We start from the raw sequence: 56100 nt of genomic DNA on the forward strand, positions 1-56100 counted from the left end.
GCTCTTCCCCAATGTGTTGGGGCCGTACCACAAACACTGGGGGGGGCGGCGGGTGCACCCCAACCCCCGGCCCCCACCCCATTTTCCGGGCCGGGCGCGGAGCCGTAACCCTCACCGACCGCCGCCGAGCGCGCAAAGCCCCCCACGGCCTTCACAGCGCCTTTTCGGTGGTTCGGGTTTCGCGCCCGACCCGGTACAGCCTTTCGTTTCGCACCCGGAACACGCGACGCGTTTCAACTGTGGCTGAAACTCCGTGGTGACGGCCTGTGATGGCGTGCATACTCATCGCTGGTGTCGATTGCGGATGCAACAAGTGGGGGATGGGTGCTGCGAATTCATTTCACGGGGAGAGACCTCGGCGGGGTCAGGATGGCCGCCGGTCCCGATCCGTTGTGGGAAACGATTCTCAGCTTTCACCGATTGCGGGACCGGCGGGGCGCACTCGTTTTCGGGGAATGGCGCGCGGAAGCACGGGTGAAGTTGAAGGGTGAAACACGTCTGCTCAACGCGCTCGTGCCCCGCCGGGGCTATTTCCCGGATTTCCTGACGCCACCGGAGAGCCGATTCGGGCTCGTGGACGGGCTGGAGGCGCTGCGCGCGACCCCCGGGGAGCGGGTCCGTACGGAACTGGCCCTGCTGCCTGCCGGACCGGCCGCCCGCCCCGGCAGGACCGCCGCGCTCGCCGACGGCGGCCCGGCGGAGCTGGGCCGGCTCGCCGGGGCGCTGAGCGCGTACCACCGGGCGGCGGTGGAGCCGTACTGGCCGCACATCAGGGCCCGCGCCGAGGCGGACCGTGTCGTCCGGGGCCGGGCGCTGCTCGACGGGGGTACGGACGAACTGCTCGCCACGCTCCCGCCGATGCTCCGCTGGCGCGCCCCCGTCCTGGAGGCCGACTACCCGGTGGACCGCGAACTGCGGCTGGACGGACGGGGGTTGCTGCTCCAGCCCTCGTACTTCTGCCGGGTGACACCGGTCGTCTACCGCGACCCGGCGCTGCCGCCGGTGCTGGTCTACCCCGTCACGTACGCGGACACCCCGGTCGCATCGGGCCACGGCGGGCGGGGCGCCGGAGCGTCACTCGGCCGGCTCGTCGGCCGTACGCGCTCGGCCGTCCTGAGCGCGATCGAGCACGGCACGACCACCAGCGAACTCGCCCGCAGGGCAGACGTGTCACTCGCCTCGGCGAGCCAGCACGCGTGCGTCCTGCGCGAGGCGGGGCTCGTGGTGACCCTGCGGCACGGCAACGCCGTCCTGCACACGCTCACACCGCTGGGCGCCGCCCTGTTGCGTGGCGGCGCCCAGAAGCTGCCCGGCCGGTCCAGGAAGTCGGACGGTGGGTCGGACGGCGGGTCGGACGGGACGGACTACGTGCGGAACGGCCCCGTCACCTCGTAGGTGATGCCGCCCGACGAACTGCCGCTCGTACCGCGCTGGCTGGAGAAGTACAGCCGCGACCCGTCCGGCGAGAAGGCCGGACCGGTGATCTCCGAGCCCGACTGCCCGCCGACGCGCAGGAACGGCGCGACGACGTCATCGGGAGTGATCACGCAGATCTCCATGTTCCCGCCGTCCTCGGCGACGAACAGATCGCCGGACGACGAACCGGTGACGTTGTCGACGCCGGTCAGGGGGGCGCCGCCGCCGCTGACGAGCGAGTCGTCGTACGCCAACTCATAGGTACCGGCGGCCGGATCGACCCGCCAGACGCGGTTGTCGCCCTTCGTGGTGAACCACACCGAGCCGTTCGCGTAGTAGCAGCCCTCGCCGCCGTTGAACCGCTTGGCGCCCGAGACCTGGTCACGGGTCTGGGTCGGGGAGCCGTCCGGGTCCGGCACCGTCGCCCAGGTGAAGGAGCCCGAGGTGGCGGTGCCGGCCCGCAGCACCTCAAGCGTGCCCGCGGAGAGGTCGCCCCAACTGGCGGGCGTGAACCGGTAGAAGCACCCGTTCGTCTCGTCCTCGGTCAGATAGATCACCCGGCGCTCCGGGTCGGCCGCCGCGGCCTCGTGCTTGAACAGGCCCATCGCGTCGCGCCGTACCGCCGCTTTCACGCCCCACGGATCGGTCTCGTACACATACCCGCGGCTCACCTCCTCGCAGGAGAGCCAGGTGTTCCACGGGGTGCTGCCGCCCGCGCAGTTCTGCCGGGTGCCGGAGAGGATGCGGTACGCGCCGGTGATCGCGCCCGCCGCGGAGAAACGGACCGCGCCCGCGCCGCCGGAGGGGTTGATCTCCGAGTTGGAGACATAGATCCAGCCGCTGCCGTCGGCGTAACAGGCGCCGCCGTCAGGGGCGTTGTGCCAGGTGTACGACGTACCGGGCACCGTCTGCCCGGACCGCGCGACGACTCTGCTGCTGAACCCGGCGGGGAGCCGGATGTTGTTGCCGTCGGCCGCCGCGAGCGCACCGTACGGTCCCGCGCCGGGCTGCGCGGGGTCGGCGTAGGCCGCGCCGCGCCAGAGTGTGCCGCCGAGTGCGGCCGTGGAGGTTCCGATGACCGCTCCACGCAGAAAATTGCGACGTTCCACTGGGCCGCTCCATGGTGGTGGGGTGGGCGTGAGGTGACGTGCGCACGACAGCGTAGAGCGACCGGATGGCCACCGTCTGAACTTCCAGGCGCGACTTCCAGACGCGTCGGCGGCGCGCCGGGGCCAACACCCGGTGCCGAGACTCTCTCCGGGACACCGTCCACTGAGATCGCGGACATCGCGAAGACCGCGGGGCTCAGGCCGCCGCGCCGCCGTCGATGACAAGGTCCGTCCCCACGACGGACGCCGCGTCCGGCGAGGCGAGATACAGCACCGCCGCCGCCACATCCTTCGTCGCCGACACCCGCCCGAGCGGCGACTGTTCATTCATCCGGGCGGCCCGGTCGGCCTGGGTCTCGCCGAGGTTGGAGCAGATGTTGACGACGGCGCCGCCGCCGTCCGCCCGCATCTGGGCGATCTCGGCCTGGAGGCAGTACAGGGACACCGGTGACGTTGATGTCGAGCATCGCCTGCCAGTCCTCGGCCGGGAGGTCGGCGACGGGCGTGCCGCCCCGGAAGATCCCCGCGTTGTTGACGGCGACGTCGAGCCGCCTGGCGCTTTCGGCCGCGAACGCCACGGCGACAGCGCGGCCTATGCCGGAACCGGCGCCGGTGACGAGGACGGTCTTGTCGGTGAAGCGAGCGGACATGGGTGACTCCCTTTTCGGATCTTCCCGGAGACTGACGGCGGTCGCTGTTTTCTGGACCGATCATTCTGTTATGAGGCCAGCTGAGAGCCCGCCCAGGCGGGCGATGTGTCCGGGTGGGACGCGCCGGTCCTCGTCAGTCCAGCAGGGCCAGCGCCTGCTCGGCCGCGTCACGGACCCGCGCGGGGTCCCCCGAGGTCTTGCCGACCACCCGCAGACCCTGCATCAGTACGAGCAGCATCCGCGCCAGCGCGCGCGGATCGCGGTCCGCCGGCAGCTCGTGCTGGTTCCGGGCCCGGACGAGGGCCGCGTGCGTCAGGGTCTCGATGTGCTGCCAGCTCGACTCGACCCGGCGGGCCGCCTCGCGGTCGTGCGGCCCGAGTTCGGCCGCCGTGTTGGTCACGAAGCAGCCCTTCTCGCGCCCCGGCTCGGTGCCTGCCTCGGCGGCGAACCCCCGCACCATCGCCCGTACCGCCGGCAGCGCGGGACCCGGCTTCGAGAGGGCGTCGAGCAGCGACGGGTCGCGCGACTCGCTGTACCGGTCCAGCGCCTTCAGATACAGCTCGTGCTTGTTGCCGAACGTCGCGTAGATGCTGGCGCGCCCGATCCCCAGGTGCTCGACGAGGTCCGCCAGGGACGTCGCCTCGTAGCCGCGCCGCCAGAACAGCTCAAGAGCCGACTGGAGCGCGGCGTCCGGATCGAATTCCTTGGTCCTGGCCACGCGCGAGACTCAAGTCTCAACCAGAACGATCGGTCAAGATCGTCTTGATTCAATGACCGACGCGTGAGGCATAGACCGTCACCGCCACCGAGTCGTCGTCCAGGCACCGGCCCGTCTCCAGGTCGAAGCACTGCTTGAGGAGTGGCGATGCCACATAGGTGCGGCCGTCCCTGGTGCCGGTCAGCCCGCGCGAGAGCACCTGGGCGCCGGAGTACGGGTCGCGGTTGTCGATCGCGTACGTGCGGCCCGCCCGGTCCACGAAGAGCGCGGCCTGCCGGCCGTCCGGCAGCAGCGCGGCCACCCCACGGCCCGCGATCAGCGCGGACCGCTCACAGACCGGCAACCAGTCCTCGCCGACGAGGAGTTGAAGAATGGGCGCGTTCATCGGGCGGAGACCCCTTCCAGCGTCAGAAACGTCAGGTCCGGCTTCATCTGGTCGCGCTCGGGCACGAACCGCACCGTCGGATCCGGCGCGTCCGGCGCGTTGACGAAGGAGACGAAGCGCCGCAGCCGCTCCGGATCCCCCAGCGTCTCGGCCCACTCGTCCCGGTAGCCGCTCACATGGTCGGCCATCAGCCGCTCCAACTCGTCGCAGAGCCCCAGCGAGTCGTGCACGACCACGTCCCGCACATGGTCGAGGCCGCCCTCGATCCGGCCCAGCCACGCCGAGGTGCGCTCAAGACGGTCGGCGGTGCGGATGTAGAACATCAGGAAGCGGTCGATCAGCCGCACCAGCGACTCGTCGTCCAGATCCCGCGCCAGCAGATCCGCGTGGCGCGGCTCGGCGCCGCCGTTGCCGCCGACGTACAGATTCCAGCCCTCCGCCGTCGCGATGATCCCGAAGTCCTTGCCGCGCGCCTCCGCGCACTCCCGGGCACAGCCCGAGACCGCAGACTTGAGCTTGTGCGGTGCGCGCAGCCCCCGGTAGCGCAGCTCCAGATCGATGGCCATCCGGACCGAGTCCTGCACCCCGTAACGGCACCAGGTCTGGCCGACGCACGACTTCACGGTGCGCAGTGCCTTGCCGTACGCATGTCCCGACTCGAAGCCTGCGGCCACCAACCGCTCCCAGATCCGGGGCAGTTGATCGACCCGCGCACCGAAAAGATCGATGCGCTGGCCGCCCGTGATCTTCGTGTAGAGCCCGAAGTCCCGGGCCACCTCGCCGATCACGATCAGTTTCGCCGGGGTGATCTCACCGCCCGGGATACGCGGCACGATCGAGTACGAGCCGTTGCGCTGCAAGTTGGCGAGGAAGTGGTCGTTCGTGTCCTGGAGCGCGGCCTGTTCGCCGTCCAGGACATGGCCGCTCAGCCCGAGCGTCGGCGCGAGCGAGGCGATGATCGAGCCGACGGCCGGCTTGCAGATCTCACAGCCGTCACCGCCGCGCGCGCTTTCGCGGCCGTGCGAGTCGAGCAGCGACGCGTACGAGGTCACGCGCAGGGTCCGCACGATCTCGTACAACTCGCCACGGGTGTGCGGGAAGCAGCCGCAGAGTCCGCCGTCGCCCGCCGTGGGCAGCAGCCGGCCGATCACCTTCACACAACTGCCGCAGCCCGTACCGGCCTTGGTGCACTGCTTCACCTCAGGCAGCGTCGCGCACGCGGTGATCGCGCCCTTGGTCACATTGTGGCAGCTGCAGATCACGGCACTGTCGGGCAGCGACGCCGGACCGAGCGCGGCCGGCGTGCCGGCCCCCGGTGGCAGGACGAGTTGTTCCGGCGGTACCGGCGGCACGGAACCGGTCAGCGGGCGCAGCATCCCGTACGCGTCGGCGTCACCGACGAGCACGCCACCGAGCAGCGCCCCGTCCGCGCCGACGACGACCTTCTTGTAGACGCCCGAGCGGGAGTCCGCGTAGACGACGTCGAGGCAGCCGGGGGACGCACCGTGCGCGTCGCCGAACGAGGCGACGTCCACCCCGAGCAGCTTGAGCTTCGTGGAGAGGTCGGCCCCGGTGAACTCGGCCGCGTCCTCGGTGACTTCGGCGATCGCGTCCGCCGCCGTCCGCGCCATCTCGTAGCCGGGCGCCACCAGCCCGTACACCCGCCCGTCGGATGTGAGCGCGCACTCGCCGATCGCGAAGATCCGGGGGTCCGACGTACGGCACCGCTCGTCGACCGCGATGCCGCCGCGCTCGCCGACCCGCAGCCCAGCGTCCCGCGCGAGCGCGTCCCTGGGCCGTACACCCGCCGAGAAGACGACGAGATCCGCCGCCAGGACCGAACCGTCCGACAGGACCATGCCGTTGACGGCACCCGCCGCGTCCGTCGTCACCTCCTGTGTGCCGACGCCCGTATGGACGGTCAGCCCCATGCCCTCGATCGTGCGCAGCAGCGCGGCGCCACCGCCGTCGTCCACCTGGACCGGCATCAGCCGGGGCGCGAACTCCACGATGTGGGTGTCGAGTTGAAGCCCCTGCAACGCACCCGCCGCCTCCAGACCCAGCAGCCCGCCGCCCACCACGGCGCCGGTGCGGGCGGTCTTCGCGTACTCCTCGATCGCCAGCAGGTCCTCGATCGTGCGGTAGACGAAACAGCCGGTCGCGTCCTTCCCCGGCACGGGCGGGACGAACGGGTAGGAGCCGGTCGCCAGCACGAGCGTGTCGTACGTGAACGTCAGCCCGGCGCGTGAGGTGACCGTGCGCGTGGCGCGGTCGACGGAATCGGCCGGGTCGTCCAGATACAGCTCGATGCCGTGCCGGGCCATGAAGTCCGGCTCAACCAGGGAGAGTTCGTCCGGAGTCCGGCCGGAGAAGTACGAGGTCAGCCGGACCCGGTCGTAGGCGGGGCGCGGCTCCTCGCAGAGCACCACGATCCGTGCCCGACCGGTCGTGCCGCGCTCGGCGAGGGCTTCGAGGAACCGCTGGCCGACCATGCCGTGGCCGACGACCACGATGGTGGGCAGGGACGTTGTGTCGGGCATCTCAGGAGCCTCCGTCGGGAGTGAGCAGGTGGAGCAGCGGGGTGGTGGGCGGCAGCGGTTCGTCGTCCTCCCAGGTGCGGGCGAGCGCGCCGATCGTCGTGAGGTCGCCGAGGAGCACACCGCCGACGAGCCGGTCGCCACGGACGACGACCTTGCGGTAGGCGCCCCGCGTCGCGTCGGTCAGCTGGACGACATCGTCACCGGGCAGGGGTGTCGTCTCGCCGAACGCGGCCAGGTCGAGCGGGAGCGGGGCCTCGGGCGTGTGCCCGCCGAGGGGCGAGAGGGTGAGGCGGGTGAGGGATCGGGTGCCGGTGTAGCGGGTCGCGGGTCCTTCGGCGGCGGTGTCCTCGGTGAGCAACCGGGCCAGCGCGTCGGCCTGTTCGAGAGCCGCGCCGGCGAGACCGTAGAGCCGGCCCTGGTGTTCGGCGCAGTCGCCGATCGCGTGGACGCGGGGGTCCGACGTCCGCAGCTCGTCGTCGACGACGATGCCGCGCCGGACATCGAGCCCGGCGGCGCGCGCGAGGCCCGTGCGGGGGCGTACGCCGCAGGCCAGGACGGTGAGTTCGGCGTCGAGACGGAAACCGTCGGCGAGCTCGACGGCAGCCACTCGGCCGGCCCCGGAGTCCGTTTGGGCGACTACCAGGCCGCGTACCCGGCACTCCGTATGGACCTCCACGCCCCACGACTCCAGTCGGCGCCTGAGCAACAGCGAGCCCGCGCGGTCGAGTTGACGCTCCATCAGATATTCGCCCTGCTGCGCGAGCACCACCTGCGCGCCCCGCTCGGCCAGCGCGCGGGCGGCCGAGACCCCCAGGAGCCCGCCGCCGACGACGACGGCCCTGGTTCCCGGCCGTACCGCCGCCGACAGCGCCAGGCAGTCGTCCATGGTCCGGAAGGCGTGCACCCCCTCCGGCAGACCGTGGCGGTCCGGCCCCCAGAGCCCGCGCAGCGGCGGCAGGACGGGGTTCGACCCGGTCGCGAGGACGAGCCGGCCGTACGGGATGACGCTGCCGTCGTCGCAGCGCACCACCCGCTCGGCACGGTCGATCCGCACCGCCCGGACACCGCGCCGCTCGGTCCCGGTCACCCGTGGCAGGCCGATCACCTCGGGGCCGTACCGCCCGGCGAGCACGTCGGCCAGCAGCACGCGGTTGTACGGTGCGTGCGTCTCCTCGCCGAGCAGGGTGACCCGGGTGGCCCCGGTCGCGGCGGAGGGCGAGGCGGCGATGCGCTGGGCCAGCCGTACCCCGGCCGTGCCCCCGCCGATCACCACGATCTCCGTCGCCCCGCCGTCAGCAGCCATGTCCGCAGACTGCGCGGCCGGTGTTACCCGGCGGCACCACCACTGTTTCCCGCTCGGAACGCTGCCCTCAGCACGGGCCGGCGCGGCGTGTGAGGCCGCACGTGCCCCCGGTCCACGCACCGGCGGACGTGGTGTCCACCACCTCCGCCGATATCGGTGTGAGGGACAACGACCTCGTCCCATAGGCTCACGATCATGCCCGACATATCGCTGACCACGCTCATCGTCCTCTGCCTCGCGGCAGCCGCCGCGGGCTGGATCGACGCCGTGGTCGGCGGCGGCGGACTGCTGCTCCTGCCCGCGCTGCTGCTCGGTCTGCCGCACGTACCCGCCGCGCACATCCTCGGCACGAACAAGGCGGTCGCGATCGTCGGCACCGGCGGCGCCGCCGTCACCTATGTGCGCAAGGCGCCGGTGGACGTGAAGAGCGCCGTGCGGATCGGGCTGATGGCTCTCGCCGGGTCGATGGCGGGGGCGTTCTTCGCCGCCGGGATCAGCAGCGACGTGCTGCGCCCGGTGATCATGGTGGTGCTGCTCGGTGTCGCCGCCTTCGTGATGCTGCGGCCCTCGTTCGGCAGGGCGCGGGCGGGCGAGCCCGCCACCCGGGGCCGGCACCTGACCGCGATCGTCCTCGTCGGCGGCGGGATCGGCTTCTACGACGGGCTGTTCGGTCCCGGCACCGGCACCTTCCTCGTACTGGCGCTGACCGCCGTGCTGCGCCTCGATCTGGTCACGGCGTCCGCCACCGCCAAGATCGTCAACGTCTGCACCAACGGCGGGGCGCTCGCGATGTTCGCCTACCAGGGCACCGTGCTGTGGCAACTGGCCGCGCTGATGGCGGTGTTCAACCTGGCGGGCGGCATGTTCGGCGCGCGCATGGCGCTCAGGAAGGGCAGCGAGTTCGTCCGCGGGGTGCTGCTCGTCGTGGTGTTCTCACTGGTCGCGAAGCTCGCCTTCGACCAGTGGACCGCCTGACGGTCGAACCCGCCGCCGGCGCGTCAGCCGGGCCCCCGGACACCGATGAGATGCGCGTACGTCACGACGTTGCCCCGGTAGCCGGTCTTCTCGGAGAATCCGCCGCCGCAGGTGATCACCCGCAGTTCGGCCCGGTCGGCCTTTCCGTAGACCTTCCGGTCGGGGAAGTCCTCGTTCTCGTACACCTCGACCGCGTCGACCGTGAAGACGCCGGTCCGCCCGTCCGCACGGGTGACCTCGATCCGCCCGCCCTTCTTCAGGGTGCCCAGGCTGTAGAAGACGGCCGGGCCACGCGCGTTGTCCACATGGCCCGCGACGATCGCCGTCCCCTTCGCGCCCGGCGCGGTGCCCTGCCCGTACCAGCCCGCGACATCGCCGTTCTCGGCCGGCGGCACGTCCAGGCTGCCGTCCTTCGCCAGACCCAACCGGGTGACGGGCGCGTCGACGCCGATCTCGGGGATACGGAGCCGTACGGGTGAGGAGGCCGGCATCGGGTCGGCGGCGGCGTCCGTGTGGAAGCCGGGCCCGGCGGCGAACGCCTGGGCGGCCGACGGGATCGGCGGGGTGATGTCCCGCGAGCCGTTCTGTACGAGCCACACTCCGGCGCACGCCGCGCCGGCTATCAGCCAGGCCCTGCCCTTGACGCTCATCGGCCGACCTTCGCGCACATGGTTCCTCCGGAAGTTGTTCCCCCGCCCCCGGCAGCGATGAGCATGACGGAGGCGGGGGCCACGGCGGTCACGGGTGCGGTGGAGGCCGCGGCCCGCCCACGTCCTAGCTGTCCTGCGCGCCGCTCGCCCGGCGGCGCAGGAGCCAGGTCCCGCCGACGGCGGCGGCGGCCAGCAAGGCCGCCCCCGCCGCGATCTGGGTGGTGTCGGGCCCGACGCTGCCGCCGACCCCTGTCCGTACGTGGCCGGACGGCTGGTGCTGACGGTGGTGCTCGACCGTCAGGTCGCCCCGGGCCTCCCGGCCGTTCTCGCAGCGTACGAAGATGTTGTAGGTGCCCGCCCGGGTGTTCTCGGGCACCCGGAACTGGCCGACGACGATGTCCTTGTAGTCGCCCGGCCGCAGCCGGAACTCGCCCGCGCCCAGCGAATTCGCGTCGCCCGTGCCGTGGCCGTTCTTGCCGCAGGCGGTGGTGTTGACCGTGACCGTCGCCCCGGGCGCGGACGTCGACGGATACAGGTCCAGCTCACCCCGGTCGCCGGCGGACGCGGCGGTGGAGGCCGAGAGGGACACTCCGAGCGAGGCGACCGCCAGCGCGGTACCGGTCAGCAGGCGGGCGGTGGTGCGCATGGTGTCCTCCGGGGCGGCGCGGTTCTCGTCTCTTCCGAGATAAGGCGCAGCCCGGCGCGTACGCCTGCTGATGGAGGATCAGATTGACTCCGTCCGTGCGGCGTGTCCCGCTTGCCGGTCGGAGTTCTCGCAGGTCGGAGCCGCGATACCAGGAGCGGGACACGCCGGGTCACCCGTCGTGCCGAATGGGTGAGGGTCCCCGGAAGCCGGCCCGGGGGCGGTGACGGCGGCGGGGACGGCGGCGGTTCAGACCGTGTCCCACTCCACCGATTCGTACGCCGCCCTCACCGTTCCCATCAGCTCCGGGTCGACCGTGAACGCCACGTCGTCGATCCGGTCGACGGGCGCGATGCCCTGCGAGTTCGTGATGAACGCCGACGCGTACGAGGGCAGGTCGGCCAGCGTCACCGGCCTCCGTACGGAGGGCAGCCGCGGCACAAGCAGCGCCATGGTGATCCCCAGCAGCGAAGGCGCCTCGGGCCACACCACGGACGTACCGTCCCAGAACGCGATGTTGGTGATCGCCCCCTCCGTCACCACCCCGCCGGGCGCGGTCAGCAGCGCCTCGTCGAAGCCCGCGCGCCCGGCCGCCCGCAGATAGTGCGTCTGCCCGAAGCCGCCCAGATGCTTGATGTGCGGCACCTCGCGGGCGAACGGCACCGACATCAGGCCGTGCGGGCGGCCGGACTTGGTCTGCGGCGGCCGGACGGTGACCATCACCCGCGCCTCCTGGTCGCCCTCCGGCCAGTGCACATGGACGCGGGCCGAGGCGTCGGAGATGTCGCCGAGCGCGTGCCGGAGCAGTTCCCGTACGCGCTGACCGTCCAGACCCGCGCCGAACAGTTCACGGGTGGCCGCATCGAGCCTGGCGAGATGGAGATCCCGGCCACGGACCCGGCCACCCCTGATCTGCATCGCGGTGAAGTGCCCGTAGCCGCTGAACGCGGGAACCCGCAGCGCGGCTTCCGTGGCGGGCTCGCCGTTGATCTCGACAACCTCGAAATGTGCCAGGGGATCTGCCATGGGCCCCACGGTATGACCGCTCACTCCTCGATCAGCCTGCGGGGTCCGGGGCCCCGCGAGGCCGGTTCGCCGACGGTGGCTTCCTCGGCGTTCCGGGCGAGATGGTTCATGCGGGTCGGGGCAGCTTGACCTGAACCATGGTTTAAGTATCAGGCTCGACGTATGGACATCACCACGCATGACACCGACACCCGGGCGCCCCTCAAACTCGCCGTCATCCTGGGCAGCAACCGGCACGGGCGGTTCGGCCCCGTCATCTCCGACTGGTTCGTCTCCCGGGCCGCCGCCCGCGCCGACTTCACCGTCGAGCTGATCGACCTCGCCGACACCGATCTGCCGACCGCTCTCTCCTTCGAACCGTCCGCGCCGGTCCGCGACCAACTCGCCGGGATCACCCACCGGCTGGCCGAGGCCGACGCCTTCGTCGTGGTCACCCCCGAGTACAACCACTCCTACCCCGCGTCCCTCAAGGCCCTGATCGACTGGCACTTCCACGAGTGGCAGGCCAAACCTGTCGGGTTCGTCTCCTACGGCGGGATCTCCGGCGGCCTGCGCGCCGTCGAGCATCTGCGCACGGTCTTCGCCGAACTGCACGCCGTGTCCGTACGCGACACCGTCTCCTTCCACAACGCAGGCGCGCTCTTCGACAAGGAGGGCAGGCACCGGGACCCGAAGGGCGCCGAGGCGGCGGCCGGCGCCATGCTCGACCAGATCGCCTGGTGGGGCCTGGCCCTGCGGGACGCCAAGTCGAGCCGTAGTTACGCCGGTTGACGGGGGGCGGGCCATATCGTGGGTGGCGGCGGCCCGACCGAAGGAGTGGCGCACATGACCGGTGCCGAGTTTCTGACCGTACTGACCACCACCGACAGCGCCGCGAAGGCGGAGGCGCTGGCCCGGGGCGCGGTGGAGGCGCGGCTCGCCGCCTGCGCGCAGATCTCGGCGCCGGTCACCTCCGTCTACCGCTGGCAGGGCGCGATCGAGACGACGGAGGAGTGGCAGGTGCTCCTCAAGACGACCGCCGCCTGTTACGAGGCACTTGAGGCGCATCTGACGGCGGCGCACGACTACGACGTGCCGGAGATCCTGGCGGTGCCGGTGGTACGGGGCAATGCCCCGTACCTGGCCTGGCTGACCGCCGAAACGGCGCCCGACGGCACCGTCTGATCCGCCGGACGGGGGCTAACTCCGGCCCGTGAGTTCGCGGGCGCGGCGGACCGTCGCCGCGTCGACCATCGCGCCCGCGCTGTCGCGGAACGCGCCACTGCCCTCGGTCAGCCGGCGCTCGAAGAGGTCCAACAGGGCGTGCGCGTCGGCCAGTTCGGTGGGGTCGACGCCGAACACCTCGTTGGCGACGGCGACCTGAGCCGGATGGATACAGGCCCGCCCCTGGAAGCCGAGCCCGCGCAGCCGCACGCTCGACGCGCGGAACGCCTCGGGGTCCGAGGTGTGCACCGACACGGGCGCGACGGCCGAGGCGAGAGCGTGCGCGGCCGTGTGGGCGACCGTCAGGCCACGGGCCCAGTCGAGCAGGTGGTCCCCAGGAGCGGGGTCGGGCGCCATGCGCAGGTCCGCCCGCAGGTCGACCTCGCCGAGTTGGAGATGCCGCACTCCGGCGCGGCCAGCGGTGTCGCCGAGCGAGAGCAGTCCGGTGGCGCTCTCGACCAGCAGTCCGAGCGCGACGGCCGCACCCCCGTCCGCGCCCCCGTCCGTGCCCCCGGCGATCAGCGCGACCAGTGCGTCCAGGTCGGCCCCGGCGGTGGCCTTCGGCATCCACAGGCCGTCGACGCGCCCCGTGGCCAGCAGCGCGCGGGCGTCGTCCCTGCCCCGGGCGCCCTCGTTGATCCGTATCCACAGCTCGGGGCCTTCGGCGGGGCGCTCATCGGCGAAAGCGACGGCGGCGGCGCGCGCTTCGTCCTTCCGCACCGGAGCGACGGCGTCCTCCAGATCGAGGATCAGCGCGTCCGCCCCCGAGCGTGGCGCGGCGCGCAGGAAGCGCGGCTGGTCGGCGGGTACATACAGATGGGAACGGGGTGGCCGACCGGGTGCGGGCATTGACATGGAGACTCCTTACACATCATGAATCGGATGATGCATTTTCCATTATGGTGATGTAGTTTGCGTCTCACCATACTTCAGGTCTGGGTATCGCGTACGGAAGTGGGCGAGGTGCCCGGACCCGTGACCCGGACTCGTAACTACGGGAGGACCGCGGCGTGTTCGAAGCCGACAGCGTGACGATTACCGTGCTGGTCGAGAACCAGGTGGACATGCTGCTGCCCGACCAGGCCAGCCCGACCGGTGGTCCCACCGGTGGTCCCGCCGGCGGGAGCGGGGGCGCGGACGACCACTGCGTCTCCCGGTACGGCCTGATCGAGCACTTCGATCCCAAACGCGTGCCCCCGCAGGCCGAGAACGGCATCAGCTTCCTGGTCGAGGCGGTACGGGGCCGCCACAGCGTGCGCGTCCTGTTCGACGTGGGCCTGACCGGCACCGTCCTCGAACACAACATGCGCGTCCTCGGCGTCGACCCCGCCTCCATCGACCATGTCGTCATCAGCCATGGCCACCCGGACCACTTCGGCGGCATCCACCGCTTCCTCGACCTCGCCGGCCGCCCTATCCCCGTCGCCACCCACGCCGACGCGGAACTGCCGCGGTACGCGGTGATGGGCGACGGCCGCACCTCCTCCGTCTACAACGCCGCGTTCCGGTTCGGCGAGGTCGAGAGGTCCGGCGGCGTACCCGTACTGACCCAGGACCCCCTCGACCTCGGCTGCGGCGTGCACACCACCGGGGTGATCCCCCGGAAGGTCGCCTTCGAGGCGGGCGCCGCGCCCGCGTTCAAACCCGGTGACCCCGGCCTCTACCAGGTCTCGCCCGACGGCAGGCTCCGCCGCGACGAGGTCATGGACGAGATGGGGCTCGTGATCGACGTACGCGGCGCCGGCCTCGTCGTCCTCACCGGCTGCGCGCACGCCGGAGTGGTCAACACCATCGAGCAGGCGCGCGCGGTGTGCGGGCCCAAGCCCGTCCGCGCCGTCATGGGCGGCTTCCACCTCGGCTTCCCCACCACCCCGGCGGAGAACGTCGACCTGACCGCCGCCGCCTTCGCCGAGCTGGAGGTCGCGACCGTCATGCCGATGCACTGCTCCGGACTGCGCACCCACACCCGGCTGTCGACCGACATGTCCGCCAACTACGTGCAGCCCGCGGTCGGCACCGTGCTGCGCTTCGGCCGCTGATGACCGGCGACCTGCGGGGCATCCGGGTGATCGCGGTCGAACAGGCCGTCGCCGCACCTTTGTGCACCCGTCATCTGGCCGATCTCGGAGCCGAGGTCGTCAAGATCGAGCGGCCAGGCGGCGGGGACTTCGCCCGCGGTTACGACGAGAGCGTGCACGGTATGTCCAGCCACTTCGTCTGGCTCAACCGGGGCAAGCGCAGCGTCGTACTCGACCTGAAGGCCGAGCCTGGGCGGCGGGCGCTGCGCCAACTGCTCTCCGGGGCCGATGTCCTGGTCTGCAATCTGGCGCCCGGCGCCCTCGACCGGATCGTCACCGACGAGGCCCTCGCGGAACTCAACCCGCGCCTGGTGCGCTGCTATCTGTCCGGATACGGCCCGGCCGGGCCGTACGCCTACCGCAAGGCGTACGACGCGCTGGTGCAGGGCGAGGCCGGGACGATCTCCGCGACGGGCACACCCGAGACCCCGGCCAAACCCGGCGTCTCCCTCGCCGACCTGGCCGGCGGGTCGTACGCGCTCGGCGCCGTCACCTCGGCTTTGTACGCGCGTGAACGGACCGGTCTGGGACAGCGGATCGACGTCGCCCTGTTCGACGTGCTGCTGGAGTGGATGAGCCCGCTGCTGCTCGCCGAACTGCACTCCGGTTCGGCGCCCCCGCCGGCCGGGCTGCGGCACGCCAGCATCGCCCCGTACGGGCCGTACACGACGGCCGACGGGCAGGACGTGCTGATCGCGGTGCAGAACGAAGGGCAGTGGCAGCGCCTCTGCCGCACGGTGCTCGACGATTCGGCGCTGCTGGACGACCCGGACTTCGGCTCGAACAGCGCGCGTGTACGGCACCGTGAACGCACCGAACGGGCCGTGCAGGCACGGCTGATCACCCTGTCCACCGCCGAGGTCACCGCGCGTCTCGAAGCCGCGGACGTGCCGCACGCGCGGCTGAACCAGATCGCCGACGTACTGGCCCATCCACAGGCCGAGGCCACCGGACGCTGGTCGGAGGCGACGCTGCCGGACGGAGACGCGGTCCGGGTGGTCACCTCGCCGCTGCACCGCGCGGCGGAGCCGCCGGGCGGCCGAAGGGTGCCGGGGCTGGGGGAGCACACCGCCGAGGTACTGGCCGAACTCGGCCTGTCCGATGCGGACATGGCGGAGCAGCGGGAGCCGGCCGGCTGAGACGTACGGGTCCTCGACCGCCGGACGGCCGCACCGCACGCGCCCCGTCCGGCGGTCGAGTGGCCGTGTCGTCAGTCGTTGTCGACGTCGAACGGGTCGGCGACCGGCCGGCCCGTCAGGTGCCTGCCCAACGCCAGGAAGCTGCGCGAGAGATGCCACTCCGTGGCCTTCGCCAGCGCGTCGCCGTCGCCGAGACGGGCGGCGGCCAGCATCGAACGGTGCTCGTTGGACGTCTCGTCGGCCCGGTCGTGGAGCACCTGGAGCACGTCCCAGGGGAACTTCTGCCAGAGCTGCTCGATCTCGGCGGCCAGCCCCTCGTTGCCGCACTTGGCGTAGAAGAGGAAGTGGAACTGGTAGTTGGACGCGTTCAGCCGCGCCCTGTCCCCCTCCTCAGCCGCCTGCTCCATGTCGGTGACCAGCCGCTCGGCCAGGTCGATGTCCAGCGGTGAGAGCCGCCGGGCGGCCCGCTGCATGGCGTACGGCTCCACGAGACGCCGCAGCAGGTAGACGGTCTTGACCTGCTCGTAGTCGGCGTCAGCGACCCTGACGCCTTTGTGCGGCTCGCCGACGAGCACGCCCTCGGCCTCCAGCAGACGCAGCGCCTCGCGGACCGGCGTGATGCTGGTGTCGAACATCGCGGCGAGCACATCCTGTTGGATACGGCTGCCCCGGGGCAGCTCGCCCTCGCTGATCATCCGTCGCAGTTCGGTCGCGATACGGTCCCGCTTCGTCGGCGCCTTGGCCGTTGACTTCGTCGCTGACTTGGCCGGTTTCGGCACGGTCCCGGCGACGCGCTCGGGTACGACACCGTCAGCCGTGGTGGTCTTGGTTCGTCGGGACTGCGGCGGCATGTCGTGGTCCTTCTGTCGTGGCGCTCGGTGAGCGGTGGGGGAGCGGGCGAGGGAGTGGGCGGCGGGTCCGACGAGTGTCGCATCGAACGCAACGGACGGTGTGGCGCGGGCGATTGAGGACGTACGCACCGGCGGTCCTGGTCAGTCGGCGGGTGCCGTGCGCAGCCCGTCGTGGAAGGCGGCCAGCACGGTGGCGAAGGCCTCGGGCTCGTCCAGATAGGCGACATGGCCCGCGCCCGGCACGACGGCTCCGGCGCCGCCGAGCCGTTCGGCCAGGGCGTCGGCCGACGCCGCGGAGACCCGGTGGTCGCGCGCGCCGCGAAGTACCTGACAGGGCACGGTGAGCGGACCCGCCTGCGTGTGCGCGGTCCAGCCGAGCGTCGCGCGCAGCGAGTCGAGCAGAACCTCGGGCCGAGTGCCGGCCATCGCGCGGCGCAGCAGGTCACGGTGGGCGGGATCGGCGGACAGGAGCGTGCTGTCGACATAGTTCCGTGCGAAGAGGGCCGCCCCGTCGCGCTCCAGAGCGGCCCGGGTGTCCGCGGGGCGGCGGGCCGCCTCGGCGCCGCCGGCCGGGGGAAAACCGACCAGGGTCAGTGAACGGACCCGGTCCGGGTGCCGTTGCGCCAGGGCGAGCGCGACGAGCGCACCGAGCCCTGACCCGGCGACGTCCACGGACCCGGCCCCATCCGCGTACGCGGACGCCGCTTCCACTGTCGCTTCCACGGCCCCGTCCACGGTGAACGGCTCACTCGCGCGCGCCCCGTGGCCCGGCAGGTCGAGCGCCTTCAAGTGCCGCCCGCCCACGCCGAGATGACCCAGCGCGGGCCCCCAGGTCGCGGCGGAGCCGCCCCAGGTGTGCAGCAGGAGAAGAGGGGTTGCCCTCGTCGTCATAGGCACCTCATCGAAGGATGATGCATTTTCCAGTTTCTGAAGTATAGCTATTGCATGTCAGGCATCCTAGTCCCAGAATCCCCGGTATGACCACGATCAAATCGGTGCGCCAAGCCGTACCGGCCGACGGCGACGCAGCCGCCACCGATGCCGATTCCAGTGCCACGGTGCTGCTCGACGGGCTGACCATGCGATTCGGTGAGCGCACGGTTTCCAAGGACATCAACCTGACCATCGGCGCCGGCGAGGTGCTCTCCATCGTCGGACCGTCCGGCTGCGGCAAGACCACCCTGCTCCGCGCGGTGGCCGGCCTCATCCCGCCGGCCGATGGCGCCGTCCGTATCGACGGCCGTGCGGTGAACGGCACTTCGGACGGCGTGGCCATGGTCTTCCAGCACTTCGGCCTCTTCCCCTGGAAGACGGTCGAGGCGAACGTCGCCTACGCGCTGCGCGTACGGGGCACGGGAAAGAAGGAAGCGCTCGACCGGGCACGGGAGTTGATCGAGCTCGTCGGGCTCACCGGCTTCGAGAAGTCGTACCCCCATCAACTCTCCGGCGGTATGCAGCAGCGCACCGGCCTGGCCAGGGCACTGGCCGTGCGTCCCCGGCTGCTCCTGATGGACGAGCCCTTCGGCGCGCTGGACGCCCAGACCCGCGAAGTGCTCCAGTTCGAGCTGCTGCGTATCTGGCAGGACCACCCCGTGACGATGCTCTTCGTCACCCACTCCATCGACGAGGCCGTTCTCTTCGGGAACCGGATCGCCGTACTCAACGGCCGGCCCAGCGGCGTCGCCGAGCTGATCGACGTAACCCTTCCGCGGCACCGGGACCGTTCCGTACTGGCGACGCCGGAGTTCCTGGCGATCCGCGAGCGCGTCTGGTCCCTGATCATGAACGCCGAATCCGGCCGCTGAGCCGCGCCGTCCGGCCCGTTCACGCCCGTACACACCTGGCACACCCGCGTACATCCGCGCACCCGCACATCCACCCTCAGCCCTGCCGTGCACCCTGGCGCGGAAGAACAAGGAGCAGTTCCCATGACGATTCCGCGACGCAGGTCCGCGCTGGCCGGTGCGGCCACCGTCCTCGCCCTCGTCGGCGCCCTCGCGGGCTGCGGCGACAGCGGCTCCGACACGGCGGCGGGTGCCGCCTCGGGCGGCGGCAAGATGACCATCGGCGTACCGGGCATCCCGCCCATCTTCCTCAACACCGTGATGTACGTGGGCGAGAAGCAGGGCTTCTTCAAGGACCGCGGCCTCGATGTCACCCTGCGCCCGCTGACGACCGGCGCCGACGTCGGCCGCGCGGTGCAGAGCGGCGAGATCCAGGGCGGCATCATCGGCACCCCGGGCGCGGTCGCCCTGCGGGCCACCGGCGGCTCGGTCGTCTCCGTGATGGGCTTCCCCAAGCCCACGTATCTGCTGGCCAGTACCGACCCGGGCGTCACGACGTGCGAGGCGGTCAAGGGCAAGACGGTGGCCGTGGACGCGGTGGGCGCGCCCAAGGCCCTCGCGCTGGCCGACATGCTCAAGAGCTGCGGACTCGGCAAGAACGACGTCAGCACAATCAACGTCGGCGGCCCGCCCACGGTCGACGCGCTGGTGGCCGGCCAGGTCAAGGTCGCCGTCCTGCACCCGGACGAACTCGCCACCGTGCGGCAGAAGCTGAAGCCCGGCACGAAGGCCCAGGAGATCATGACGCTGGCCGGTGTCGACCCGCTGGAGCACTACACGGTGCTCGTCGCGCCCAAGAGCGCGCTGGACGGAGCGGACCGCGAGAAGTGGGTCGACACGGTCGCCGCGATACGCGAGTCCATCGCCTACATGAACGACCCGGCCAACCTCAAGGAGGTCGCCGCCGTGGCCGCCGGGGTCACCAAGGCGCCGGAGAGTGTCACCGAGGCGGCGATGCCGAAGTTCCTTTCGCTCGGTGTCTGGCCCAAGTCGGGCGACGGCCTGGACCGCGAGGCCATCGAGCACACGATCGAGGGCGCCGTCGCCGCGGGCAACGTGTCCAAGCAGAAGGTGCCGAGTTACGACGACATGGTCGACCCGTCCGTGTTCGCCGACGCGACGGGCAAGTGATGGGTACGTCCCCGGCCCGCGACCGCCGCGTGGTCCGCCGGCTGGTACCGCTCGGGATCTCGGCCGCCGGCCTGCTCGCGGGTCTTGGGGTCTGGCAGTGGGCCGGCCAACGCGACCCCGTCCTGTTCGCCACGCCCGGCCGCTCGCTCTCGGCGCTCGCCACCCTCACCGAGGACGGCACACTGCCGAGCGCGCTGCTCTCATCGGGCCGGCTGCTCGTCGTCGGACTCGCCCTCGCGATCGTCGCCGGTGTCGGATTCGGCCTGCTGCTCTCCCGCGCCCGGCTGCTGCGCAGCAGCACCGACTGGCTGCTGTTCGCCCTCCAGTCCGTCCCGATCGTCGCCCTGGCCCCGCCGATCCTGTCGGCGTTCGGCTTCGGACTGCCAGCCAAGACGCTGGTGGTCTTCCTGACCGCGGTGTTCCCCATCGCCGTCAACACCGCGGAAGGAGCACACCGCGTGCCGACCACCCTGCTCGAAGTCGCGCGCACGTTCCGCAGCAGCGAGTGGCGGATCTGGAAGGACGTCCTGCTGCCGCACACCGTGCCGTACGCCATGACCGGCGTACGGCAGGGCATCGCGATGGCCTTCGTCGGCACACTCGCCGCCGAGTTCTTCCTCAACGCCAGCGGCGTGGGCGGGCTGTTGCTCGCCGCGAGCACCCAGTTCGACTCGGCCACCGTGCTCGGGCTGACCCTGCTGGTGTCCGTGCTGGCCGTCGCCCTGATGGGCTGCGGCCGGGCCGTCGAGGGCTACTTCGCGCGGTGGCGGGAGGTGCGGTCATGACACCGGAGACCGTGACGCCGAAGTCGCCGAAGTCGCCGAATTCACCGAGGTCACCGCAGTCGGTGAAGTCGGTGAAAGCGACCGCCGTGCCCGCCTCCAGGAGGCCGCGGCGCCGTGGTCCGGCCACCGACCGGCCCGTCGGCCGACGCGCCGACGTCCTGGGGAAACTGACCGTCGCCGTCCTCGTCCTGGCCGTCTGGGAAGTCTCCGTACGGCTGTGGCTGCCCGACTATCTGCCCACCCCCTCCGGTGTCGCCGGGGCCGCCTGGCCGACGCTGACCTCCTCGGAGTTCACCACGGCACTGGGCGAGACCCTGGGCGGGGTCGTGCTCGGACTGCTCATCGGCTGCCTCGCCGGCACCGGCCTCGGTCTCGCCGTCGGGCGGATCGCGTGGCTGCGCCATCTGACCTCGCCGTACGTCAGCGGTCTGTACGCCATGCCGATGCTCGCGATCGTCCCGATGGCGACGATCTGGCTGGGCTACTCCGGCGACACCCGGCTGGCCGTCATCGCGCTCTCGGCCTTCCTGCCGTGCGTGGTCAGCACGGGCGACGGCGCCCGGAACATCCCCGTCCAGCTCTCCGAACTCGCCCAGATGCTCCAGCTGTCCCGCCCCCGCGTGGTGGTCGACGTCCTGCTGCCGGCCACCCTCCCGTTCGTCGTCGCCGGCGTTCAGGTCGCCGTCGGCCGGGCGCTGGTCGGCGCGGTGGCGGTGGAGTTCCTGGCAAGCCTGCCGGGGCTCGGCACGTTCATCCTCACCAACGCCCGCTCGTTCGACCAGGACGCCGCGTTCGTCGCCGTTCTCGTGCTGGCCGTGCTCGGCATCCTCGCCCGCACCGGCACCGAGGCGGCCCTGCGCCGGCTCGCGCCCTGGCATCTGCACGTCAACCGCTGACCACACCAAGAGCCGCGAAAGAACAGCGAGCAAGGAGCGAGAAATGCCCGACGACGGCGACGTACGGCCGTTCCGGACCGAGATCGTCCATGGCATGCGGATCGAATGGGACGTGCCCGTCGAGATGGACGACGGAGTCGTCCTGCGCGCCGACGTGTTCCGCCCGGTGACGGAAGGGCCGGTCCCGGTGATCATGACGTACGGCCCGTACGCGAAGGGCCTGCCCTTCGAGCGCGGTTACCCCAGCGCGTGGCAGGCCATGGCGCGGGACCACCCCGACACCGTGGCCGGCACCTCGAACACGTACCAGAACTGGGAAGTCGTCGACCCGGAGAAGTGGGTGCCGGACGGTTACGCGTGCGTGCGCGTCGACTCGCGGGGGACCGGCCGTTCACCGGGCCGTGTCGACCCGTTCTCGCCGCGCGAGACCCGCGACTTCCACGACTGCGTCGAATGGGCGGGCACCCGCGACTGGAGCAACGGACGCGTCGGCCTCAACGGCATCTCCTACTACGCGATGAACCAGTGGCAGGTCGCCTCACTGCGGCCCCCGCACCTCGCCGCGATCTGCCCGTGGGAGGGCGCGTCCGACTTCTACCGCGACGGTTCGTACCAGGGCGGCATCCGCTCCACGTTCTGGGAGAACTGGTACGACATGCAGGTCAAGACCGTGCAGTACGGCGTCGGCGAGACCGGCGGCCGTAACCCCAGCACGGGGCAGCTCATCTGCGGCGACGACCTGCTCGACGCCGCCGAACTGGCCGCCAACCGCGCCGACCTGGGCGCCGACATCGCCGCGCACCCCTTCTACGACAGCTACCACCGGGACCGCTCGGCCGACTGGGACGCCATCGACGTGCCGGTCCTGAGCTGCGGCAACTGGGGCGGACAGGGCCTGCATCTGCGGGGCAACGTGGAGGGCTTCGTACGGGCCGCGTCCCGCGCCAAGTGGCTGGAGATGCACGGCCACGCGCACTGGCCGCTGTTCTACACCGACTACGGCGTCGACCTCCAGAAGCGGTTCTTCGACCGCTATCTGAAGGACGAGCCCAACGGCTGGGAGGACCGCCCGGCGGTGCAGTTGCGGATCAGACACGTCGACGCGACCTTCACGGAGCGCGGCGAGGACGCCTGGCCGCTGCCGTCCACCCGCTGGACCGAACTCCATCTGGACGCCGCGAGTTCGTCCCTCTCCGACGGGGCACCGGCCGCCGGCGCAACCGCGGAGTTCGCCGCGCTCGGCGGCGGGGTGGAGTTCAGCACCCCGCCGCTCACCGAGGAGACCGAGATCACCGGCCCGCTGGCGGCCCGGATCTATGTCTCCAGCAGCACCACCGACGCCGACCTGTTCCTCGTCGTACGGGTCTACTCGCCGGACGGCGACGAGGTCGTCTTCCAGGGCGCGCTCGACCCGCACACGCCCGTCGCCCAGGGCTGGCTGCGGGCCTCGCGCCGCAGGCTCGATCCCGAACTGTCCACCGCCTACCGCCCCTTCCACCGGCACGACCGCGCCGAACCGCTGGAGCCGGGCGAGGTGTACGCGCTCGACATCGAGATCCTGCCGACCTGTCTGGTCGTCCCGGCCGGCTACCGCATCGCCCTCCAGGTGCGGGGCAGGGACTACGTCCACCCGGGCCCCGGCGCCCGGCTGTCCAACCTGAAGAACGACCTCACCGGCTGCGGACCGTTCCTGCACAACGACGACCGCGACCGGGTGGCGGGGACGTACGACGGGCGGACCACGGTCCACACGGGCGGGGAGCACGCGTCGTATCTGCTGCTGCCGCTGATCCCGCGCGGCATCGCGCAGGGCCCGGAGGCGTGAGCGTCAGGCGTCCGCGCGCTCCAGACGCACCGCGCACACCTTGAACTCCGGCATCCGGGACGTCGGATCGAGCGCCGGGTTGGTCAGGTTGTTCGCCCGGCCCTCGCCCGGCCAGTGGAACGGCATGAACACCGTGTCCGCGCGGATCGCCGTCGTGATCCGCGCGGGCGCGACCGCCCGGCCACGCCGTGAGACCACGGCGAGCCGGTCCCCGTCGGCCACCCCGAGCCGCTCCGCGAGCCGCGGGTGCAGCTCCACGAACGCACCCGGCGCCGCGGCGTTCAGTTCCGCCACGCGCCGGGTCTGGGCGCCCGACTGGTACTGCGAGACGACCCGCCCCGTCGTGAGCAGCACCGGATACTCCGCGTCCGTCTCCTCGGCGGCCGGCCGGTGCACCACGGGTACGAAACGGGCCCGCCCGTCGTCCGTCGCGAACCGGTCGAGGAAGAGCCGGGGTGTCCCGGCGTGGCTCTCCCCGGGGCACGGCCAGAACACCCCGTCCTCCGCCGCGATCCGCCGGTAGGTGATCCCCGAGTAGTCGGCCGGGCCGCCCGCCGACGCCCGGCGCAGCTCGTCGAAGACCTCCTCCGGATCCGCCGGAAACCCCTTCTCGTGGCCGAGCAGCCCCGCGAGTCCGTGCAGCACCTGGAGATCGCTGCGCACGCCGGCCGGCGGGGTGATCGCCCGGCGCCGCAGCAGGACCCGCCCCTCCAGGTTCGTCGTCGTCCCGGTCTCCTCCGCCCACTGCGTCACCGGCAGGACGACATCGGCGAGCGCCGCCGTCTCCGAGAGCACCACGTCCGCCACGGCCAGGAAATCCAACGACCGCAGCCGTGCCTCGACATGGGAGGCGCGGGGCGCCGACACGACCGGGTTCGACCCCATCAGGAGCAGTGATTTCACCTCGCCGCCGAGTGCGTCGAGCAGTTCGTACGCGCTGCGCCCCGGCCCCGGCAGCGAGTCGGGATCCACGCCCCAGACGCGCGCGACATGCTCCCGCGCGGCCGGGTCGGTCAGCTTCCGGTAGCCGGGCAACTGGTCGGCCTTCTGGCCGTGTTCACGCCCGCCCTGCCCGTTGCCCTGGCCGGTGAGACAGCCGTAGCCGGACAGCGGCCGGCCCGCGCGCCCCGTCGCGAGGCAGAGGTTGATCCAGGCGCCCACGGTGTCGGTGCCCTTGGACTGCTGCTCGGGCCCGCGCGCCGTGAGCACCATGCCCGTCGGCGCGTCGCAGAACAGACCGACGGCCTCGCGGAGTTGGGGGACCGGGACGCCCGTGACCCGTTCGACGTGCTCCGGCCAGTGCGCCATGGCCGCGGCCCTGGCCTCCGGCCAGCCGGTCGTACGCTCCCGTACGAACGCCTCGTCCGTCCGGCCCTGCGCCACCACGAGGTGCAACAGGCCGAGCGCCAGGGCCAGATCGGTGCCGGGCCTGGGTGCCAGATGGAGATCCGCCTGCTCGGCGGTCCTGGTCCTGCGCGGGTCGACCACGATCAACGTGCCGCCGTTCTCGCGCAGTTCGGTCAGATACCGCAGAGCGGGCGGCATGGTCTCGGCGAGATTCGAGCCGACGAGGATCACACACCCCGTACGGGGGATGTCGTCCAGCGGGAACGGCAGCCCCCGGTCGAGCCCGAACGCCCTCTGATGCGCGGCGGCGGCCGACGACATACAGAAACGTCCGTTGTAGTCGATCTGCGAGGTGCCGAGCACGACACGGGCGAACTTGCCGAGCGCGTATGCCTTCTCGTTCGTCAGCCCGCCCCCGCCGAAGACGCCCACCGCGTCCGGCCCGTGGCCCGCCCGCGTCCGCGCGAGCCCGTCGGCGACGGCACCGAGCGCCTCGTCCCAGGTGGCGGGTTCGAGCGAGCCACCGCCGGGCCGCCGTACGAGCGGTTCGGTGAGCCGTACCCGGGACGACAGCACGGCCGGCGCCGTCCGCCCCTTGCCGCACAGCGCGCCACGGTTGACGGGGAAGCCGGTGCGCTCGACCACCTCGACACCAGGGTCCTCGTCCCCCGTACGCCGCAGGCTCATCCCGCACTGCAACGCGCAGTACGGGCAGTGGGTCGGGACGGCCGTATCGGTCATGCCGCCAGCGTGCGACCCGGGTGTTACGGCCCCGGCCGTACGCGGTTACGCCCCCGACACGCGCACCTCCCGCCCCCGCACCCGGCGCTGTGAGGGCCGCACGCGCGGGCCACGGTCACGGCCGGCCGCCGTCCGCCAGCGCCTCGCTGACACCCGTCTCGACCGGGCCGAGGAAGTGCGGATCGGGCCGCGTCAGCGCGTCCAGCGCCGCCTTCCCCGCCGCCGCCAACTCCCGGACCCCGCCGTAGTACCAGGTCACGTTGTGCCGCTCGGCCACCCCGACCCCGTACGAATCGACGCCCGCAGCCCGGCAGAGCGCGACCGCGCGTCGTACATGGAAGCCCTGCGTCACCAGCACCGCCCGCTCAACACCGAAGATCTTCTTCGCCCGGACGCAGGAGTCCCAGGTGTCGAAACCCGCGTAGTCGCTGACTATCCGGCCGTCCGGGACCCCGCGTGCCGTCAGATACGTCCGCATGGCGTCCGGCTCGTCGTACTCCTCCCGGCTGTTGTCGCCGGTGACCAGCACGACCTTCACCTTGCCGCTCTCGTACAGCTCGACCGCCGTGTCGAGCCGGTGCGCCAGATACGGCGCCGGGGCGTCGCCGCGCAGCCCCGCCCCGAACACGACGGCGACGTCGTGCGCCGGCACGTCGGCGACGGTACGGACATGGGCGTCGGCCGTCGCGTACATCCAGGTGGAGGGCGCCAGCGCGATGACACACCCGAGCATGACGGCCTGCACCGTGAGCCGCCGCTCGCGCCGCGTCCTCGGCAGCCGCACTTTGCCCAGCCGCACCTTGCCCAGCAGCCGCACTCTGCGCAGCCGCACCTCGCGCAGGCGCGTCAACGGCTCCCACCGCGGTCGTGGCATCTTCGGCATGAACATGAGCCCCTGTCGTCCGTCCCTGCGTACTCCGTCACGCACTCCGTACGACGTCCGGCGCCCCCGAAGAGTTCGCGGCGCTCCCCTCCCGTCTGTGAGCACCCCGAAAACCTCCACGACATCCGCCGCAACCACCCGGCAACGTCCGCCCCGCAGGATCGGCCCATGGACGAGCCGCCCGCCCCCGCGCCCACCCTTGTCGTCGTCGCCCACGGCAGCCGCGACCCGCGTGCCCTGCGCACCGTCAGGGCCCTGCTGCGACAGGTCGAGGAGCTCCGCCCCGGTCTCGCCGTCCGGCTCGGGCACATCGAGATCGAGCGGCCTTCCCTCGCCGACACGCTCTCCTCCTTGGGAGGCGGCAGGGCCGTCCTCGTACCGCTGCTCCTCGGACCCGGCCACCACGTCACGTACGACCTGCCGCGCGCGGCAGCCGCCGCGCCCCGGCTCCGGACCACGATCGCCGCACCGCTCGGCCCCCACCCGCTGCTGGTCGAGGCATTGCACGCGCGCCTCGTGGAGGCCGGCTGGCGCGACGAACCGCACCGCGCGGACGACTCCGCCGTCGTGCTCGCCGCCGCCGGATCGCGCGACCCGCGCTCGGCCGTCGCCGCCCGCCGCACGGCGGCGCTGCTGAGCGCGCGGCTCGGCGGGGTGCCGGTCGTCCCCGCGTACGCGTCGGCCGCCACGCCCACCGTCCCCGACGCGATCAGGGACCTGACGGCGCGTGGGCGGAGCCGTATCGCGCTCGCGTCGTACTTCACCGCCCCCGGCCACTTCGCCACCCGCGCCGCCGCGCACGCGCCCTGGATCGCCGCCGCCCCGCTCGGCGCCCACCCTGACCTGGCACGCCTCCTGCTCCACCGCTACGAGGAGGCGCGGGCCCATCCAGGGCCTGTCTTTGGGGTCCTGACTCCCGAGCCGGTTACCTTCGGTGCATGGAAGGCATCACCGCACCTCACGACGACAGCGCCTACGACCCGGCGGACACCGAGCGTTTCTCGGCCGAACCCGACAAGCGCCCCGGCCGCACCGCCTTCCAGCGCGACCGTGCGCGCGTCCTGCACTCCTCGGCCCTTCGCAGGCTCGCCGGCAAGACCCAGGTCGTGACACCCGGCTCGCAGAGCCAGGAGTGGGACGCCAGCCCGCGCACCCGGCTGACCCACTCCCTTGAGTGCGCCCAGGTCGGCCGCGAACTCGGCGCCGCGCTCGGCTGCGACCCGGACCTCGTGGAAACGGCGTGTCTCTCGCACGACATGGGCCATCCGCCGTTCGGCCACAACGGTGAACAGGTGCTCAACGACTTCGCCGAGGACTGCGGCGGCTTCGAGGGCAACGCCCAGTCGCTGCGGCTGCTCACCCGCATCGAGCCGAAGCGTTTCGTGCGCGCCGACTCCGTGTCCGCGGCGATCACCCCGGGGCTCACCGCGCCGCGCGCCGAGGCGGCGGCCGAGGCGGCGGCCGAGGCCGACGGCGGCGCCCGTCTCGTCAGCGTCGGCCTCAACCTCACCCGCGCGGTCCTCGACGCCGCGACGAAGTACCCCTGGCCGCAGGGCGCCCACCCCACCGACCCCGGCTCGGTGAAGTTCGGTGTGTACGAGGACGACCTGCCGGTCTTCCAATGGGCCAGACGCGGCGCCCCGCCGAACCGCACCTGCTTCGAGGCACAGGTGATGGACTGGTCCGACGACGTCGCCTACTCGGTGCACGACTTCGAGGACGGCCTGCACGCCGGCCATGTGGACCCGAGGATGCTGCTCTCCGAGCCCGAACGCGAGGAGATCTGGGCGGTCGCGATCGGCCGCTACGTACCCGGCGGCACCGACCCCCGGCAGCTGGCCGACGCACTGGACCGGCTCATGGTCCAGGAGTGGTGGCCGCACGGCTACGACGGAACGGCCGTCGCCCAGGCCAGGCTCAAGGACGCCACCAGCCAGCTCATCGGCCGGTTCTGTCTCGCGGCCGAGAGCGCCACCCGGGCGGAGTACGGCACCGGGCCGCTCACCCGCTACGGCGCCTCGCTGGTCGTCCCGCGCGAGGCGCGCGACGAGTGCGCCGTACTGAAAGCCGTCGCCCACCGCTATGTGATGCAGCGCGCCGACCAGGAATCGCTCCGCGCGGACCAGCGCGTCGTCCTGGCCGAACTCGCCCGGACGCTGACGGCAAGTGCGCCCGACGGTCTCGACCCGCAGTTCCGCGCGCTCTTCGACGCGGCACCCGACGACCGCGCCCGCAAGCGGGTGATCGTCGACCAGATCGCCTCTCTCACGGACGCGGCGGCGCGCTCCCTCCACACGGCGCTCACCGGACGCACCTGAGGGACCCGTCCGATCGCGGTGGTTCGCGACATGGGCGCCCCGCGCCCCGCATTCCGCACCCGTCATTTTCAGCCAATGGCCGAAGCGTGCCGAGCCGCCACGCACTGGGATGACGCGTGTAGCAAGGTAGCCACATCAAGCCGGAACCATGCCCGTGGAGCCTCCCCTCTTTCGCCATCACGCTCCGTGCGGGACGCTCACAGATGGCGGCAGCGTAACGAGGAGGCATCAAGTGGTCGACGCACATCGGACTTTCGTCATCGTCGGCGGTGGGCTGGCCGGGGCGAAGGCCGCGGAAACCCTCCGTTCCGAAGGATTCACCGGCCGAGTGATCATCATCGGGGACGAGGGAGACCACCCCTACGAACGCCCCCCGCTGTCGAAGGGCTTCCTGACCGGCAAGGAGGAGCGCGACAGCGTCTTCGTCCACGAACCCGCCTGGTACGCCCGGCACCGCGTGGAACTCCACCTCGGCCAGACAGTGACCGAGATCGACCGTGACACCCGCTGCGTCCACCTCGGCGACGGCACCTCCGTGCGCTACGACAAGCTGCTCCTCACCACCGGCTCCGAACCCCGCCGCCTCGACATTCCCGGCACCGGCCTCGCGGGCGTCCATCATCTGCGCCGGCTCGCGCACGCCGACCGGCTGCGCCAGGTCCTCACCACCCTCGGCCGCGACAACGGCCATCTGGTCATCGCCGGCGCCGGCTGGATCGGTCTGGAGGTCGCCTCCGCCGCCCGCGGGTACGGCACCGAGGTCACCGTCGTCGAGCCGCACCCCACACCGCTGCACCAGGTCATCGGCCCGGAGATCGGACAGCTCTTCACCGAACTGCACAGCGAGCACGGCGTACGGTTCCACTTCGGCGCCCGGCTCACCGAGATCGTCGGCCAGGACGGCATGGTCCTCTCCGTCCGTACGCACGACGGCGAGGAGCACATGGCGCACGCCGTGCTCGCCGCGATCGGCGCCGCGCCCCGTACGGGTCTCGCCGAGGCGGCCGGTCTCGACCTCGTGGGCCGCGAGCACGGAGGCGGCATCGCCGTAGACCTGGGCCTGCGCACCTCCGACCCGGACATCTACGCCGCGGGCGACGTGGCCTCCTTCCCGTTCTCGCTGCCCGGCACCGAGCTGCCGACCGACAGGCTGCGGGTCGAACACTGGGCCAACGCGCTCAACGGCGGCCCGGCCGCGGCCCGCTCGATGCTCGGCCGGGACGAGACGTACGACCGGCTGCCGTACTTCTTCTCCGACCAGTACGACCTGGGCCTGGAGTACTCGGGCTGGGCGCCGCCCGGCAGTTACGACCAGGTGGTGGTGCGCGGCGACGCGGGAAAGCGGGAGTTCATCGCCTTCTGGCTCAAGGACCGCCGGGTGCTCGCGGGGATGAACGTCAACGTGTGGGACGTCACCGGCGACATCCAGCGGATCATCCGCTCCGGTGCCCGGCAGGATCCCGACGCCCTCGCCGACCCGGCGGTGCCGCTGGAAAGCTTCGCGCCCGAGCCCCCGGCGGACCGGGCGTAAGGGACTGTCGGTGCGTCCCCGTAGAATTCTCATGTGGCAGGCAGGATCAACGACGACGACGTGAAGGTGGTTCGGGACGCGGTCCCGATCGACACCGTCGTGTCCGAGTATCTGCAACTGCGCCCGGCCGGCGGAGGCAATCTCAAAGGCCTCTGCCCCTTCCACGACGAGAAGTCCCCGTCCTTCCAGGTCAGTCCGAGCAAGGGTCTCTTCCACTGCTTCGGCTGCCAGGAGGGCGGGGACACCATCGCCTTCGTGATGAAGATCGACCATCTCTCCTTCTCCGAGACGGTCGAGCGCCTCGCCGGCAAGGCGGGCATCACGCTGCGGTACGAGGAGGGCGGGTACAACCCCACCCACCAGCGGGGCGAGCGCATCAGGCTGGTGGAGGCGCACAAGGCGGCCGCCGGGTTCTATGTGGAGCAGCTCGCCGGTGAAGAGGCCGCGATCGGCCGGAAGTTCCTCGCCGAGCGGGGCTTCGACCAGGCGGCGGCCGAGCATTTCGGGATCGGTTACAGCCCGGTCGGCTGGGACCATCTGACCCGTTTCCTGCGCGGCAAGGGCTTCACCGACAAGGAACTGCTGCTCGCCGGGCTCTCCCAGGACGGCCGCCGGGGTCCGATCGACCGGTTCCGGGGCCGGCTGATGTGGCCGATCCGCGACATCTCGGGCGAGGTCGTCGGCTTCGGCGCGCGCAAGCTGCGCGACGACGACAACGGGCCGAAGTATCTGAACACCCCCGACACCGCGATCTACAAGAAATCGCAGGTGCTGTACGGGGTGGACCTGGCCAAGAAGGACATCGCCAAGGCCAGCCGGGCGGTGGTGGTCGAGGGCTACACGGACGTGATGGCCTGCCATCTGGCGGGGATCACCACCGCCATCGCCACCTGCGGCACGGCCTTCGGCACCGACCACATCAAGATCCTGCGCCGGCTGCTGATGGACAACGGCAGCGCGCGGGTGATCTTCACCTTCGACGGTGACGCGGCGGGCCAGAAGGCCGCGCTGCGTGCCTTCGAGGACGACCAGAAGTTCGCCGCCGAGACGTACATCGCGATCGCGCCCGACGGCATGGACCCGTGCGAACTGCGCCTCAGCAAGGGCGACGCGGCGGTCCAGGACCTGGTGGAACCGCGCACGCCGCTCTTCGAGTTCGCGATCCGCCAGATCGTGGCGCGGTACGACCTGGAGACCCCGGCGGGCCGCGCGTCCGCGCTGGACGAGGCGGGCCCGATCGTGGCCCGGATCAAGAACGGCGCGTCGCAGCACGAGGTCGCCGTCCAGCTCGCCGGGATCCTCGGCATCCTCGACACCCAGTTCGTGGTCAAGCGCGTGGCGCAGATGGCCCGTTGGGCGCGCGACCGGGGCGGACGCGGTCCGGCGGGACCGGCGTCCGACCGTGGCGGTCGCGGCGGTCCGCCTTCCTCGTACGACTCCGGCCGGCCCCCGGCGCCTTCCGGGCCCGCGCTCAACCTCCGGAGCCCCGCCCATCGCACCGAGCGCGAGCTGCTCAAACTCGCCCTCCAGCGCCCCGAGTTGGTCTCCCCTGCCTTCGACGCGTACGGCGTGGACGAGTTCACCGCCCCCCCGTACGCGGCGGTGCGCCGGGCGGTCGAGGACGCGGGCGGTGCCGAGCAGGGCATCGAATCGGCGCCGGAGTATCTGGCCAGGGTCCGCGAGGCCGCGCCGAACGACGCGGTGCGCGCCCTGGTCACGGAGCTGGCGGTGGAGGTCTTCCACGGCAAGTCGATCGACGAGGCGTACGCGGGGGAGCAGCTCGTACGGGTCCGGCTGCGCGCCGTCGACCTCCGCATCCACGATGTGACGGGCAGCCTGGCCCGCCTGGGCACCGGCGCGGACGCCGAACGCCACCAGGCGGTGCAGAACGAGCTGTGGGTGCTCCAGCAGTACCGCCAGTCGCTGCGCAACAGCGGCGCGGCTGCGCTCTAGGCCGTGTCTTCGAAGTAGCGCCGTCCGCCAGCAAGGCGGGGCCTGCGGCGTCTGGTGCGGTGCATCGCAAGGCGGAGGATCGTGCTCGTACTGGGCGTACTCGCACGACTCCGACAACGCGGCGAGGTGCCGTGCCAGGCGTCGCGGGCCAGGCGGGACTTTGAAGACACGGCCCAGCATCCGCGTTTCAAACATCCTTCGGTAACTGCCCGGTTACGCACGGGACTCAGAAAGTCCCCGCACACCTCTCGTGGCGGCCATGTGCCTTGAGCCACACTGGGCAGCGGTGCCTGTGTTCTCGGAGCTGCCGCACGCCCCCGATCCGGCAGCGATCACCCTGGAGGCCGCCCCCGTGCAGACCCAGACCCTGACCGAGGCCGACCTGGTGTCGGCGGTTCCGTCGCAGAGCCGCGCCGCGCACCACCCCGAGGCGGTCCCGGAGACCGTCACGGAGGACCCGGTGGACATCCCCGAGATCCCCGAACGCGTCGGTCCGCGTGGCAAGGCGGACAACGGCGGGCCCTCGTCCGACCTCTTCCGGCAGTATCTGCGGGAGATCGGGCGGATCAGACTGCTCACCGCCGTCGAGGAGGTGGACCTCGCGCGCCGCGTCGAGGCCGGTCTCTTCGCCGAGGAGAAGCTCGGCTCCACGCCCGACCTGGACTCCCAGCTCGCCGTCGACCTCGACCGGCTCGTCGTGCGCGGCCGGATGGCCAAACGCCGGCTCATCGAGGCGAACCTGCGGCTCGTCGTGTCGGTCGCCAAGCGCTACGTCGGCCGTGGACTGACCATGCTCGACCTCGTCCAGGAGGGGAACCTCGGCCTGATCCGGGCCGTGGAGAAGTTCGACTACGCGCGCGGCTACAAGTTCTCGACGTACGCGACGTGGTGGATCCGCCAGGCCATGTCCCGCGCGCTGGCCGACCAGGCCCGTACGATCCGGGTCCCCGTCCATGTGGTCGAGCTGATCAACCGTGTCGTCCGCGTCCAGCGCCGGATGCTCCAGGAACGCGGCTACGAACCGACCCACGAAGAGGTCGCGGGACAGCTGGAGCTGACCGCCGAGCGGGTCGGCGAGGTCCTGCGGCTCGCCCAGGAACCCGTCTCGCTGCACGCGCCGGTGGGGGAGGAGGACGACGTCGCCTTCGGTGACCTGATCGAGGACGGCGACGCGGCCTCACCCGTGGAGTCGGCGGCGTTCCTGCTGCTCCGCGAGCATCTGGAGGCGGTCCTGTCCACGCTCGGCGAGCGCGAACGCAAGGTGGTCCAGCTCCGTTACGGCCTCGCGGACGGCCGCCCGCGCACACTGGAGGAGATAGGCCGGATCTTCGGGGTGACCCGCGAGCGGATCCGGCAGATCGAGTCCAAGACCCTGAGCAAACTCCGCGACCACGCGTTCGCGGACCAGCTGCGCGGCTACCTGGACTGAACGCGCGGCCCGCCGACGCACACCGGACGGGCCACCCCGAGGCAGCCCGTCCGGCGTTCGCGGATCCATCAGGACAGGCTCTAGTCCACCTCGGCGACCGCCTGCGCGAACTGCGCCGCGTACAGCCGCGCGTACGCACCCTCCGCCGCCAACAGCCCCTCGTGCGTGCCCTGTTCGACGATCGAGCCGTTCTCCATCACCAGGATCACGTCCGCGTCCCTGATCGTGGAGAGCCGGTGCGCGATCACGAAACTCGTCCGCCCGTGCGCCAGTTGGGCCATCGCCTTCTGGATCAGCACCTCCGTACGGGTGTCCACCGAGCTGGTCGCCTCGTCCAGCACCAGGATCACCGGGTCGGACAGGAACGCCCGCGCGATGGTGATGAGCTGCTTCTCGCCCGCGCTGACGCCCGACCCCTCGTCGTCGATCACGGTCTCGTACCCGTCGGGCAGCGTCCGGATGAAACGGTCCGCGTGCGCGGCCCGTGCCGCCTCCTCGATCTGCGCCCGCGTGACGTCGTGCGAGGCGCCGTACGCGATGTTCTCCGCGATCGTGCCGCCGAACAGCCAGGTGTCCTGGAGGACCATGCCTATTCGGGAACGCAGGTCCTCACGCGACATGGTGGAGATGTCGATGTCGTCCAGACTGATCCGGCCGGACGTCACCTCGTAGAACCGCATCAGCAGATTGACCAGCGTCGTCTTGCCCGCGCCGGTCGGGCCGACGATCGCGACCGTCTGACCCGGCTCGACGGACAGGGACAGATCCTCGATGAGCGGCTTCTCCGGCTCGTAGCGGAACGCCACACCGTCCAGCGACACCCCTCCCCGCAACTCGTGCGGGCGCTCGGCCGACGGCGCGTCCTTCTCCTGCTCGTCCGCGTCCAGCAGCTCGAATATCCGCTCCGCTGACGCGACCCCGGACTGCACGAGGTTGGCCATCGAAGCCACCTGCGTCAGAGGCATCGAGAACTGCCGCGAGTACTGGATGAACGCCTGCACATCGCCGATGGACAGCGTCCCCGACGCGACACGCAGCCCGCCGACCACCGCCACCAGCACATAGTTGAGGTTGGAGATGAAGAACATCAGCGGCTGCATGATCCCGCTGTTGTACTGCGCCTTGAAGCCCGCCTCGTACAGCGCGTCGTTCTGCTCCTTGAACGCCCGCGCCGACTCCTCCTGCCGCCCGAAGACCTTCACCAGGGCGTGCCCCGTGTACATCTCCTCGATATGGGCGTTCAGCGTGCCCGTGGACTTCCACTGCGAGACGAAGTGCGGCTGCGAGCGCTTGCCGACCTTCGTCGCCACGAACACCGACAGCGGCACGGTCACCAGCGCGACCAGCGCCAGCAGCGGCGAGATCCACAGCATCATGCCCAGCACACCGAGGATCGTCAGCAGCGAGTTGACGAGCTGGCCCATCGTCTGCTGGAGCGTCTGCGAGATGTTGTCGACGTCGTTCGTCGCCCGGCTCAGCACCTCACCGCGCTGCTGACGGTCGAAGTACGACAGCGGCAGCCGCGACAGCTTTGCCTGTACGTCCTCACGCATCCGGTAGATGGTGAGGTTGATGACCCGGATGGACAGCCGCGTCGAGACCAGCATCAGCAGCCCGGCCGCGACGTACACCGCCAGCGCCACCAGCAGGACCCGGCCGACCGCGCCGAAGTCGATGCCCTGCCCCGGCGTGAAGTCCACCCCGGAGAGCAGGTCGGCGAGCCCGCCGTCGCCCTCGTCCCGCAGCCGCGCGACCGTCTCGTCCTTGCTGACACCCCCCGGCGTCTGACGCCCGACGACCCCCGCGAAGATCAGGTCGGTCGCCGAGCCGAGGATCTTCGGGCCCACCACCGAGGCCGCCACACTCAGCACGCCCGCGGCGAGCATCCACCACAGGGTGACCTTCTCGCGCGCCAACTGCCGCAGCAGCCGCTTGCTCGACCCCTTGAAGTCCATCGACCGCTGCGAAGGAGCCCCCGCGCCGGCCGCCATCATGCGTCCACCAGGACCGCTCATCAGGCCGCCTCCGCCTCGGTCAGCTGGGAGAGCACGATCTCCCGGTACGTCTCGTTCGCCGCCATCAGCTCGTGATGACGCCCCTCACCGACCACCCGGCCCTCGTCCATGACGATGATCCGGTCGGCGTCGCGGATGGTGGACACCCGCTGGGCGACGATCACCACCGTGGCCTCGGCGGTCTCCCGCGCCAGGGCGGCACGCAGCGCCGCGTCCGTCGCGTAGTCCAGCGCGGAGAACGAGTCGTCGAAGAGATAGATCTCCGGCCGCTGCACCAAAGTCCGCGCGATGGCGAGGCGCTGGCGCTGACCCCCGGAGACGTTCGTCCCGCCCTGCGCGACAGGCGCGTTCAGCCCACCCTCCAGATCGGTGACGAACTCCTTGGCCTGTGCGACATCGAGCGCGTGCCACAGCTCCTCGTCGGTCGCGTCCGGATTGCCGTACCGCAGATTCGTCGCCACCGTCCCCGAGAAGAGATACGGCTTCTGCGGCACCAGACTGACCGTCCTGGCCAGCAGGGCGGGATCGAGTCCGCGTACGTCCTCCCCGTCCACCAGCACCTCGCCGGAGGTCGCGTCGACCAGCCTGGGCACCAGCCCGAGCAGGGTGGACTTTCCGCTGCCGGTCGAGCCGATGACGGCGGTCGTCTCGCCCGGTCTCGCGGTCAGTGACACCTCACGCAGCACCGGTTCCTCGGCGCCCGGGTAGCGGAACTCCGCGCCCCGCACCTCCAGATGACCGTGCCGGCGCAGTGTCCGCACGGGGTCCTTCGGCGGGACGACGCTCGACCTGGTGTCCAGCACCTCCTCGATGCGCTCGGCACACACCTCGGCGCGCGGCACCATCATGAACATGAAGGTGGCCATCATCACGGCCATCACGATCTGCATGAGATACGCGAGGAACGCGGTCAGCGCGCCGATCCGCATCCCGCCGCTGTCGATGCGGTGCGCGCCGAACCAGACGACGGCGACCGACGACACGTTCACGACGGTCATCACCACCGGGAACATCAGCGCCATCAGCCGACCGGTCGCCAACGACATCTCGGTGAGGTCGGTGTTGGCGCCCTTGAACCGCTCCTTCTCGTACTCGTCGCGTACGAAGGCCCGGATGACGCGGTTGCCGGTTATCTGCTCACGCAGCACCCGGTTCACCGTGTCCAGCCGTTCCTGCATGGTGCGGAACAGCGGGCGCATCCGCTTGACGATCAGGCTCACCGAGATACCGAGCACCGGCACCACGGCGAGCAGCACCGCCGACAGGGGCACGTCCTGACCGAGCGCCATGACGATGCCGCCGACACACATGATTGGGGCCGACACCATCAGCGTGAACGACATCAGGACCAGCATCTGCACCTGCTGGACGTCGTTGGTCGTACGCGTGATCAGCGACGGCGCGCCGAACTGGCCGACCTCGCGGGCGGAGAAGCTCTGCACCCGGTCGAATATCGCGGCCCGCACGTCACGGCCGAGGGCCGACGCGGTGCGCGAACCGTAGTAGACAGCGCCTATCTGGCCGAGCACCTGGACGATGCTGACGGCGATCATGAGACCGCCGAACTCCATGATGTAACCCGTGTCCCCCGTCACGACACCGTTGTCGATGATGTCGGCGTTGAGGGTGGGCAGATAGAGGGAGGCACAGGTCTGAAGGAACTGGAAAGCCACCAGCAGACCGATGGCCGTTCTGTAGGGGGCCAGATGCGTTCTGAGTAGTCGTAGAAGCACGTGCTGTCTCTCGGGCTCGGCAAGATCGGGGGTCGGACCCATCCTGCGACATGCCGCCCGCCGGATCCCAAGGGTTTTCCACAAAGGACCGGTCAAGAACGACTGTCATACCGGAACCCCTGGCTCCCCTCGGCCTCCGCCCCGACCGCCCCTGCCCCCCGCCCCGGCCGCCCCGCCCTACGCCCCCGGCGCCGCCGCGAACGCGCCCGGGTGGATCTGCTCCCGCGCCGCTGTGTACTGCTGCCGCACCGCCGCGCCGACCGCCGCCTCTTCCCCCGGCTCGAAGATCTGAGCCGCCGCACCGCGCCACTCGGGCGGGCTGTGCGGGGACAGCGTGTTCTTGGATACCCCCAGCGCCCAGGCGGCCTGCCGGGCCGCCCCCAGCGCCGCGTAGTCGGCCGGCTCCGGCACCACGACCTGCGCCCCGAAGATCCCCGGCGCGCACACCTGCACGGCCGGCAGCCCGGCCGCCGCCCCCAGCAGGAAGACCCGCCGCACATCGACGCCGCGCCCGCGCACCACGTCCATCGCGTCGGCCAGCGAGCAGAGCATCCCCTCGAACGCGGCCCGCGCCAGATGCTCCGGCTTCATCGACTCCCGCCGCAGACCGGTCAACGTCCCCGCCGTATGCGGCAGTTGGGGTGTCTTCTCGCCCTCCAGATAGGGCAGGAACACCAGCCCGGACGCGCCCGGCGTGGACTTGAGCGCCAGCGCCGACAGTTCGTCCAGGTCCTCGGTCCCCAGCAGCTCCGCCGTACCCCGCAGGGCCCGTACCGCGTTCAGCGTATGGACGACCGGCAGATGCATCCCCGTGGCGTCGGCGAACGACGTGATCATCCCGGAGGGATCCGCCAGCGCCTCGTGGTGCACGGTCATCACCGACCCGGAGGCGCCCAGCGACACGACCGCGTCGCCGATCCCGACGCCGAGCCCGAAGGCGGCGGCCATGGTCTCGCCCGTACCCGCGGAGATCAGCAGCCCCTCGGGCGTGGTCCCGGCGGCCTCGGCAGGACCGAGCACCTCCGGCAGCGCCGCCTGGTGTCCCAGCGCGAGCTCCATCAGATCCGGCCGGTAGGCACCGGTGCGGGCGGACCAGAAACCGGAACCGGACGCCGCCCCCCGGTCCGTCGTCCGCCGGGCGGGCCGGCCGAGCAGCTGCCACACCAGCCAGTCGTGCGGCTGGAGGATCATCACCGTACGCCGCGCCGCCTCCGGTTCGTTCCGCGCCAGCCAGCGCAGCTTCGCCAGCGGCTGACCCGCCTGCGGCACCGACCCGACGGCCTCGGCCCACGCCTGCCGCCCGCCGAGCGCGTCGATCAGATCGGCGGCGGCGACCTGCGCGCGCTTGTCGTTGCCGAGCAGCGCCGGGCGTACGAGATTGCCGGTCTGGTCCAGCGGCACGAGCCCGTGCTGCTGCGCGGAGACGCCGATGGCCTCCACACCCTCCAGCAGCCCCCCGCCCGCGGCCTCGCCGAGCGACAGCAGCCAGGCCTGCGGATCGACCTCGGTCGCCTTCGCCTCGACGGGATGCATCGCGTATCCCTGCCGCAGCACGGCACCCGTGTCCGCGTCACACACGATGATGCGCGTGGAACCCGACGAACTGTCCAACCCGGCGACTATTCCCATGGCACGATTCTGCCGCACGCGCGAGGCCGCGGAGGCGTCCGGGACCGCCCGGGGTGCGCGAGGCCCCGCGCGGCCCCTCAGGTGTTGGTCGTTCCCCAGTCGTCCTCGCCGTTGTGGTTGCGCGAGCGCAGGGACCGGACCCGGTCGGCGACGGACTCCGGGACCCTGTCCCCGACCTTGTCGCTCACCGAGTGGTACGCCTTGCCCGCGTACTCGCGCCCGGACATGGCGGCTGTCTCGGCGGCGTTGCGCACGGCGGGGTTCTGCGAGATCCGGGTGGCGGACTCTTTGAGCTGCTCGTAGCGCTCACGTCCGGCCCTCGTTCCGAGTACGTAACCGACAGCCAGTCCCGCGATGAACATGAGGCGCCGCATGGCCTGCCACCCTTCGTTAGTTCGTTGGCATCGGACCTTGAGCCGTGACGTCCGCCTACCCCCGAGGCCCGAGATCACCCAGTGTGACCCGGCGGGATACCGATTGGCGGAGCACCCCCCTGCTTGCGCTAATGTATGTGTCGCAGCGGACGTCCGCCGCCCGGCGGAGTCCGGAGCGGGTACGTTCGGTGCAAACGCAGCAATCCCCTGTAGCTCAATTGGCAGAGCAGCCGGCTGTTAACCGGCAGGTTACTGGTTCGAGTCCAGTCGGGGGAGCGCGGTCTCCTGTAGCTCAATTGGCAGAGCATTCGGCTGTTAACCGGAGGGTTGCTGGTTCGAGTCCAGCCGGGAGAGCAAACGGAAAGAGGACCCCTCGGGGTCCTCTTTCTTGTGCCCGCGGAGGCGGTCCGGTCAACTTCCGGGTGATCTTCGGGCGCTTCCTGGAACCGGCCGGGGCACGGCGCGGTCTTCATGGTCAAGCGTTGCTGACCATCCGAAGCAGGAGATCGTATGAGCGGCTATGCTGCGGCAGACGGCGCGCACAAATGTGCGCGACGCGCCGTTAGGGGCGGTAGCTCAGCCGGTTAGAGCAGCGGACTCATAATCCGTCGGCCGTGGGTTCGAGTCCCACCCGCCCCACCGTGACACGCCGCAAGTTCACTCAATTGACCAGCGGCAACAGGTGAGCCCCCTCTGCGGGCCCGGGCGGACGCGAGTGTTCTCAAGCCGCGTGGGCGCGGAGGCGGGCTCTCCGTTCCTGTTGGGTCCGGTCAGGAAGAGGCTGCCGTCAGGGTCCGCAACTCGGCGTCCGTCAGGTGCAGGTCGTGTGCGGCGAAGAGTGCCGGGAGTTGGTCGACGGTGCGCGCGGAGGCGATCGGTGCGGTCACCGTCGGCTGCTGCGCGAGCCAGGCCAGCGCCACCGTTGCCATCTCCACTCCTCGCGCCGTCGCGACCCGCTCCAACGCGTCGAGCACCTTCACGCCGCGATCGGTGTCCGCGTAGCCGCCGGCGAGTCCGGGGAGGTTGCGCACGTTCTGGACGGTCTTCCCAGGACGGTACTTACCCGTGAGGAAGCCGGCGGCGAGTGCGAAGTACGGAACGCAGGCCAGGCCTTCACGCTCCACGATCTCCCGCCGCGCACCCTCGTAGGTGTCGCGCGAGACGAGGTTGTACGCCGGCTGCAGCGCCACGTAGCGCGCCAGACCCTCACGGTCGGAGAAGGCCAGTGAGGCGGAGAGCCGTTCGGGGCTGATGTTGGAGGTCGCGATGGCGCGCACCTTGCCGGCCTTCACGAGGTCGTCGAGCGCGGCGATTATCTCGTCCACGGGGATGGACTCGTCGCGGTCGTAATGGGTGTAGTAGAGGTCGATATGGTCGGTACGCAGTCGCCGCAGGGACTCGTCGGCAGCGGCCCTGATATTGGCGGGCGTAAGGCCCATGTACTCCGGGTGGTCGCCGACCTTGGTCGCGACGACCACGTCGTCGCGGTTGCGACGGCCGGCGAGCCAGTCGCCGATGATGGTCTCGGACTGGCCCGGCTCGTTGCCCTGTTCGGGAAAGTAGTTCATGTACGAGTCGGAGGTGTCGATGAAGTTGCCGCCTGCGGCGAGGTAGGCGTCGAGCACCGCGAACGACTGTGCTTTGTCGGCGGTCCAGCCGAACACGTTGCCACCCAGACAGAGGGGGGAAACGAGGAGGTCGGACGAGCCGAGGGCGCGAAGTTCAGTCATGTCGAGGTCAACGCGCCCTCCGCGCCTGATGTTCCGTGTATCGCCCCCCGCCGGGCGTCTCAAGCACAGGTCCAACACCGTTGCCGGAGAGAGGAATTGGCCGTTCCTCACTCGTCGGGTTTGGTCACAGCCAGTCGTGTTCGCGGGCGTAACGCGCCGCTTCGTGCCGGGTCTGGGTCTGGGTCTTCCGCATCGCGTTGGACAGGTAGTTGCGGACGGTGCCCTCGGCGAGGTGGAGCTGACCGGCGATGTCGACGGCGGAGTAGCCGTCGGCCGTGGCGCGCAGGACGTCGATCTCGCGGTCGGTGAGGGGGCAGTCGTCGATGAGGGCGAGCGCGGAGACGTCCGGGTCGATCCAGCGCCGTCCCTCGTGCAGGGTCGCGATGACGGACGCGATGTGCGCCGGTTCGGCGGACTTGCTGACGAATCCCTGGACACCGAGCTTCAGTGCCCGGCGCAGTACCCCGGGCCTGGCGTGCCTGGTCAGCATGAGGATCACCTGGTCAGGCAGGACCTTGCGGATCGCCGCGACGGCGCTGAGTCCGTCGACGCCGGGCATCTCCAGGTCGATGACGAGCACGTCCGGCTGGTACCGCAGCGTGGCGCGGACCGCGTCCTCGCCGTCCTCCGCTTCGGCCCGCACGGTGATGTCGCCCTCCAGCGGCAGCAGCGCCGCGAGCGCCTTGCGCAGGAGTGCCTCGTCGTCGGCGATGACGATGCTGGTCATCGGGCCTCCTGTGTGTCGGGACCGGGCGACGGGAAGTCGGCGGCGGTCACGAAATACCCGTTCTTCTGGTCCACCGTGAGCTTTCCCCCGTTGTCGGCCACGCGCTGTTCGAGAACGGCGAGACCGCTGAGCTCCGGGAGCGGCTCGTCCGGTACGCCGTCGTTGACGATGGTGATGCCTGCCTCGGACAACGTGATCCGGACTTCCCGGGCCTCGGCGTGCCGCAGGATGTTGGTCGTTGTCTCGCGCAGGACCTGGCCGAGCAGCTCGCCCGCGCGGCTGTCCGCGTCCGCGTCGCGGCGGATGTGTACCTCGATGCCGGCGGCCTCGAACAGGTTCTTCGCGTTCTCCAGTTCGGCGGGGAGGTTGAGCCGACGGTGCGCGTAGACGAGTTCCTTGGTCTGGCTGATGGTGTCGCTGACGAGCGAGTGGATCTCGTGCAGCTCCTGCTCCGCCCGGCCGGGGTCGCGGTGCACCAGCTTCTGTGCGAGGGCGACCTTGAGCTTCACCACGTGCAGGGTGTGACCCTGGATGTCGTGCAGGTCGCTGGCGAACCGCATGCGCTCACGCACCACGGCCAGCTCCGCCTCGTGGCGACGTGACTCCTCCAGGTCGTGGACGACGTCGTAGAACTGCTTGTTGGGGAACATCAGCCCCGTCACGATGGCGGTGAGGCCCGCGGGGACGATGACATACGTGATCAGCACCCGACGCGGGTCGTCGTCCGTCATCAGGAACCGTGCCGCGCCCACGACGGCGACGTAGGCGACCAGCGCGACGGCCGCCGCGCCACGATGGTTGCGCAGCCGCGGCACCACCAACGGGCCCACGATGGACAGGCCGAAGATCGCCTTCCCGCTCCCGGCCACCAGCACACCGAAGAGCCAGACGCCCGCGGTGACGACCAGGCACGGCACGGCGACCCGGGCCAGATTGCCGGCCGTCCAGGAGACGAAGGCCACCAGCGCCGCGGCCACACCCAGGCCCAGGACCACCGCTTCCGACCAGGAATCGGCGTCCAGCGCGACCAGGAACACCCCACCGACAGTGACCACCGGGAGCAGCGTGATCAGGTTGAGCCGGCGCAGCCGTCCCTGTGTCGTCGCCTCGGTAATTTCAGACATCGTCCAGCCAGTATCCGTGGGGAGCTTTCGGTACACCAGTGACACCGCGTCATGCATGCCTGCCGCGAATGTCATGGCGCGGACGTGATGCGAGGCCACTACCGGGAGCGCGTCGCGGTCGGTGGAATCGAGGCATGTCCACTACAGCAGTCATCGAGGTCACGAACCTCAACGTCCGTTACGGCGATTTCCATGCCGTGAAGGACCTGTCGTTCCAAGTGGGGCGTGGCGAGTTCTACGCGCTGCTCGGCACCAACGGCGCAGGCAAGACCTCGACCCTTGAGGTCATAGAGGGACACCGGCCGGCCCAGTCGGGCACCGTCCGCGTCCTGGGGCAGAGCCCGAGCGACCGCGCCGCCGTGCGCTCGCGGATGGGCATCATGCTGCAGGAGAGCGGCTTCTCCCCGGATCTCACGGTGAAGGAGTCGGTCCGGCTGATCGGCACGCTGACCCGGCGGCACGACGACGCCGACCGCGTACTGGGCATCGTGGGTCTGACCGGCAAGGCCGGCACCAAGGTGTCGCAACTCTCCGGCGGCGAGAAACGCCGTCTGGACTTCGCCACCGCCGTGTACGGCGGGCCCGAGCTGGTCATCTTGGACGAGCCGACGACCGGCCTGGACATCCAGTCCCGTGACGCGCTCTGGGCCGCCGTGGACAGGCTGCGCGACGAGGGATCCACGGTCGTGCTCACCACTCACTATCTGGAGGAGGCGCAGCAACGGGCCGATCGCATCGGGCTCATGCACCAGGGGACCTTCCACCGTGAGGGGACCGTCGTCGAGCTGACGCACACCCTGCCGTCGGTGATCACCTTCGCCCTCCCGGCCGGTGCTCCGGCCCCGCCAATGGGAGCTGTGCAGGTGGACGGCGCCTTCCGCGTGGAGACCTTCAGCCTGCAGGAGGACCTCTACCGCCTGCTGGGCTGGGCTCACGACGCCGGGGTGGACTTCCGGGAACTGGAGTCCGGTCCGACCCGCCTCGACGACGTCTTCCGCGCCATCACCGGCGGCTGAACCCACCAACGCTCTGCCCCGAAGGGACCCAACCCCATGTTCGCGATCGCTCGCAGTGAGCTGATCCAGATCTTCCGGAACCGGCTGGTTCTGGTCACCGGTCTTATCGTGCCTGTCGCCATCAGCGCGTACTTCGTCTACCAGTACGAGATCTTCGAGGAGATGGCCGGCCTCGGCTACATCGCGGCGATCGTGATGTTCACCGTGATGGCCTTCGGGCTCTACACCACGGCCGTGACCACGCTGGCCTCGCGCCGGCAGAACCTCTTCCTCAAACGGCTGCGCTCCACCGCCGCGGGCGACGTCGACATCCTCACCGGGCTGCTTCTGCCGGTCACCGTCATCGCGCTGGTCCAGGTGGTCGCGATCCTGACCGTGCTGGGCATGGTCGCCACCGAACCGTCCCAGATCCCGCTCCTCGCGGCTGCCGTCCTGGCCACGCTGGCCATGATGGTCGCCCTGGCACTCGCCACGGCGGGGCTCACGAACTCGCCGGAGCACGCTCAGGTGACCACGCTGCCTGTCAGCCTGTCGGTGATCGCGGTCGCCAGCTGGGTAGGTCTCACCGGCACTGAGGACCTCGCCCTGCTCAAGCGGCTGCTTCCCGGCGGCGCGGCCACCGAACTGGTCGTCGATGCCTGGGACGGCAACGTACCCGTCGCGGACTCCCTGATCCTGCTGGTCCCCACACTGGGCTGGGTCGTCGTGGCCGTCGGGCTGGCCTCCCGCCTTTTCCGCTGGGAGCCACGCCGATGAGCCCGGCCGGGCGCCGCCGACCCGCGGCGCCCGGCGACGACCGGCCTTCACCTCTTTAGTGACAGCGTTCATCCCGAGACGAATCCGGAAGAACTGATCACCATGAAGACCACATGTGTCCAGCGCTATGACGAGTCGCCCGCCCAAGATCGCCCGGCGGCCGGCATGCCACCGTTGATCTCGGCTGTGCGGACCCCGTCCATGAACGCAGAGCAGGGAGATTCCCTGCGCTTCGCCGTGCTGGGGCCGGTCAGGGCGTGGCACGGCGAACGTGAGCTGGACCTGGGCTCGCCGCAGCAGCGAGTGGTGCTGGCAGCGCTGTTGCTACGGCGCGGGCGCCCCGTCACCGTCGCCGAACTCATCGACGCCATATGGGGCGCGGAGCAGCCGTCCGCGGCCCTGTCCGTGCTGCGTACCTATGCGTCCCGGCTGCGCAAGGTGCTCGAACCCGGACGCGACGTCGGAGAGTCTCCGCAGGTGGTGGTCTCGGCGGCGGACGGATACCTGGCCCGTGTCCCCGAACGCGCCCTGGACCTGGGTGTGTTCGAGCAGCGTGTCGCCGAGGCGAAGAAGCTGCGCGGTGCGGGCGAGGTGTCGGCTGCCGCGGAGCTGCTGCACGCCGCGCTCGACGGGTGGGAGGGGGCGCCGCTGGCCGGACTGCCCGGCCCGCTGGCCGAGGCCGAGCGCTCCCGGCTGACCGAGGTACGGCTGGACGCGCTGGAGGCCCGGCTGGACGTCGACGTCCAACTCGGGCGCCACAGCGAGGTGATCGCCGAGCTGACCGCGCTGACCGGCGAGTACCCGTTGCGCGAACTGCTGTGCCGGCTGTTGATGCTGGCGCTGTACCGGTCGGGGCGGCAGGCCGAGGCGCTGGCGGCGTACCGCAAGACGCGCGGCACCCTGGTGGCCGAGCTGGGCATCGAACCGGGCGCGGCGCTGCAGGAGTTGCACAACCGCATCCTGGCAGCCGACGCGGCGCTCGACCTGTCCGCCTCAGGGCCCGCGGAGTCCCAGGAGTCCCGGTGCGAGCGCACGGACCCGATCGCGACCCCGGCAGCGAGGCAAGGGGCCCGCCCCGCGCAGCTGCCCGCCGACCTGGCCGCCTTTACCGGCCGGGAAGCCGAGCTGGCGCAGCTCAAGGGCCTGCTGCCCGACGACGGAGAGCGGCCGGCCACGCTGCTGATCAGCGCGATCGGCGGCATGGCGGGCATCGGCAAGAGCACCCTGGCCGTGCACTGGGCGCGCCGGATCGCCCACCGCTACCCCGACGGCCAGCTCTACATCAACCTGCGCGGGCTCCATCCGACCGGCTCAGCCATGCCGCCGGCGGAGGCCATCCGTATCTTCCTCGACGCGCTCGGCGTACCCGCGCAGAGCCTTCCCGCCTCCCTCGACGCACAAGCGGCGCTCTACCGCAGCCTGCTCGCCGGCCGCCGGATGCTGATCCTCCTCGACAACGCCCGCAACACCGAGCAGATCCGCCCTCTGCTGCCGGGCTCCTCCGGCTGCCTGGTCATCGTCACCAGCCGCAGCCAGCTGACGGGCCTGGTCGCCAACGACGGGGCACACCCGCTGACGCTCGACCCGCTGACGCCCGCCGAGGCGCACGACTTCCTCGCGCGCCGCATCGGCTCCGCACGGCTGGCGGCGGAGCCCCGGGCGGCGGACGAGCTGATCACGCGCTGCGCCCGGCTGCCGCTCGCCCTCGCCATCGTCGCGGCCCGCGCGGTCACCTACCCGGGGTTCACGCTCGACGCCATCGCCCAGGAACTGCGCGACAACCAGGGCAGCCTGGACTCGTTCACCGGGGACGACCTCACCACGGACATACGCGCCGTGTTCTCGTCGTCCTACGAAGCCCTGTCCGCACCGGCCGCCAAGTTGTTCAACTTACTGGGACTGCACTGCGGCCCCGACCTCTCCGCGCCCGCCGCGGCGGCCCTGGCCGGGCTCTCCCCGCGGAAGACCCAACGTCTGCTCGTGGAGCTCACCGGCGCCCACCTGCTCACCGCACGCGCGCCGGGTCGGTACGTCCTGCACGACCTGCTGCGCGTCTACGCCGCCGAGCGTGTCGTCGCCGAGGAGACGCCGCGGGAGCGGGACCGGGCTCTGGAGCGGCTGTGGTCCTGGTACCTGCACACCACGGACGCCGCCTACGCCCACCTCAGCCCGGGGCGGCGCCGGGTCCCCCTCGAACCGCTGCCCCCCGGCTGCCACCCCTTGACCTTCACCGCGTACGAACAGGCGCTGGAGTGGTGCGAGATCGAACGCTCCAACCTCGTCGCCGCCGTGTACCAGGCCGCCGAGTCCGGCCGGGCGGGTATCGCCTGGCGGCTGGCCGCCTGCTTGTGGGGGTTCTTCTACCTCCGCCGACATCTGCACGACTGGCTCGACGTCACCCGGATCGCCCTCGACGCCGCCCGCGCCGCGGGCGACCGCACGGGCGAGGGATGGAGCCTGGGCGACGTGGCCGCCGCGCTGACGGCGATGCACCGGTTCGACGAGGCGGTGGACCACCTCCGGCAGGCGATGGCCCACTGCCGTGAGTTCGGGGACTCCCACGGCAGGTGCCAGGCCGTGGCCAATGTGGGCAACACCTACCTGGAGGCGGGCAGCCTTGAGAAGGCCGTCGAGTACACCCGCCGCGCGCTGGCCCTCTTCCGGGCCTGCGGCGATGTCTGGGGCGAGGGGGTCGTCCTGGCCAACCTGGGCGACGCCTACCGGCGCCTCGACCGGCTCGACGAGGCCACCGACTGCCTGGAGCAGGCATTGACCGTCGTGCGCGCCGTCGGCAACCGCTGCGTCGAAGGCTTCACCCTCGACGCCCTCGGCACCGTCAAGCACCGGCTCCACCGCAGCGATGACGCGATCGGCCACTACCGCCAAGCGCTCATCGCACACCGCGATGTCGGCAACCGCTGGGGCGAGGGCTACACCCTCTACCACCTCGGTGATGTCCACCTGGCCGCGGGCGACCCGGCGGCGGCCCACACCACCTGGCGACTGGCGCTCACCGCCTTCGAGGAGTTCGACCACCCGGAGGCCGAGGAGATCCGGCTGCGGCTCCGCCGCCTGGACGAACGTACGCAGGACCCGAACCCGACCGCCCGGCCGTGACGCGTCACGGATGCCGACACCCGCCGCACCCCCCGGATATTTCGGGCATCGACAGGAATCGCCCACGTCAACGGGATAGATGAGCTGTCAACGTTTTCGTTACACTCCCTCAATGAATGCAACGCCTCGCTGGCTGACCTCGGAGCAGAAGGTCGCCTGGGACAGTTTCATCCGCATGCAGGAGACGCTCATCGGACGACTCTCCCGCCTGATCCAGGCCGACTCGCACATGTCCGCCGCCGACTACATCGTGTTGGTGAGTCTCACCGAAAGGGGCGGCGGGCGGATGCGCTTCCTGGATCTGGCCAAGCTGGTGGAGTGGGAGAAGAGCCGAATGTCCCACCAGGTCCGGCGGATGGCGACGCGCGGACTGGTGGCGAGGGAGGAATGTCCCGACGACGGACGCGGAGCGTTCATCGTCGCCACCCCGGCCGGCTACAAGGCGATCGAGGACGCCGCGCCCCTGCATGTCGAACACGTCCGCCGACTGTTCATCGACGCCCTCACCCAGGAAGAACTCGACACGCTCGCCCGGATCTCGGACCGCGTCCTCGCGCATATGAAGAAGCAGCCCGACTGACCGGGGAGGGCGCAGAGCTGGTTGATGCATCAACCGACACGGTAGGGCAATATCGCCGACTCGTCAATCGGCGGCTCCACGGAGGCGCCGCAGGGGGAATAGCCGCGTTCGCACCCACAACTCACTGGTCGCCGCCCGCGAGGATCGCGGACAGGCCGAACTCGAAGCGCTCGTCGAATGATTCCGCGTCGAGATGACCGAGGACGCGATGGAGGGCCGGGTGGGCCGTCTCGGAGACCGCGTTCGCCAGGCGGCCGTTCGGCGACTGATCGGCCGCCGCTTGTTCCTCCTGGGTGAGCCCGAGGACGAAGTAGGTGATCGTCCACGTGGTCCAGGCGGTCTCACGCTCGTCCAGGCCGCCGTCCAGCAGCGCGCCCACCAGCGTATCGGCGAAGCGCAGGGTGTGTGGTTCGGCGGCGTAGGTGCCGACGACGAGCGCGGCACCGTCGCGACGGGCGAGCAGGGCGCGACGGTAGCGGCGGGCCAGTTCGCGGACGCGCTCGTCCCAGGGGGCCGGAAGGTCGTCGAGTGAGGCTTCGCCGACGACGGCGTCCGCCATCAGCTCCAGCATCCGGGCCTTGGTCTTCACATGCCACAGCACCGTGTTCATCCGTACGCCGAGCCGGTCGGCGACCGCCCTGGTGGACAGGGCGGCCAGGCCCTTCTCGTCCAGCAGTTCCAGCCCGGTACGGATCACCGTTCCGGGATCCAGCCGCGGGGCGCGGTCCTCACGCACTTGCTTATTGGTCACCGACCTAGTCTACTGTGCACCACGTTATTGGTCACTGACCTAGGATGGTTCATGGAGCAGCGGGTTGTCATCGCCGGAGGGGGCCCGGTCGGGCTCTGGCTCGCCGCCGAACTGCGGCTGGGCGGGGTTTCCGTCACCGTCGTCGAGGAGCGTATGGAGATCGATCAGCGCTCCAAGGCCCTCACCATCCACCCGCGCACCCTTGAGATCCTGGCCTCGCGCGGCGTGCACAAGCCCTTCCTCGCCGATGGTTTGCCGATCCCGGGCGGCCACTTCGCCATGCTCGACGACCGCCTCGACTTCCGTGCGCTGGAGACCCCGTTCCCGTACACCCTCGCCCTGCCCCAGGCCCGCACCGAGGAACTGCTGGAGGAGCACGCGCTCGCGCTCGGCGCCACGATCGTGCGCGGTCACCGCGTCACCGGGTTCAGCGAGCACGCGGAGTCGGTGACCGTTCAGGTGGACAGGCTGAACGGGCCGGACCGCCCGGAGCGCCCGGACGGGTCTGACGGGTCGTACGAACTCCAGGCGGCGTTCATCATCGGCTGCGACGGCTCCCGCAGCACCGTACGCACCGCCGCCGGCATCGACTTCGTCGGTACGCCATCCACCGTCTTGGGCTGGCTGGGCGACGTCACCCTCGACAACCCGCCGCGGCCCGGGTTCAGCACGTTCGGGCTCCGCGGTGGAGTGATGGTCGCGCCGCTGCCCGGTGGGCGGTACCGCGTGGTCGGTGTCAGCCCCGACAACCTCACGACGCAATGGCCCGGCGACCTCACCCTGGAGGAGCTTCGGGCCAAGACCGCCGCCATCAGTGGCGAGGACTTCGGGATGCGCGACCCGGTCTGGCTCTCCCGGTTCGGCAATACCACCCGGCTGGCCGCCCAGTACCGGCGAGGCCGGGTCCTGCTCGCCGGTGACGCCGCCCACCAGCACTTCCCGGCGGGTGGCGTCGGGATGAACGTCGGCATCCAGGACGCGCACAACCTGGGCTGGAAACTCGCCGCCACCCTCCGCGGTTGGGCCCCTGATCACCTGCTTGACACCTACCACACCGAACGCCACCCCATAGGTGCCCAGTTGGTGGAACACAGCCGCGCCCAGACCGCCCTGATGACCGGCTTCACACCCGAAGGCCTCGACCTGCGCTCCCTGTTCAGCGGGATGATCGCCACTCAGCCGGCACTCAACAAGGCCCTGTCCGAACGTCTCACCGCGCTCGCCGTCAGCTACCCCACACCGGACCCAACTGCCCACCCGCTCACCGGCACCCGCGCGCCCGACCTGGCCTTCACCGGCTCCGAGAACCACCTGTTCTCCCGCCTGCGTCCGGACAGTTACCTCCTGCTCGACCTGACGGCGGGCGGCGTCCTGGCGGACCGGACGCGGCCGGGGCTCGCGGTGCACACCGCGACCCTCGACGGGCCCCCGGCCGCCTGGGCCACCGTGCGCGCCGCCCTCATCCGTCCCGACGGGCACGTCGCCTGGGCCGGCACCGATGAGGACGACACCGCACTGTCCGCCGCCGTGGACCGGGCGCTCGCCACCGTCCACCGCACCGCGGCCCGCTGACATCCCGTCGATCGGAGCCTCCGGCGTCAGAGCGCTCCCTGCTGCGGCGTACCGGCCGGGTGGGGGCGCAGGACCTGTCCGTCCAGCTCGCCGACGATCTTTCCCTCGGTCTCCCGCAGAAGTTGGGCTACCGCGGGCCCTTTGAGGTGCGCGTCCAGCGCCTCGGCGCTGGACCACTTCTCGATCTCGACGAGGCGGTCGTCGCCCTCGTGCAGCGCGTAGAGCAGACAGCCCTCGTCTTCGACGTGGGGGATCCGCCGTCCTCGCCGAGCTGCGAAATCAGCTCAGAGCATTGGATTCCCACTGGCGGTCCGGTCGTCCGGCACGTACGGCTGAAGGATGTCCCAGTGCTCGGCTATGCGGCCGTTCTCGAAACGGAAGACGTCTGCCACAGCGGCGTCGCCTTCGGGAAGGAAGCCGCTGACTTTGGCGAGCGCGATGACGTGGTCGCCGTCCTCGAACGTTCGCAGCATGGTGTAGCTGAAGTCGTCGGGGAGAGTTGGCACGATTGCCCGAAGGCCGTCAAGGCCCTCGGCGATCACCGGGTTGTGCTGGATGTAGTTCTCGGCGAAGTGTCGGTCCAATGCCGTCAGGTCCCGCTGGTTGAGTAGTTCCACCATGGCCTTGCGCGCGGTTTCCTTGTTGACCGACATGACCGGTCTCCATTCTTTGGGACGGGTGGGGCCGGGCGCGTAACCGGTGTTTGTCCTTGCGCCGGCGGCCCGGGATGTCGACCTGCCGGGTCTACACCATCGCGTTGCCGTTGGCGGAGTCTTCAGGGGCGACGATGTCCTGGACGACGTCCCAGTGCTCCACGATGCGTCCGTTGTCCAGCCGGTAGATGTCGGCGATGGCCACGGGGTTCGGGGCCCAGCCGTGGACGATGCTGTGGGTGAAGACCAGATCGCCTTGGGCGGCGATCCGCTGCGGCTCCCAGGAGAAACCCTCCAGGTGCGGAACGGCGTTGCGCAGGGTGTCGAGCCCGTTGGGCATCTGCGGGCTGTGCTGGATGTACGGCTCGGCCCAGTACCGGTCTATCGCGGTGAGGTCCTTCTCGGCGAACAACTCCCGCATCGCGGTGAGCACGATGTCGATGTTGCGGTTCGCCTGATCGTCCTGCGTGGCGGCGTGCTGGGCCATGGTCAGGCCTCCTTGATCGTTCCGGTGAGGTGGTAGAGCTTGCCGTCGACGGTCACGTTGGAGTACAACGTCCCGTTCTCGAAGTCCTCCAGATGGGTCACCGTGGCCCCGCTCGCCTCGGTCCAGGAGTTCAGATAGACGCCTTCGCGGATCTCATGCAGGTTCAGGGCCACCGTTTCGGCGTGACCGTCGGGGGCGAGCCCCGCGCCCTGCTCCACGACGAAGCTGCCCTGGGTGAGCGAATCGAAGGTGAAGCGCACCTTCAGATCGCCGAGGTCGAAGTGGTAGCTGTGGCCCGTCAGTTGTTTGGTCACGGCCTGTCCTTTCAGATCGTCGATCACAACCTCGATGTCGAGTTGAAGTTTCAACTCAGAATGTGTGTTTGCACAAGCCTTCTGAGGCGCGGAACACACTCAGGTGCCGGAGGGTGCGTGGGTCACTGGTCACTGGTCGATCGAGAGCGCCATCGCCGGCCATCGTGTGCTCTGCGTCTCAAACGCTTGCGTGAACGCCGCTCTGACTTGATACTTCAAATCAGTTGGAGGACGGGCAGGTCGACATCCCAGGCCGCCGGCGCAAGGATGAACACCGTGACGACGCGACGTGATGACGACCTCGACCGGGCCACGCTCTGGCATGACCTGGTGCTTGCGGCCCATCTCCTCGAAGTCGCGCTGGAGCGACAGTCCCAGCGCGACGGAAACATCTCGCACGGGCATTTCAAACTGCTGGTCCTTCTCAGTGCCGCGGAGAACCAGACGATGGGCCTCAAAGCGCTCGCCGGCGAGCTGCGCTTCTCACCCAGTCGTGTCAGCCACACGCTCACGGTCCTGGAACGCCAGGGTCTGGTCACCCGCGGACGTGTACCGGAGGGACGACGTGCCTACGAGGCCACCCTGACCTCACGGGGTCGGCTGCTGGTGGTAGGGGTGCTGCGCGCGCAGCGCGCGGAAATCCGAGACGTCCTCTTCGACAACCTGGGCGCATCCGATACCGCCGCCCTCGGCAGGATCAGCGCGCGTGTTGTTGAAGTGCTCGACCAGACAGACGCCTGACCCAACAGATACCTAACCCAACAGATACCTGACACAACAGACACCCAACACAACTGTCGCAGGCTGGTGTTGACCCTCAGAGCTGTCCGGTCGTCACAGGACCAGCTCGCACAGTGTGGTGCCCACATGGTGTCGTGCACGATCCCGACCCTCGAATCCGCGGAGACGGAGAACTGACAAGTGGTCGAATTATCCATCGCACAACTCCATCCCTCGCTGGACGATCCCGTCCTGCTTTCCATGAATCTGCTGAACGACATCGCATCGGACCACCCGCAGGCGGTGTCCTTCGCCGCCGGCCGGCCCTACGAGGAGTTCTTCCGGGTCGAGCAACTCTATGGCTATCTGGCCACCTTCGTCACACACCTCACCGAGGTGGTGGGGCTGACGGACGAGGAGGCCCGCAGAACCCTGTTCCAGTACGGACGGACGAAGGGCGTCATCCACGACCTGGTCGCCCGCTACCTTGAGATCGATGAGGGCATCACCGTCGACCCCGAAGCGGTCGTGGTGACCGTCGGCAGCCAGGAGGCGATGTTCCTGACGCTGCGGGCCCTGCGCGCCTCCCCGCAGGACGTCGTCCTCGCCGTCACGCCCACCTACTTCGGACTGACGGGCGCCGCACGCCTGTTGGACATGCCCGTGCTGGGTGTCGGGGACGGAGACGGCGGCCTCGACCTCGCCGACCTCAAGCGTCAGGTGGCAGCGGCCCGCGCCCGCGGACAACGGCCGCGCGCCCTCTACCTCGTGCCCGACTTCGCCAACCCCACCGGGGTGAGCCTGGACCTGGCCACCCGGACCGCCCTGCTCGACCTGGCGGCCGATCTCGATCTGCTGATCATCGAGGACAACCCCTACGGCCTCTTCCAAGCCGACCCCGCCACCCGGCCGCCGACCCTCAAGGCGCTCGACACACGGCACCAGGTCGTACACGTCGGCTCCTTCGCCAAGACCGGCCTGCCCGGCGCCCGCGTCGGCTTCGTCGTGGCCGACCAGCCCGTCATCAGGGACGGCCGCCAAGCGGGCACGCTCGCGGACCAGTTGTCGCTGATCAAGAGCAACGTCACTCTCAACACCTCACCTGTCGCCCAGGCCGTCATCGGCGGCAAGCTTCTGCGCCACGGGTGCAGCATGCTCGCCGCGAACAAGCGCGAGATCGAGGTCTACCGCGCCAACCTGCGGCATGTGCTGGCCGGCCTCGCCGCCCGCTTCGCCGAGGGTGGCCCGGTGACGTGGAACACCCCGGCCGGCGGGTTCTTCGTCGTCCTGACGGTGCCGTTCGCCGTGGACGACCGTTCGCTGCGCCGATCGGCGCGCGACCACGGGGTCATCTGGACCCCCATGCACCATTTCCACACCGGCATGGCTTCCTCACACCAGATTCGGCTGTCCTTCAGCCTCCTCGACGACGCGTCGATCGACGAGGGACTCGACCGCCTGACCGCCTTCGTGACGGCCGAGTCCTAAACCCCGCCCCCGGATCTTCGCGGGCCCGGTCGTTCCGCCTGATCGCCGGCCCTTCCCTTCGGCCTGCCCGCATGCCGTCGCACGGGTGATTCGGCGACCATTCGACCCGAGAAGGATGCAAATGATCAGACACATTGTGCTGTTCAAATTCAAGCCAGGCTTCGACTGGCAGAATCCCGCGGCCCTCGCGGCCGAGCAGTCCTCGCGGCTCGTCGGCGAGCGGGTGCCCGGTCTCCTGCACTGGCAGGTGGGCCGCAACACCTCCGACCGTCCGATCGCCTACGACTTCGCCGCCATCGGTCTGCTGCCCGACCAGGACACCCTGCGCGGCTACCAGGACCACCCCTTCCACCAGGAATCCGCGGCGCTGTGGCGTGCCATCAGCACCTGGGTCGTCGCCGACATCGAGGAGTGACGCATGACCGTCGAGCTGGGCTGGATCGACATCCGGCCCGCACCGGCAGAGCCCCTGGCCATCGGAACGCTCGGCCCCGAGGGCACGAGCAGCGAGCAGGCCGCCTTGCTGCTGCGGAGCCGTTTACCCGACGGGCCGCCGATCGTGCTCAGGGCGACCTACGAACAGGCCCTGGAGGACCTGAAGGCCGGCACCGTCAGCCATGTGGTCGTCGCCAACGCCTACCGGGACATCCACCACTTCTACATGGCCGACGACATCGCGCTGGCCGGCGTCTTCGTCATGGACACCCCGCTGTACGGCATCGCCCGGCGTGCCGACAGCGGTCCGCTGCCCAGTCGCCCGAGCGTGGTGACGCACCCATCGCCGCGACCGTTGGTCGACCAACTACTGCCCGCTCCCTACCAGTTGCCCGAAGTGGCCACCGCGGACTCCACCAGCCAGGCGGCCCAGGCCGTGGCCGAGCGCCGCTACGACCTCGCGCTCACCACCGAACCGGCCGCCACCCGGCACGGACTGCGCTTCATCTCCCCGCTGCGCCCGATCCGCATGGTCTGGTCGGTCTTCGTCCGCTGATTGTCGGATTCACCGTCAGATCCACTCCTCCCGGGGCTGGTTGACGTGTCAATGGCCCACACTTAATGTGGGTGACGCGTCAACCAAATGGTTTGGGGTCACCAGGCGGGCGTCAGCCCGTGGTCGGCTGACTGTCGGCATCGAGATCTCGGTGCGCTGCCCGGGGCCCGTGGACGCGAAGTTCAAGCAAGGGAATCCCATGAGCACTGAGAACAAGGCCGGACTCAACGCGCTGCTGACGCCCGAGGAGAGCGTTGTCGTACTGATCGACCACCAGGCGTTCCAGGTCGCCAACCTGCACAGCCACGAACCGACGATGGTCATCAACAACGCCGTCGGGCTCGCCAAGGCCGCCAAGGCGTTCGACGTCCCGACCATTCTGACGACCGTTCTGGAGGAGCGCGGTGGCCTTCTTCTCCAGGGCCTGCAGGATGTGTTCCCGGAGCAGAAGCCGATCAACAGGACCTTCGTCAACACCTGGCAGGACGAGCGCGTCGTGGATGCCGTCAAGGCGACAGGACGCAAGAAGCTGATCATCGCCGGCCTCTGGACGGAGGTCTGTGTGGCCATGCCGGCGATACAGGCGGCGGGCGAGGGCTTCGATGTCTTCGTCGTCACCGACGCGTCGGGCGGTGCCTCGAAGGAGGCCCACGACATGGCGGTGCGGCGGATGATCCAGGCGGGCGTGACCCCGATCACCTGGCTTGCCGTGATGTCCGAGTGGCAGCGCGACTGGGCCCGTGAGAAGACCGTGCCGGGCATCGTCGAGGTCATGGCGCAGCACGGCGGTGCCAGCGGTGTGGCCTACGCCTGGGAGCAGCAGCTCCTGGCCACGCCCACCGGAAGCGAGGCCTGACATTTTGACCGCGCCGGCTCCCATTCGTATCGGGTACTGCCTGTCGCTGACCGGTTCCCTCGCGGACAACAGCCGGTCGGCGCGTCTCGCCCATGAGA

At 70.5% G+C, this 56100-nt stretch carries 50 protein-coding genes, 3 tRNA genes and 3 pseudogenes (1 of these 56 only partly in view); 30 read left to right on the forward strand and 26 right to left on the reverse strand.

Annotated elements, in window-relative coordinates; genetic code table 11:
* The first annotated feature begins 324 nt into the window (after positions 1-324).
* Positions 325-1395, forward strand: a complete 1071-nt coding sequence (locus tag ACFWV8_RS05305) for an ArsR/SmtB family transcription factor (RefSeq protein WP_384198149.1) — start codon at positions 325-327, stop codon at positions 1393-1395.
* On the opposite strand, the gene ACFWV8_RS05310 is transcribed toward ACFWV8_RS05305, so the two are convergent.
* From ACFWV8_RS05310 to ACFWV8_RS05335, 6 genes and pseudogenes are all read right to left on the reverse strand, one after another.
* The gene (locus tag ACFWV8_RS05310; protein ID WP_384198151.1) at positions 1365-2525 is read right to left on the reverse strand and encodes an alkaline phosphatase PhoX; all 1161 of its coding nucleotides are present in this window, start codon (positions 2523-2525) and stop codon (positions 1365-1367) included. The genes ACFWV8_RS05305 and ACFWV8_RS05310 overlap by 31 nt on opposite strands.
* Before the next feature lie 196 nt (positions 2526-2721).
* Positions 2722-3175 (reverse strand): annotated as a pseudogene (locus ACFWV8_RS05315) (SDR family NAD(P)-dependent oxidoreductase).
* Positions 3176-3308: 133 nt separating this feature from the next.
* Entirely contained in the window at positions 3309-3893 is a 585-nt protein-coding gene (locus ACFWV8_RS05320) for a TetR/AcrR family transcriptional regulator (RefSeq protein WP_384198153.1), read from the reverse strand.
* Positions 3894-3942: 49 nt separating this feature from the next.
* On the reverse strand, positions 3943-4278 hold the full coding sequence (gene nirD / locus ACFWV8_RS05325) for a nitrite reductase small subunit NirD (protein ID WP_384198155.1): 336 nt from the start codon (positions 4276-4278) through the stop codon (positions 3943-3945).
* Entirely contained in the window at positions 4275-6818 is a 2544-nt protein-coding gene (gene nirB / locus ACFWV8_RS05330) for a nitrite reductase large subunit NirB (protein ID WP_384198157.1), read from the reverse strand. The genes nirD and nirB overlap by 4 nt, the downstream gene beginning before the upstream one ends.
* Before the next feature lies 1 nt (position 6819).
* Positions 6820-8121, reverse strand: a complete 1302-nt coding sequence (locus ACFWV8_RS05335) for an NAD(P)/FAD-dependent oxidoreductase (protein ID WP_384198159.1) — start codon at positions 8119-8121, stop codon at positions 6820-6822.
* Positions 8122-8316: 195 nt separating this feature from the next.
* On the opposite strand from ACFWV8_RS05335, the gene ACFWV8_RS05340 reads away from it, so the two are divergent.
* Positions 8317-9096: a sulfite exporter TauE/SafE family protein gene (locus tag ACFWV8_RS05340; protein ID WP_384198161.1), complete on the forward strand. Its 780-nt coding sequence runs from the start codon at positions 8317-8319 to the stop codon at positions 9094-9096.
* 23 nt (positions 9097-9119) lie between these two features.
* Here the strand turns inward: ACFWV8_RS05340 and ACFWV8_RS05345 are convergent, their stop codons facing one another.
* The 3 genes from ACFWV8_RS05345 to ACFWV8_RS05355 all read right to left on the reverse strand — a co-directional run bounded on the left by ACFWV8_RS05345 (position 9120) and on the right by ACFWV8_RS05355 (position 11415).
* Complete coding sequence (locus ACFWV8_RS05345) at positions 9120-9746, reverse strand: class F sortase (protein WP_384198163.1); 627 nt, start codon at positions 9744-9746, stop codon at positions 9120-9122.
* 124 nt (positions 9747-9870) lie between these two features.
* Positions 9871-10392, reverse strand: coding sequence for a hypothetical protein (locus ACFWV8_RS05350; RefSeq protein ID WP_384198165.1), 522 nt, complete (start codon positions 10390-10392; stop codon positions 9871-9873).
* A 246-nt stretch (positions 10393-10638) separates the two neighbouring features.
* A complete protein-coding gene (locus tag ACFWV8_RS05355; protein ID WP_384198167.1) occupies positions 10639-11415 on the reverse strand; it encodes an aminotransferase class IV in 777 nt (258 codons plus the stop codon).
* Between the two features lie 162 nt (positions 11416-11577).
* Between ACFWV8_RS05355 and ACFWV8_RS05360 the strand changes: the two genes are divergently transcribed.
* Both ACFWV8_RS05360 and cutA read left to right on the forward strand, forming a co-directional pair.
* On the forward strand, positions 11578-12186 hold the full coding sequence (locus ACFWV8_RS05360) for an NADPH-dependent FMN reductase (protein WP_384198168.1): 609 nt from the start codon (positions 11578-11580) through the stop codon (positions 12184-12186).
* Between the two features lie 54 nt (positions 12187-12240).
* On the forward strand, positions 12241-12579 hold the full coding sequence (gene cutA / locus ACFWV8_RS05365; protein WP_384198170.1) for a divalent-cation tolerance protein CutA: 339 nt from the start codon (positions 12241-12243) through the stop codon (positions 12577-12579).
* A 15-nt stretch (positions 12580-12594) separates the two neighbouring features.
* Here cutA and ACFWV8_RS05370 read toward each other — a convergent pair whose 3' ends face one another.
* A complete protein-coding gene (locus ACFWV8_RS05370) occupies positions 12595-13473 on the reverse strand; it encodes an HpcH/HpaI aldolase/citrate lyase family protein (protein WP_384198172.1) in 879 nt (292 codons plus the stop codon).
* Positions 13474-13628: 155 nt separating this feature from the next.
* Between ACFWV8_RS05370 and ACFWV8_RS05375 the strand changes: the two genes are divergently transcribed.
* Together ACFWV8_RS05375 and ACFWV8_RS05380 are read left to right on the forward strand one after the other, a co-directional pair.
* A complete protein-coding gene (locus ACFWV8_RS05375) occupies positions 13629-14657 on the forward strand; it encodes an MBL fold metallo-hydrolase (protein ID WP_384198173.1) in 1029 nt (342 codons plus the stop codon).
* The gene (locus ACFWV8_RS05380) at positions 14657-15835 is read left to right on the forward strand and encodes a CaiB/BaiF CoA transferase family protein (RefSeq protein ID WP_384198175.1); all 1179 of its coding nucleotides are present in this window, start codon (positions 14657-14659) and stop codon (positions 15833-15835) included. Before ACFWV8_RS05375 ends, ACFWV8_RS05380 begins: the two co-directional genes overlap by 1 nt.
* Positions 15836-15906: 71 nt before the next feature.
* Here ACFWV8_RS05380 and ACFWV8_RS05385 read toward each other — a convergent pair whose 3' ends face one another.
* Entirely contained in the window at positions 15907-16686 is a 780-nt protein-coding gene (locus ACFWV8_RS05385; protein ID WP_384198177.1) for a GntR family transcriptional regulator, read from the reverse strand.
* Between the two features lie 141 nt (positions 16687-16827).
* Complete coding sequence (locus ACFWV8_RS05390; RefSeq protein WP_384198178.1) at positions 16828-17577, reverse strand: alpha/beta fold hydrolase; 750 nt, start codon at positions 17575-17577, stop codon at positions 16828-16830.
* Positions 17578-17663: 86 nt separating this feature from the next.
* Here ACFWV8_RS05390 and ACFWV8_RS05395 point away from each other — a divergent pair, with 86 nt between their 5' ends.
* From ACFWV8_RS05395 to ACFWV8_RS05415, 5 genes are all read left to right on the forward strand, one after another.
* Positions 17664-18491 (forward strand): ABC transporter ATP-binding protein, encoded by an 828-nt coding sequence (locus ACFWV8_RS05395; protein ID WP_384198179.1) that lies wholly within the window; start codon positions 17664-17666, stop codon positions 18489-18491.
* Between the two features lie 123 nt (positions 18492-18614).
* Positions 18615-19661, forward strand: coding sequence for an ABC transporter substrate-binding protein (locus tag ACFWV8_RS05400; RefSeq protein WP_384198181.1), 1047 nt, complete (start codon positions 18615-18617; stop codon positions 19659-19661).
* A complete protein-coding gene (locus tag ACFWV8_RS05405) occupies positions 19661-20446 on the forward strand; it encodes an ABC transporter permease (protein ID WP_384198183.1) in 786 nt (261 codons plus the stop codon). The genes ACFWV8_RS05400 and ACFWV8_RS05405 overlap by 1 nt, the downstream gene beginning before the upstream one ends.
* Positions 20443-21342 carry an ABC transporter permease subunit gene (locus ACFWV8_RS05410; protein ID WP_384198184.1) on the forward strand — a complete coding sequence of 300 codons (900 nt, stop codon included), beginning with the start codon at positions 20443-20445 and terminating at the stop codon, positions 21340-21342. Before ACFWV8_RS05405 ends, ACFWV8_RS05410 begins: the two co-directional genes overlap by 4 nt.
* Positions 21343-21385: 43 nt before the next feature.
* Positions 21386-23167, forward strand: coding sequence for a CocE/NonD family hydrolase (locus tag ACFWV8_RS05415; protein WP_384198186.1), 1782 nt, complete (start codon positions 21386-21388; stop codon positions 23165-23167).
* A gap of 3 nt (positions 23168-23170) precedes the next feature.
* Here ACFWV8_RS05415 and ACFWV8_RS05420 read toward each other — a convergent pair whose 3' ends face one another.
* Together ACFWV8_RS05420 and ACFWV8_RS05425 are read right to left on the reverse strand one after the other, a co-directional pair.
* Positions 23171-25255 carry a molybdopterin oxidoreductase family protein gene (locus ACFWV8_RS05420; RefSeq protein ID WP_384198188.1) on the reverse strand — a complete coding sequence of 695 codons (2085 nt, stop codon included), beginning with the start codon at positions 25253-25255 and terminating at the stop codon, positions 23171-23173.
* Between the two features lie 115 nt (positions 25256-25370).
* The gene (locus tag ACFWV8_RS05425) at positions 25371-25988 is read right to left on the reverse strand and encodes a vancomycin high temperature exclusion protein (protein ID WP_384198380.1); all 618 of its coding nucleotides are present in this window, start codon (positions 25986-25988) and stop codon (positions 25371-25373) included.
* Positions 25989-26306: 318 nt separating this feature from the next.
* Here ACFWV8_RS05425 and ACFWV8_RS05430 point away from each other — a divergent pair.
* The 5 genes and pseudogenes from ACFWV8_RS05430 to ACFWV8_RS05450 all read left to right on the forward strand — a co-directional run.
* Positions 26307-27035, forward strand: a pseudogene (locus ACFWV8_RS05430) (sirohydrochlorin chelatase); the annotation flags it as partial.
* 41 nt (positions 27036-27076) lie between these two features.
* Entirely contained in the window at positions 27077-28456 is a 1380-nt protein-coding gene (locus ACFWV8_RS05435) for a deoxyguanosinetriphosphate triphosphohydrolase (RefSeq protein WP_384198190.1), read from the forward strand.
* A gap of 232 nt (positions 28457-28688) precedes the next feature.
* Positions 28689-29987: an NAD(P)/FAD-dependent oxidoreductase gene (locus ACFWV8_RS05440; RefSeq protein ID WP_384198192.1), complete on the forward strand. Its 1299-nt coding sequence runs from the start codon at positions 28689-28691 to the stop codon at positions 29985-29987.
* A gap of 33 nt (positions 29988-30020) precedes the next feature.
* Positions 30021-31940: a DNA primase gene (gene dnaG, locus ACFWV8_RS05445; protein WP_384198194.1), complete on the forward strand. Its 1920-nt coding sequence runs from the start codon at positions 30021-30023 to the stop codon at positions 31938-31940.
* Positions 31941-32199: 259 nt separating this feature from the next.
* Complete coding sequence (locus ACFWV8_RS05450; RefSeq protein WP_384198196.1) at positions 32200-33369, forward strand: RNA polymerase sigma factor; 1170 nt, start codon at positions 32200-32202, stop codon at positions 33367-33369.
* Positions 33370-33449: 80 nt separating this feature from the next.
* Here ACFWV8_RS05450 and ACFWV8_RS05455 read toward each other — a convergent pair whose 3' ends face one another.
* The 4 genes from ACFWV8_RS05455 to ACFWV8_RS05470 form a co-directional block, all read right to left on the reverse strand.
* The gene (locus ACFWV8_RS05455) at positions 33450-35384 is read right to left on the reverse strand and encodes an ABC transporter ATP-binding protein (protein ID WP_384198198.1); all 1935 of its coding nucleotides are present in this window, start codon (positions 35382-35384) and stop codon (positions 33450-33452) included.
* Positions 35384-37117: an ABC transporter ATP-binding protein gene (locus ACFWV8_RS05460; RefSeq protein WP_384198200.1), complete on the reverse strand. Its 1734-nt coding sequence runs from the start codon at positions 37115-37117 to the stop codon at positions 35384-35386. The genes ACFWV8_RS05455 and ACFWV8_RS05460 overlap by 1 nt, the downstream gene beginning before the upstream one ends.
* Positions 37118-37294: 177 nt before the next feature.
* Positions 37295-38746, reverse strand: a complete 1452-nt coding sequence (locus tag ACFWV8_RS05465; RefSeq protein ID WP_384198201.1) for an FGGY family carbohydrate kinase — start codon at positions 38744-38746, stop codon at positions 37295-37297.
* 77 nt (positions 38747-38823) lie between these two features.
* Entirely contained in the window at positions 38824-39120 is a 297-nt protein-coding gene (locus tag ACFWV8_RS05470; RefSeq protein ID WP_329387976.1) for a YtxH domain-containing protein, read from the reverse strand.
* Positions 39121-39323: 203 nt separating this feature from the next.
* Between ACFWV8_RS05470 and ACFWV8_RS05475 the strand changes: the two genes are divergently transcribed.
* The 3 genes from ACFWV8_RS05475 (at position 39324) to ACFWV8_RS05485 (ending at position 39759) form a co-directional block, all read left to right on the forward strand.
* Positions 39324-39396 (forward strand) — tRNA-Asn (locus tag ACFWV8_RS05475).
* Between the two features lie 5 nt (positions 39397-39401).
* Positions 39402-39474: transfer RNA gene (locus ACFWV8_RS05480), tRNA-Asn, on the forward strand.
* A gap of 211 nt (positions 39475-39685) precedes the next feature.
* Positions 39686-39759: transfer RNA gene (locus tag ACFWV8_RS05485), tRNA-Ile, on the forward strand.
* A 131-nt stretch (positions 39760-39890) separates the two neighbouring features.
* Here the strand turns inward: ACFWV8_RS05485 and ACFWV8_RS05490 are convergent.
* The 3 genes from ACFWV8_RS05490 to ACFWV8_RS05500 form a co-directional block, all read right to left on the reverse strand.
* Complete coding sequence (locus ACFWV8_RS05490; RefSeq protein ID WP_384198203.1) at positions 39891-40850, reverse strand: aldo/keto reductase; 960 nt, start codon at positions 40848-40850, stop codon at positions 39891-39893.
* A 124-nt stretch (positions 40851-40974) separates the two neighbouring features.
* On the reverse strand, positions 40975-41577 hold the full coding sequence (locus ACFWV8_RS05495) for a DNA-binding response regulator (RefSeq protein WP_384198205.1): 603 nt from the start codon (positions 41575-41577) through the stop codon (positions 40975-40977).
* The gene (locus tag ACFWV8_RS05500; protein WP_384198207.1) at positions 41574-42701 is read right to left on the reverse strand and encodes a sensor histidine kinase; all 1128 of its coding nucleotides are present in this window, start codon (positions 42699-42701) and stop codon (positions 41574-41576) included. The genes ACFWV8_RS05495 and ACFWV8_RS05500 overlap by 4 nt, the downstream gene beginning before the upstream one ends.
* 134 nt (positions 42702-42835) lie before the next feature.
* Here ACFWV8_RS05500 and ACFWV8_RS05505 point away from each other — a divergent pair, with 134 nt between their 5' ends.
* The 4 genes from ACFWV8_RS05505 (at position 42836) to ACFWV8_RS05520 (ending at position 48170) form a co-directional block, all read left to right on the forward strand.
* The gene (locus ACFWV8_RS05505; RefSeq protein WP_384198209.1) at positions 42836-43717 is read left to right on the forward strand and encodes an ABC transporter ATP-binding protein; all 882 of its coding nucleotides are present in this window, start codon (positions 42836-42838) and stop codon (positions 43715-43717) included.
* Positions 43718-43753: 36 nt separating this feature from the next.
* Positions 43754-44473: an ABC transporter permease gene (locus tag ACFWV8_RS05510; protein ID WP_384198211.1), complete on the forward strand. Its 720-nt coding sequence runs from the start codon at positions 43754-43756 to the stop codon at positions 44471-44473.
* A 201-nt stretch (positions 44474-44674) separates the two neighbouring features.
* Positions 44675-47590, forward strand: a complete 2916-nt coding sequence (locus tag ACFWV8_RS05515; RefSeq protein ID WP_384198213.1) for a BTAD domain-containing putative transcriptional regulator — start codon at positions 44675-44677, stop codon at positions 47588-47590.
* Between the two features lie 112 nt (positions 47591-47702).
* Positions 47703-48170, forward strand: coding sequence for a MarR family winged helix-turn-helix transcriptional regulator (locus ACFWV8_RS05520; RefSeq protein ID WP_384198215.1), 468 nt, complete (start codon positions 47703-47705; stop codon positions 48168-48170).
* 121 nt (positions 48171-48291) lie between these two features.
* On the opposite strand, the gene ACFWV8_RS05525 is transcribed toward ACFWV8_RS05520, so the two are convergent.
* Entirely contained in the window at positions 48292-48921 is a 630-nt protein-coding gene (locus ACFWV8_RS05525) for a TetR/AcrR family transcriptional regulator C-terminal domain-containing protein (RefSeq protein WP_384198217.1), read from the reverse strand.
* 51 nt (positions 48922-48972) lie between these two features.
* Between ACFWV8_RS05525 and ACFWV8_RS05530 the strand changes: the two genes are divergently transcribed.
* Positions 48973-50493, forward strand: a complete 1521-nt coding sequence (locus ACFWV8_RS05530; RefSeq protein WP_384198219.1) for an FAD-dependent monooxygenase — start codon at positions 48973-48975, stop codon at positions 50491-50493.
* 26 nt (positions 50494-50519) lie between these two features.
* Here ACFWV8_RS05530 and ACFWV8_RS05535 read toward each other — a convergent pair.
* The 4 genes and pseudogenes from ACFWV8_RS05535 to ACFWV8_RS05550 all read right to left on the reverse strand — a co-directional run.
* Positions 50520-50762: pseudogene (locus ACFWV8_RS05535) on the reverse strand (putative quinol monooxygenase); the annotation flags it as partial.
* A 15-nt stretch (positions 50763-50777) separates the two neighbouring features.
* Positions 50778-51146, reverse strand: coding sequence for a nuclear transport factor 2 family protein (locus ACFWV8_RS05540; RefSeq protein WP_384198221.1), 369 nt, complete (start codon positions 51144-51146; stop codon positions 50778-50780).
* A 91-nt stretch (positions 51147-51237) separates the two neighbouring features.
* Positions 51238-51633, reverse strand: coding sequence for a nuclear transport factor 2 family protein (locus ACFWV8_RS05545; protein ID WP_384198223.1), 396 nt, complete (start codon positions 51631-51633; stop codon positions 51238-51240).
* Between the two features lie 2 nt (positions 51634-51635).
* Positions 51636-52001, reverse strand: coding sequence for a hypothetical protein (locus ACFWV8_RS05550; protein WP_384198224.1), 366 nt, complete (start codon positions 51999-52001; stop codon positions 51636-51638).
* Between the two features lie 222 nt (positions 52002-52223).
* Here ACFWV8_RS05550 and ACFWV8_RS05555 point away from each other — a divergent pair, with 222 nt between their 5' ends.
* The 6 genes from ACFWV8_RS05555 to ACFWV8_RS05580 form a co-directional block, all read left to right on the forward strand.
* A complete protein-coding gene (locus ACFWV8_RS05555) occupies positions 52224-52688 on the forward strand; it encodes a MarR family winged helix-turn-helix transcriptional regulator (RefSeq protein ID WP_384198226.1) in 465 nt (154 codons plus the stop codon).
* A 180-nt stretch (positions 52689-52868) separates the two neighbouring features.
* Positions 52869-54155, forward strand: a complete 1287-nt coding sequence (locus ACFWV8_RS05560; protein ID WP_384198227.1) for an aminotransferase class I/II-fold pyridoxal phosphate-dependent enzyme — start codon at positions 52869-52871, stop codon at positions 54153-54155.
* A gap of 121 nt (positions 54156-54276) precedes the next feature.
* Positions 54277-54570, forward strand: coding sequence for a Dabb family protein (locus ACFWV8_RS05565; protein WP_384198228.1), 294 nt, complete (start codon positions 54277-54279; stop codon positions 54568-54570).
* Between the two features lie 3 nt (positions 54571-54573).
* Positions 54574-55146 carry a hypothetical protein gene (locus ACFWV8_RS05570; protein WP_384198230.1) on the forward strand — a complete coding sequence of 191 codons (573 nt, stop codon included), beginning with the start codon at positions 54574-54576 and terminating at the stop codon, positions 55144-55146.
* Positions 55147-55345: 199 nt separating this feature from the next.
* Complete coding sequence (locus ACFWV8_RS05575; RefSeq protein WP_384198232.1) at positions 55346-56002, forward strand: hydrolase; 657 nt, start codon at positions 55346-55348, stop codon at positions 56000-56002.
* Between the two features lie 4 nt (positions 56003-56006).
* Positions 56007-56100 carry the 5' end (the start) of an amino acid ABC transporter substrate-binding protein gene (locus ACFWV8_RS05580; protein ID WP_384198234.1) on the forward strand. It continues 1097 nt past the right edge of the window, so the window shows 94 of its 1191 coding nt (coding positions 1-94); the start codon lies at positions 56007-56009; the stop codon falls past the right edge of the window.

This window comes from Streptomyces sp. NPDC058665, from assembly GCF_042714995.1.
GTDB lineage: Bacteria > Actinomycetota > Actinomycetes > Streptomycetales > Streptomycetaceae > Streptomyces.

Bases quoted from the DNA above. Each gene is read 5' to 3' on its own strand.
- ACFWV8_RS05435 (WP_384198190.1), top strand. From the start codon at position 27,077: ATGGAAGGCATCACCGCACCTCACGACGACAGCGCCTACGACCCGGCG.
- ACFWV8_RS05350 (WP_384198165.1), bottom strand. From the start codon at position 10,392: ATGCGCACCACCGCCCGCCTGCTGACCGGTACCGCGCTGGCGGTCGCC.
- ACFWV8_RS05495 (WP_384198205.1), bottom strand. From the start codon at position 41,577: ATGACCAGCATCGTCATCGCCGACGACGAGGCACTCCTGCGCAAGGCG.
- ACFWV8_RS05465 (WP_384198201.1), bottom strand. From the start codon at position 38,746: ATGGGAATAGTCGCCGGGTTGGACAGTTCGTCGGGTTCCACGCGCATC.
- ACFWV8_RS05385 (WP_384198177.1), bottom strand. From the start codon at position 16,686: ATGCCGCCGCAGTCCCGACGAACCAAGACCACCACGGCTGACGGTGTC.
- ACFWV8_RS05565 (WP_384198228.1), top strand. From the start codon at position 54,277: ATGATCAGACACATTGTGCTGTTCAAATTCAAGCCAGGCTTCGACTGG.
- ACFWV8_RS05415 (WP_384198186.1), top strand. From the start codon at position 21,386: ATGCCCGACGACGGCGACGTACGGCCGTTCCGGACCGAGATCGTCCAT.
- ACFWV8_RS05400 (WP_384198181.1), top strand. From the start codon at position 18,615: ATGACGATTCCGCGACGCAGGTCCGCGCTGGCCGGTGCGGCCACCGTC.
- ACFWV8_RS05540 (WP_384198221.1), bottom strand. From the start codon at position 51,146: ATGTCGGTCAACAAGGAAACCGCGCGCAAGGCCATGGTGGAACTACTC.
- ACFWV8_RS05380 (WP_384198175.1), top strand. From the start codon at position 14,657: ATGACCGGCGACCTGCGGGGCATCCGGGTGATCGCGGTCGAACAGGCC.
- ACFWV8_RS05470 (WP_329387976.1), bottom strand. From the start codon at position 39,120: ATGCGGCGCCTCATGTTCATCGCGGGACTGGCTGTCGGTTACGTACTC.
- ACFWV8_RS05530 (WP_384198219.1), top strand. From the start codon at position 48,973: ATGGAGCAGCGGGTTGTCATCGCCGGAGGGGGCCCGGTCGGGCTCTGG.
- ACFWV8_RS05340 (WP_384198161.1), top strand. From the start codon at position 8,317: ATGCCCGACATATCGCTGACCACGCTCATCGTCCTCTGCCTCGCGGCA.
- nirD (WP_384198155.1), bottom strand. From the start codon at position 4,278: ATGAACGCGCCCATTCTTCAACTCCTCGTCGGCGAGGACTGGTTGCCG.
- ACFWV8_RS05370 (WP_384198172.1), bottom strand. From the start codon at position 13,473: ATGTCAATGCCCGCACCCGGTCGGCCACCCCGTTCCCATCTGTATGTA.
- ACFWV8_RS05450 (WP_384198196.1), top strand. From the start codon at position 32,200: ATGTGCCTTGAGCCACACTGGGCAGCGGTGCCTGTGTTCTCGGAGCTG.
- ACFWV8_RS05355 (WP_384198167.1), bottom strand. From the start codon at position 11,415: ATGGCAGATCCCCTGGCACATTTCGAGGTTGTCGAGATCAACGGCGAG.
- ACFWV8_RS05500 (WP_384198207.1), bottom strand. From the start codon at position 42,701: ATGTCTGAAATTACCGAGGCGACGACACAGGGACGGCTGCGCCGGCTC.
- ACFWV8_RS05395 (WP_384198179.1), top strand. From the start codon at position 17,664: ATGACCACGATCAAATCGGTGCGCCAAGCCGTACCGGCCGACGGCGAC.
- ACFWV8_RS05515 (WP_384198213.1), top strand. From the start codon at position 44,675: ATGAACGCAGAGCAGGGAGATTCCCTGCGCTTCGCCGTGCTGGGGCCG.
- ACFWV8_RS05345 (WP_384198163.1), bottom strand. From the start codon at position 9,746: ATGAGCGTCAAGGGCAGGGCCTGGCTGATAGCCGGCGCGGCGTGCGCC.
- ACFWV8_RS05425 (WP_384198380.1), bottom strand. From the start codon at position 25,988: ATGCTCGGGTGTGTCATCGCGCTGGCGCCCTCCACCTGGATGTACGCG.
- ACFWV8_RS05545 (WP_384198223.1), bottom strand. From the start codon at position 51,633: ATGGCCCAGCACGCCGCCACGCAGGACGATCAGGCGAACCGCAACATC.
- ACFWV8_RS05520 (WP_384198215.1), top strand. From the start codon at position 47,703: ATGAATGCAACGCCTCGCTGGCTGACCTCGGAGCAGAAGGTCGCCTGG.
- ACFWV8_RS05410 (WP_384198184.1), top strand. From the start codon at position 20,443: ATGACACCGGAGACCGTGACGCCGAAGTCGCCGAAGTCGCCGAATTCA.
- ACFWV8_RS05575 (WP_384198232.1), top strand. From the start codon at position 55,346: ATGAGCACTGAGAACAAGGCCGGACTCAACGCGCTGCTGACGCCCGAG.
- nirB (WP_384198157.1), bottom strand. From the start codon at position 6,818: ATGCCCGACACAACGTCCCTGCCCACCATCGTGGTCGTCGGCCACGGC.
- ACFWV8_RS05420 (WP_384198188.1), bottom strand. From the start codon at position 25,255: ATGACCGATACGGCCGTCCCGACCCACTGCCCGTACTGCGCGTTGCAG.
- ACFWV8_RS05405 (WP_384198183.1), top strand. From the start codon at position 19,661: ATGGGTACGTCCCCGGCCCGCGACCGCCGCGTGGTCCGCCGGCTGGTA.
- ACFWV8_RS05490 (WP_384198203.1), bottom strand. From the start codon at position 40,850: ATGACTGAACTTCGCGCCCTCGGCTCGTCCGACCTCCTCGTTTCCCCC.
- ACFWV8_RS05360 (WP_384198168.1), top strand. From the start codon at position 11,578: ATGGACATCACCACGCATGACACCGACACCCGGGCGCCCCTCAAACTC.
- ACFWV8_RS05335 (WP_384198159.1), bottom strand. From the start codon at position 8,121: ATGGCTGCTGACGGCGGGGCGACGGAGATCGTGGTGATCGGCGGGGGC.
- ACFWV8_RS05510 (WP_384198211.1), top strand. From the start codon at position 43,754: ATGTTCGCGATCGCTCGCAGTGAGCTGATCCAGATCTTCCGGAACCGG.
- ACFWV8_RS05455 (WP_384198198.1), bottom strand. From the start codon at position 35,384: ATGAGCGGTCCTGGTGGACGCATGATGGCGGCCGGCGCGGGGGCTCCT.
- ACFWV8_RS05505 (WP_384198209.1), top strand. From the start codon at position 42,836: ATGTCCACTACAGCAGTCATCGAGGTCACGAACCTCAACGTCCGTTAC.
- ACFWV8_RS05570 (WP_384198230.1), top strand. From the start codon at position 54,574: ATGACCGTCGAGCTGGGCTGGATCGACATCCGGCCCGCACCGGCAGAG.
- cutA (WP_384198170.1), top strand. From the start codon at position 12,241: ATGACCGGTGCCGAGTTTCTGACCGTACTGACCACCACCGACAGCGCC.
- ACFWV8_RS05390 (WP_384198178.1), bottom strand. From the start codon at position 17,577: ATGACGACGAGGGCAACCCCTCTTCTCCTGCTGCACACCTGGGGCGGC.